Annotated in this window: 47 protein-coding genes and 1 riboswitch; of the genes, 20 read left to right on the top strand and 27 right to left on the bottom strand. The window is 74.9% G+C overall.

Features of this window, described 5'->3' with window-relative positions; all coding sequences use genetic code 11:
* Positions 1-2,987 (bottom strand): S8 family serine peptidase (locus ABD254_RS07040; protein WP_344246982.1); only part of this gene is annotated, 2,987 nt, incomplete at its 3' end.
* A gap of 329 nt (positions 2,988-3,316) precedes the next feature.
* Here ABD254_RS07040 and purS point away from each other — a divergent pair.
* The 3 genes from purS to ABD254_RS07025 are packed head-to-tail and all read left to right on the top strand — an operon-like array spanning position 3,317 to position 4,876.
* Positions 3,317-3,604 (top strand): phosphoribosylformylglycinamidine synthase subunit PurS, encoded by a 288-nt coding sequence (gene purS, locus ABD254_RS07035; RefSeq protein ID WP_344246980.1) that lies wholly within the window; start codon positions 3,317-3,319, stop codon positions 3,602-3,604.
* A complete protein-coding gene (gene purQ, locus ABD254_RS07030; RefSeq protein WP_344246978.1) occupies positions 3,604-4,323 on the top strand; it encodes a phosphoribosylformylglycinamidine synthase subunit PurQ in 720 nt (239 codons plus the stop codon). The genes purS and purQ overlap by 1 nt, the downstream gene beginning before the upstream one ends.
* Positions 4,324-4,333: 10 nt before the next feature.
* Positions 4,334-4,876 (top strand): GNAT family N-acetyltransferase, encoded by a 543-nt coding sequence (locus tag ABD254_RS07025; RefSeq protein ID WP_344246976.1) that lies wholly within the window; start codon positions 4,334-4,336, stop codon positions 4,874-4,876.
* A gap of 60 nt (positions 4,877-4,936) precedes the next feature.
* Here the strand turns inward: ABD254_RS07025 and ABD254_RS07020 are convergent, their stop codons facing one another.
* The 8 genes from ABD254_RS07020 to recC all read right to left on the bottom strand — a co-directional run bounded on the left by ABD254_RS07020 (position 4,937) and on the right by recC (position 17,768).
* The gene (locus ABD254_RS07020; RefSeq protein WP_344246974.1) at positions 4,937-5,323 is read right to left on the bottom strand and encodes a VOC family protein; all 387 of its coding nucleotides are present in this window, start codon (positions 5,321-5,323) and stop codon (positions 4,937-4,939) included.
* Between the two features lie 49 nt (positions 5,324-5,372).
* Positions 5,373-6,242 carry an MBL fold metallo-hydrolase gene (locus ABD254_RS07015; protein WP_344246972.1) on the bottom strand — a complete coding sequence of 290 codons (870 nt, stop codon included), beginning with the start codon at positions 6,240-6,242 and terminating at the stop codon, positions 5,373-5,375.
* Positions 6,239-6,628: a type II toxin-antitoxin system VapC family toxin gene (locus tag ABD254_RS07010; RefSeq protein WP_344246970.1), complete on the bottom strand. Its 390-nt coding sequence runs from the start codon at positions 6,626-6,628 to the stop codon at positions 6,239-6,241. Before ABD254_RS07010 ends, ABD254_RS07015 begins: the two co-directional genes overlap by 4 nt.
* A complete protein-coding gene (locus ABD254_RS07005) occupies positions 6,625-6,894 on the bottom strand; it encodes a type II toxin-antitoxin system Phd/YefM family antitoxin (RefSeq protein ID WP_344246968.1) in 270 nt (89 codons plus the stop codon). Before ABD254_RS07005 ends, ABD254_RS07010 begins: the two co-directional genes overlap by 4 nt.
* 317 nt (positions 6,895-7,211) lie before the next feature.
* On the bottom strand, positions 7,212-8,279 hold the full coding sequence (locus tag ABD254_RS07000; protein ID WP_344246966.1) for an LLM class flavin-dependent oxidoreductase: 1,068 nt from the start codon (positions 8,277-8,279) through the stop codon (positions 7,212-7,214).
* Positions 8,280-8,347: 68 nt separating this feature from the next.
* Positions 8,348-10,531: an exodeoxyribonuclease V subunit alpha gene (gene recD / locus ABD254_RS06995; protein ID WP_344246964.1), complete on the bottom strand. Its 2,184-nt coding sequence runs from the start codon at positions 10,529-10,531 to the stop codon at positions 8,348-8,350.
* Positions 10,528-14,331 carry a UvrD-helicase domain-containing protein gene (locus ABD254_RS06990; protein ID WP_425553669.1) on the bottom strand — a complete coding sequence of 1,268 codons (3,804 nt, stop codon included), beginning with the start codon at positions 14,329-14,331 and terminating at the stop codon, positions 10,528-10,530. The genes recD and ABD254_RS06990 overlap by 4 nt, the downstream gene beginning before the upstream one ends.
* Positions 14,328-17,768, bottom strand: a complete 3,441-nt coding sequence (gene recC, locus ABD254_RS06985) for an exodeoxyribonuclease V subunit gamma (protein ID WP_344246962.1) — start codon at positions 17,766-17,768, stop codon at positions 14,328-14,330. Before recC ends, ABD254_RS06990 begins: the two co-directional genes overlap by 4 nt.
* 160 nt (positions 17,769-17,928) lie before the next feature.
* On the opposite strand from recC, the gene ABD254_RS06980 reads away from it, so the two are divergent.
* The 5 genes from ABD254_RS06980 to ABD254_RS06960 all read left to right on the top strand — a co-directional run bounded on the left by ABD254_RS06980 (position 17,929) and on the right by ABD254_RS06960 (position 22,518).
* Entirely contained in the window at positions 17,929-18,666 is a 738-nt protein-coding gene (locus ABD254_RS06980; RefSeq protein WP_344246960.1) for a hypothetical protein, read from the top strand.
* Positions 18,667-18,831: 165 nt separating this feature from the next.
* On the top strand, positions 18,832-19,545 hold the full coding sequence (locus tag ABD254_RS06975; protein ID WP_344246958.1) for an ABC transporter ATP-binding protein: 714 nt from the start codon (positions 18,832-18,834) through the stop codon (positions 19,543-19,545).
* Positions 19,545-20,438: a hypothetical protein gene (locus ABD254_RS06970; protein ID WP_344246956.1), complete on the top strand. Its 894-nt coding sequence runs from the start codon at positions 19,545-19,547 to the stop codon at positions 20,436-20,438. The genes ABD254_RS06975 and ABD254_RS06970 overlap by 1 nt, the downstream gene beginning before the upstream one ends.
* A gap of 71 nt (positions 20,439-20,509) precedes the next feature.
* Positions 20,510-21,862, top strand: a complete 1,353-nt coding sequence (locus tag ABD254_RS06965) for a sensor histidine kinase (RefSeq protein ID WP_344246954.1) — start codon at positions 20,510-20,512, stop codon at positions 21,860-21,862.
* Positions 21,859-22,518, top strand: a complete 660-nt coding sequence (locus ABD254_RS06960; protein ID WP_344246952.1) for a response regulator — start codon at positions 21,859-21,861, stop codon at positions 22,516-22,518. Before ABD254_RS06965 ends, ABD254_RS06960 begins: the two co-directional genes overlap by 4 nt.
* 23 nt (positions 22,519-22,541) lie before the next feature.
* Here ABD254_RS06960 and ABD254_RS06955 read toward each other — a convergent pair whose 3' ends face one another.
* The 4 genes from ABD254_RS06955 to ABD254_RS06940 form a co-directional block, all read right to left on the bottom strand.
* Positions 22,542-24,557 carry a DUF5107 domain-containing protein gene (locus ABD254_RS06955; RefSeq protein ID WP_344246950.1) on the bottom strand — a complete coding sequence of 672 codons (2,016 nt, stop codon included), beginning with the start codon at positions 24,555-24,557 and terminating at the stop codon, positions 22,542-22,544.
* A 70-nt stretch (positions 24,558-24,627) separates the two neighbouring features.
* Entirely contained in the window at positions 24,628-25,110 is a 483-nt protein-coding gene (locus ABD254_RS06950) for a hypothetical protein (protein ID WP_344246949.1), read from the bottom strand.
* Positions 25,111-25,251: 141 nt separating this feature from the next.
* Positions 25,252-26,499 carry a M14 family zinc carboxypeptidase gene (locus ABD254_RS06945; RefSeq protein ID WP_344246947.1) on the bottom strand — a complete coding sequence of 416 codons (1,248 nt, stop codon included), beginning with the start codon at positions 26,497-26,499 and terminating at the stop codon, positions 25,252-25,254.
* Positions 26,500-26,668: 169 nt separating this feature from the next.
* The gene (locus ABD254_RS06940) at positions 26,669-27,310 is read right to left on the bottom strand and encodes a TetR/AcrR family transcriptional regulator (RefSeq protein ID WP_344246945.1); all 642 of its coding nucleotides are present in this window, start codon (positions 27,308-27,310) and stop codon (positions 26,669-26,671) included.
* Between ABD254_RS06940 and ABD254_RS06935 the strand changes: the two genes are divergently transcribed.
* On the top strand, positions 27,309-28,325 hold the full coding sequence (locus tag ABD254_RS06935; protein WP_344246943.1) for an NADP-dependent oxidoreductase: 1,017 nt from the start codon (positions 27,309-27,311) through the stop codon (positions 28,323-28,325). The two genes, ABD254_RS06940 and ABD254_RS06935, sit on opposite strands and share 2 nt — an antisense overlap.
* A gap of 28 nt (positions 28,326-28,353) precedes the next feature.
* Here the strand turns inward: ABD254_RS06935 and ABD254_RS06930 are convergent, their stop codons facing one another.
* The 3 genes from ABD254_RS06930 to ABD254_RS06920 form a co-directional block, all read right to left on the bottom strand.
* Positions 28,354-29,079, bottom strand: a complete 726-nt coding sequence (locus tag ABD254_RS06930; protein ID WP_344246941.1) for a class I SAM-dependent methyltransferase — start codon at positions 29,077-29,079, stop codon at positions 28,354-28,356.
* Positions 29,080-29,280: 201 nt separating this feature from the next.
* Positions 29,281-30,552, bottom strand: coding sequence for an O-succinylhomoserine sulfhydrylase (locus tag ABD254_RS06925; protein ID WP_344246939.1), 1,272 nt, complete (start codon positions 30,550-30,552; stop codon positions 29,281-29,283).
* Positions 30,549-31,037, bottom strand: a complete 489-nt coding sequence (locus ABD254_RS06920; RefSeq protein WP_344246937.1) for a rhodanese-like domain-containing protein — start codon at positions 31,035-31,037, stop codon at positions 30,549-30,551. The genes ABD254_RS06925 and ABD254_RS06920 overlap by 4 nt, the downstream gene beginning before the upstream one ends.
* A gap of 271 nt (positions 31,038-31,308) precedes the next feature.
* On the opposite strand from ABD254_RS06920, the gene ABD254_RS06915 reads away from it, so the two are divergent.
* Complete coding sequence (locus ABD254_RS06915; protein ID WP_344246935.1) at positions 31,309-31,488, top strand: hypothetical protein; 180 nt, start codon at positions 31,309-31,311, stop codon at positions 31,486-31,488.
* Positions 31,489-31,497: 9 nt separating this feature from the next.
* On the opposite strand, the gene ABD254_RS06910 is transcribed toward ABD254_RS06915, so the two are convergent.
* Positions 31,498-31,959, bottom strand: coding sequence for a GNAT family N-acetyltransferase (locus ABD254_RS06910; protein ID WP_344246933.1), 462 nt, complete (start codon positions 31,957-31,959; stop codon positions 31,498-31,500).
* 109 nt (positions 31,960-32,068) lie between these two features.
* A riboswitch (SAM riboswitch) is annotated at positions 32,069-32,183 on the top strand.
* A 34-nt stretch (positions 32,184-32,217) separates the two neighbouring features.
* On the opposite strand from ABD254_RS06910, the gene ABD254_RS06905 reads away from it, so the two are divergent.
* Both ABD254_RS06905 and ABD254_RS06900 read left to right on the top strand, forming a co-directional pair.
* Positions 32,218-33,660 carry an aminotransferase class V-fold PLP-dependent enzyme gene (locus ABD254_RS06905; protein WP_344246931.1) on the top strand — a complete coding sequence of 481 codons (1,443 nt, stop codon included), beginning with the start codon at positions 32,218-32,220 and terminating at the stop codon, positions 33,658-33,660.
* A gap of 90 nt (positions 33,661-33,750) precedes the next feature.
* Positions 33,751-34,293: a hypothetical protein gene (locus tag ABD254_RS06900; RefSeq protein WP_344246929.1), complete on the top strand. Its 543-nt coding sequence runs from the start codon at positions 33,751-33,753 to the stop codon at positions 34,291-34,293.
* A gap of 76 nt (positions 34,294-34,369) precedes the next feature.
* Here the strand turns inward: ABD254_RS06900 and ABD254_RS06895 are convergent, their stop codons facing one another.
* The 9 genes from ABD254_RS06895 to ABD254_RS06855 form a co-directional block, all read right to left on the bottom strand.
* Entirely contained in the window at positions 34,370-34,543 is a 174-nt protein-coding gene (locus ABD254_RS06895; protein WP_344246927.1) for a CsbD family protein, read from the bottom strand.
* Between the two features lie 90 nt (positions 34,544-34,633).
* Complete coding sequence (locus tag ABD254_RS06890; RefSeq protein ID WP_344246925.1) at positions 34,634-35,266, bottom strand: hypothetical protein; 633 nt, start codon at positions 35,264-35,266, stop codon at positions 34,634-34,636.
* A 204-nt stretch (positions 35,267-35,470) separates the two neighbouring features.
* On the bottom strand, positions 35,471-36,946 hold the full coding sequence (locus ABD254_RS06885; protein ID WP_344246923.1) for an amidase: 1,476 nt from the start codon (positions 36,944-36,946) through the stop codon (positions 35,471-35,473).
* Between the two features lie 88 nt (positions 36,947-37,034).
* A complete protein-coding gene (locus ABD254_RS06880) occupies positions 37,035-37,973 on the bottom strand; it encodes a Gfo/Idh/MocA family protein (protein WP_344246921.1) in 939 nt (312 codons plus the stop codon).
* A 29-nt stretch (positions 37,974-38,002) separates the two neighbouring features.
* Positions 38,003-38,926 (bottom strand): carbohydrate ABC transporter permease, encoded by a 924-nt coding sequence (locus ABD254_RS06875; protein WP_344246919.1) that lies wholly within the window; start codon positions 38,924-38,926, stop codon positions 38,003-38,005.
* Complete coding sequence (locus ABD254_RS06870; protein ID WP_344246917.1) at positions 38,923-39,753, bottom strand: carbohydrate ABC transporter permease; 831 nt, start codon at positions 39,751-39,753, stop codon at positions 38,923-38,925. Before ABD254_RS06870 ends, ABD254_RS06875 begins: the two co-directional genes overlap by 4 nt.
* Positions 39,754-39,924: 171 nt before the next feature.
* The gene (locus ABD254_RS06865) at positions 39,925-41,187 is read right to left on the bottom strand and encodes an ABC transporter substrate-binding protein (protein WP_344246915.1); all 1,263 of its coding nucleotides are present in this window, start codon (positions 41,185-41,187) and stop codon (positions 39,925-39,927) included.
* Between the two features lie 5 nt (positions 41,188-41,192).
* Positions 41,193-42,656 (bottom strand): sulfatase family protein, encoded by a 1,464-nt coding sequence (locus ABD254_RS06860; RefSeq protein ID WP_344246913.1) that lies wholly within the window; start codon positions 42,654-42,656, stop codon positions 41,193-41,195.
* Positions 42,653-43,696 (bottom strand): hydroxyacid dehydrogenase, encoded by a 1,044-nt coding sequence (locus tag ABD254_RS06855; protein WP_344246911.1) that lies wholly within the window; start codon positions 43,694-43,696, stop codon positions 42,653-42,655. Before ABD254_RS06855 ends, ABD254_RS06860 begins: the two co-directional genes overlap by 4 nt.
* A gap of 135 nt (positions 43,697-43,831) precedes the next feature.
* Here ABD254_RS06855 and ABD254_RS06850 point away from each other — a divergent pair, with 135 nt between their 5' ends.
* The 8 genes from ABD254_RS06850 to ABD254_RS06815 all read left to right on the top strand — a co-directional run bounded on the left by ABD254_RS06850 (position 43,832) and on the right by ABD254_RS06815 (position 53,290).
* Positions 43,832-45,007, top strand: coding sequence for an ROK family protein (locus tag ABD254_RS06850; protein WP_344246909.1), 1,176 nt, complete (start codon positions 43,832-43,834; stop codon positions 45,005-45,007).
* Between the two features lie 108 nt (positions 45,008-45,115).
* A complete protein-coding gene (locus ABD254_RS06845) occupies positions 45,116-46,207 on the top strand; it encodes a substrate-binding domain-containing protein (protein WP_344246907.1) in 1,092 nt (363 codons plus the stop codon).
* A gap of 97 nt (positions 46,208-46,304) precedes the next feature.
* The gene (locus ABD254_RS06840) at positions 46,305-47,600 is read left to right on the top strand and encodes an ABC transporter substrate-binding protein (RefSeq protein WP_344246905.1); all 1,296 of its coding nucleotides are present in this window, start codon (positions 46,305-46,307) and stop codon (positions 47,598-47,600) included.
* Positions 47,601-47,661: 61 nt separating this feature from the next.
* Entirely contained in the window at positions 47,662-48,594 is a 933-nt protein-coding gene (locus ABD254_RS06835) for a carbohydrate ABC transporter permease (RefSeq protein WP_344246903.1), read from the top strand.
* A complete protein-coding gene (locus ABD254_RS06830) occupies positions 48,594-49,511 on the top strand; it encodes a carbohydrate ABC transporter permease (RefSeq protein WP_344246901.1) in 918 nt (305 codons plus the stop codon). The genes ABD254_RS06835 and ABD254_RS06830 overlap by 1 nt, the downstream gene beginning before the upstream one ends.
* A gap of 29 nt (positions 49,512-49,540) precedes the next feature.
* Positions 49,541-50,515, top strand: a complete 975-nt coding sequence (locus tag ABD254_RS06825) for a hydroxyacid dehydrogenase (protein WP_344246898.1) — start codon at positions 49,541-49,543, stop codon at positions 50,513-50,515.
* A gap of 66 nt (positions 50,516-50,581) precedes the next feature.
* The gene (locus tag ABD254_RS06820) at positions 50,582-52,612 is read left to right on the top strand and encodes an outer membrane protein assembly factor BamB family protein (RefSeq protein WP_344246896.1); all 2,031 of its coding nucleotides are present in this window, start codon (positions 50,582-50,584) and stop codon (positions 52,610-52,612) included.
* A gap of 108 nt (positions 52,613-52,720) precedes the next feature.
* A complete protein-coding gene (locus tag ABD254_RS06815) occupies positions 52,721-53,290 on the top strand; it encodes a GNAT family N-acetyltransferase (RefSeq protein WP_344246894.1) in 570 nt (189 codons plus the stop codon).
* Here the strand turns inward: ABD254_RS06815 and ABD254_RS06810 are convergent.
* Entirely contained in the window at positions 53,282-54,202 is a 921-nt protein-coding gene (locus tag ABD254_RS06810; protein WP_344246892.1) for an LLM class flavin-dependent oxidoreductase, read from the bottom strand. The genes ABD254_RS06815 and ABD254_RS06810 overlap by 9 nt on opposite strands.
* Positions 54,203-54,281: the final 79 nt, after the last annotated feature.

Here is a 54,281-nt window from a genome sequence, read left to right as displayed (position 1 = left end):
GCGCCGTCGGCGCCGGCCATCGTGGTCCTCTCGGGGGCGACCGGGCTGTAGATCGACCACTGCAGCTTGTTGTCGCTCTGGTCGATGTCGATCCCCGCCGCGCGGATCTCGGCCACGGACGGGTCGGTCAGGACGCCGTCCAGCGGGTAGGAGATGGCGTCGGCCGGGCGCTCGACGACGGTCGGGGTGGTCGGGTCGAAGGCGCCGAAGGCGTCGTCGTACGTCGGCGCCGTGGTGTCGACGTAGATCGGCTCGCTCTTGGTGAAGGTGCGCCCGTAGGCGTCGACGCCGATCACCTTGAACCGGTAGCCGCCCTCGGCGGCCCAGCGCGCCTTCGGGGAGACGGGGTTGCGCCTGTCGCCCGTGAGCGGGAAGTAGCTGCCGGTGAACGACGCCCCGTAGAGCACGTCCGGGGCGAGCCCGACGGTGCGGAGGGTGCCCACGTACCCGACGTCCTTGCCCTTCTGGTCGGCCAGGAAGATGCGGAGCTCGGTGAGCTGGCCGGCCATGCGGAAGGCGAACTGGCCCTGGCCGCCGGCCGCGAGCCCGTCGCCCGTGCCCTGGTGCGTGGAGAGCACCGGCTTGGGCATCGTGAGCTCGGCCAGGCCGGTCGTCGCGAGGCGGACGCCGAACGGCAGGCGCAGCGTCGGCAGGTCGGCGTCGCGCGGGGTGAGCGTCACGACGCCCTGGTAGGAGCCCGCCGTGGCGGACGCGGGAGCGGACAGCAGCACCGGGAGGCGCCGCTTCGCCGAGCCGGCCAGGGTCAGGGACTTCTGGACCGAGAGGCGCACCCGGTTCTTGGCGGCGTCCGGCCCGGAGCCGGTCGTCGCCACGGAGACGTCGTAGCGGGTGATCCCCTTGGCGTGCCCCTGGACCTCGACCACGGCCGACTCGAGGACGGCCTTGCCGGCGGGCAGGGTCCCGAAGTCCACCGCGCCCGTCTCGTGGCGCAGCGTGGAGGTCTCGCCGGCCGCGTCGACCTGCGTCGTGGTGGCCCGCACGGCCGCCGAGACGCTCGCGTGCACGGCGGACCACGGGTCGACCTGCCCGGCGCCGACGCCGAAGACGTCGTCGGAGCCCTCGAGCGGGGCGGCAGTGTTCATCAGCGCGACCTTGACGTCGGCCGGCGTGCGCCTCGGGTCGTCCTGCAGCATCAGGGCGGCGACGCCGGCCACGTACGGGCTGGCCATCGACGTGCCGCTGAGGCGCGCGTACGCGATCGAGTAGTCGCGGCCCTCGGGGTCGACGACGTCGACCGGGATCGAGGACATGACGCTCACGCCGGGCGCGGTGACCTCGGGCTTGATGGTGCCCGTGCCGTACACGGGGCCCCGCGAGCTGAACGGCGCGAGCTGGTCGCCGCCGAGCGTGAACGTGCCGTCCTCGGCGAGGGTCACCGTCGCGGTCGGGTCGGCGGCGAGGGCGTCGGCGATCGCGGCGCCGTCGGCGGCGGTCACGGAGAACGCCGGGACGAAGCCCGCGGCCTCACCCAGGTAGTTGGGGACGTGCCCCTCGTCGGCCACGTTGTTGACGAGCAGGACGGCCACGGCGCCCTTGGTGGCGGCGCGCTCGACCTTCTCGTTGAGCGTGATCGTGCCGCGCTGGACGACGGCGACCTTGCCGGCCACGTCCTTGCCGGAGTAGTCCGCCGAGCGGCCGAGGCCGACCGGGACCAGGGCGTGAGTGCCGTCGATCGCATCGTCGACGTCGGCGTAGGAGCGGGCGAGCAGGCGTGCCTCGGCCGTGGTGCCCCCGACGGTGGCCGCGTAGCGGCCGAGCTCCATCGGGGTGTCGTTGGCGCCCACGGTGATCGGGAGTGCGGCGGCGCCCGGGGTGCCGAGGGTGGACTCGGCAGGCCCGGAGTTGCCGGCCGCGATGACGGTCGTGATGCCGGACAGCACGAGGTGGTCGGCGGCGAGGGCCTGGGGGCTGAGGGAGTCGTTCGACGGGGCGCCCAACGACATGTTCACCACGTCGACGTCGTCCTGCAGGGCGGCGTCCATCCCGGCGAGCACGGCGGAGGTGGAGCCGCTGCCGTAGGGGCCGAGCACGCGGTAGGCGCGGATCTTCGCGTCGGGCGCGACGCCGTGCGCGGCACGCTCGGTCGCCGTGTCGCCCTGGCCGGCGATGATGCCGGCCACGTGGGTGCCGTGCTCCGTGTAGTACGTCGACCCGTTGGAGGTCTCGGGCCTGTTGGTGGCCTGCCAGTCGGCGTACGTGGTCTCCATCGGGTCGTCGTCGCCGTCGACCAGGTCCCGCCCGCCCGCGTACACGTCGGCCAGGTCCGGGTGGTGGTAGTCGATGCCCGTGTCGATGACGCCGACGGTGACGCCCTCACCGGTGACGCCCTCGTCGTGCAGGCGCGCCAGCCCGGCGGCGATCGCGGCCTGGTCGTCGTCCTCGGTGGCGGCCGGCACGGCGGCGGCAACGGGCGCGGAGGTGGCGTGCACCTCGTCGTCGGGCCAGACGGCGGCGACGCCCTCGATGCCGGCGAGCGTCTCGAGCTCGGTGCCGGGCAGCGTCATGCTCACGCCGTTGAAGGCGTCGGTGTAGGTCTCCTCGACCTGGGGCGTCGCCTCGCGGGCGTCGCGCGACGTCGGGAAGGCCTCGGCGAGCGCGTCGTCGAACGACTCCTGGGACTCGGAGACCGCGTCCTGCGCGGCGGAGTCCGTCAGCGTCTGGCCCTGCGTGGCGGCGAGCAGCTGTGCCGTCGTGGCCGGGGGCTGGGTGAGGGACACGATGACGTCGACGGGCTCGTCGCTCGCGCGGACGTCGTCGTCGAGATCCTGGAGGCCGCTGACCTGGAGGGTCGAGAGCCGGTCGAGGACGGCGAGCTGGTCGGCGTCGAGCGAGGCGAGGAGCTCCTCGGCGTCGCCGGGCCCGGGGGCGGCGAGCGCGGCCGGTACGGTGCCGACGCCGCCGAGGGCGAGGACGGTCAGGCACGTGACGGCGGTGAACCGGCGCGAAGGTCGTGGAGCACGAGGCATGAGGCTCTCCTGGTCGGGCGGGTATGCCGGATCAGAGTGACATCCGCGGTCCCCGGCGAACAGACGGTGACGGTGGCGAGAACACGACGTGACGGACGGTCGCCAACCGGCGTCCGCCCCTCGGGGCCGCGCGGGCCTGGTCGACGCCGCCCCCGACCGTGCGACCCAGGGCTGTCCGGCTGCCCCGGGTCGGCGGGTAGACTCGCCCACGGAATCCCGCCGTCGTGCTCCCACCCGCCTTGCGCACCCGGTCTCCCGGGCGCCGCCCGGGCCGGGATCGGTGGAGCGGCGGCCGCCCTGACCCCCCGGTCACGATTCGAGGAGCACCCGTGGGACGCGTCGTCGTCGAGGTCATGCCCAAGCCCGAGATCCTGGACCCCCAGGGCAAGGCCGTCGTCGGGGCGCTGCCCCGCCTCGGCTTCACCCAGTTCACCGGCGTCCGGCAGGGCAAGCGGTTCGAGCTGGAGGTCGACGGCGAGGTGACCGCCGAGGTGCTCGCCGCCGCCCAGCAGGCCGCGGAGACGCTGCTGTCGAACCCGATCATCGAGGACGTCGTGCGGGTCGCGGACGCCGCGACCGACGCCGCCGGGACGATCACCGCCGAGGGCGTGGCCTGATGACCGACGGCACCCTCGCCTCGGCCCGGGTCGGGGTCGTCACCTTCCCCGGCACCCTGGACGACCGTGACGCGGCTCGCGCCGTGCGCCTCGCCGGCGGCGAGCCGGTGTCCCTGTGGCACGCCGACGGCGACCTGCGCGGCGTCGACGCCGTGGTGCTGCCCGGCGGGTTCTCGTACGGCGACTACCTGCGCGCCGGCGCGATCTCGCGCTTCGCGCCCGCGATGGACGCCGTCGTGGACGCCGCGAGGGGCGGCATGCCGGTGCTGGGCATCTGCAACGGATTCCAGGTGCTCACCGAGGCCCACCTGCTGCCCGGCTCGATGGTCAAGAACGACCACCTGCACTTCGTGTGCCGGGAGCAGGTGCTCACGGTGGAGAACACGACGACCGCGTGGACGAACCGGTTCGCGTCCGGCCAGCGGATCACCATCCCGCTGAAGAACCAGGACGGCCAGTTCGTCGCCGACGAGCGCACCCTCGACGAGCTCGAGGGCGAGGGGCGCGTCGTCTTCCGCTACACGGGATGGAACCCGAACGGCTCCCGCCGCGACATCGCGGGCATCACCAACGACCGCGGCAACGTCGTCGGTCTCATGCCGCACCCCGAGCACGCCGTCGAGGCCGGCTTCGGTCCCGCGGGTCAGGCCGGGCCGCGCGCGGGGACGGACGGGCTGACGTTCTTCACGTCGGTGCTCGCCGCCCTCGTGCACGCGTGAGGACCGGCCGATGACCACGGTCACGCACGAGTCCTCGAGCGCCCGGCCCGCCGACGAACGGGACGCGCCGGTCGTGACGGTCGACGCCGTCGGATGGGACGACGCCGATGCCGCAGCCCTGCGCGCCGCGCAGGAGGCCGAGATGAACGCCCGGTACGGCGGCGAGGACGACGCGCCGCCGATCGACCCGACCACCATCGTCACCACGCTGGTGGCGCGCGTCGACGGCGTGCCGGCGGCGACCGTCGCCGTGCGGGACGTGTCCGGGAGGGACGACAACCGCGGGCGCGGCGCCGCGCACCCCGCCGCGACCGGTGAGGTCAAGCGCCTGTACGTCGCCCCCGAGCGCCGGGGGCTCGGGCTGGCGCGGCGGCTGATGGCCGAGGTGGAGCGCGCCGCACGCCAGGTGGGGTTCCGTCGCTTCGTGCTGGAGACCGGCACCGCGCAGCCCGAGGCGATCGGGCTCTACGAGTCGCTCGGCTACGAGTCGATCGAGAAGTACGGCGACCACGTGCACGAGGAGCAGCAGCGCTGCTACGGCAAGCGGCTCTGACCATCGCAGGTTGAGCCTGTTCAGACCACGCATGGTCTCGACAGGCTCGACCGGCGTTTCTCAGCCAGTGGCGCCCGCCGACCATGCCGGCAGCTGCTGCAGGGTCCAGGAGTTGCCGTCCGGGTCGGCGAACGTGACGAACCGTCCCCAGGGCTGCTCGTCCACCCCCTGAGCCTCGGCGCCGACGGACCGCAGGTGCGCGAGCGCCTCGTCCGCGTCGGGCACGACGACCTGAATGGTGTCCTGCTTCCCCGGCTCCAACGTGCCCCCGACGCCGGTGCCGAACGCGATGGAGCACGCGGACCCGGGCGGGGTCATCTGCACGAACCGGACGTCGTCGGAGACCTGCTGGTCGTGGTCCGGGTTGAACCCGATTCGCTCGTAGAACTCCTTGGCCCGGTCCACGTCCGTGACAGGCACGTGGATGAGCTCGATCTTCCAGTCCATGGCTGACCCCTTCGTCGACGGCGCGCCGTCGCGGCGCGCACGGACCACGCTAGGACCCGCCACCCACACCGCGCGCCGCGTCACGCCCGGCGGCCCGGGCCAGGTACTCCAGCTGGGCGCGCACGCTCTGGCGTGCGGCGCGCCGCACGGAAGGGTCGACGTCCGCGTACACCAGCGCCGTCACCCGGTCGACGAGATCGTCCCCGGGCCGCCGGGCGCCGTCGATAGCGGGCGCCGCTCCGAGCGCCTCCAGCGCGGCGCGCACCTGTGCGAGGCGGTCGAGCCGGTGGGCGCGGTAGGCGCGCACCCGGTCGGCGAGGTCGTCCACGACCGGGCCGTGCGCGGGCAGCCCGGCCACGGGCGCACCTGGGGCCGGTGAGAGGGCGACCGCCATACCCTCGAGCCGGTCCAGCGAGGTCAGGTAGTCGCCGAGCGACCCGTCGGGCTCGGCGATCACGGTCGTCCCGCGGCCGAGGACGGTGTCGCCGGTGAGCACGACGTGCGGCTCGCCCTCCGCGGCGACGAGGAAGCACACCGAGTCCGCGGTGTGGCCCGGCGTCGCGACGACGTCCACGCGCACCCTGCCCGCCGAGATCCGCTCGCCGCGGCGCAGGGGAGCGCCTCCGTGGCAGTGTGCCGGGTCGACGGCGCGGACGGGCGCGCCCGTCAGCGCGTGCAGTCGCGCCGACCCGGCCGTGTGGTCCGCGTGCCGGTGCGTGATCAGCACCAGCTCGACGGGCCCGGCCGCAGCCAGTGCGGCGAGGTGACGCTCGTCGTCCGGCCCCGGGTCCACGACGACGGCGCTGGGGGCGCCCGGTGCGCGGAGGACGTACGAGCGCGTGCCGTCCAGCGTCATCGGTCCGGGGTTGTCCGCGCGCAGCACCGCGACGGATCGGGTGATCGGGGTGGGCTCGGTCATCGGACGTGCCGGATCGGGCCCCGGTATGCGGCGACCAGGGCGTCGCTGGTGAGTAGCGTCGAACCCGTGGTGATCGCCTGTGCGACGAGGAGCCGGTCGAAGGGGTCCTTGTGGAGGGGCGGCAGGTCGCTCGCCGCGGCGGCCTGGTCGCCGGTGACTGCCAGTTCGAGGAACCCCAGTCGGAGCGTCGTCGTCCTCGCCAGGTGCGCGTTGAGATCGAAGTCGCCTCGGCCGCGTGCCGCCTTGAGGCCGATCTCCCAGATGTTGACCGCGCTGAACCAGATCTCGGCCTCCGGGTCGGCGAGAACCTCGGCGGCCGCGTCCGGAAGCCGCTCCGGGTAACCGAGCGTCCACAGGAGGATGTTCGTGTCGAGGAGGTATCTCATCGCGGGGACGAGCTCGACTGGTCGTCGTCCGACCCCTCGAACATTGCGATGATCTCGTCCTGCGCCCAGTGGTCGAAGTCGTCGGGCATCGTGAACTGACCACGAAGTGCCCCGAGCTGGCGTCGCGGCTTCGACTTCTCGTCGACGCTGACGACTCGTGCCACCGGCTTCCCTGCGCGGGCGATGGTGAACTCCCCGCCCGCCTCGACCTCGGCGAGCAACTTCGACAGGTGTGTCTTCGCCTCGTGCACGTTGACCGTCTTCACCGAGCCTCCCCAACAAGAATGACTAAGTCAGGTTAGTCCATCCGCTCGCACCGCACGAGGATGACGCGGTCGATCGTGCGCTGCTGGCAGGATCCCGTCGCGCCGGAACTGGGCGGTCGTCGCCGACGGCGACGTGGTCGGCAACGTCGGGCTGTCCGCCATCGAGCGGCGGCACGACACGGCGTGGGCCTCCTACTGGCTCGCCGGAGGTGCTCGGGGACGGGGGACCAACCTGGCGGCCGTCATGAGCTGTCGGCGACACCGTGGCTGCCGGCGGCCGGCCCGTCAGCGGCAGCCACGTCGTTTTCGTCGGAGCGTCAGGCGAGCGCGTCGGCCAGCAGCTCGAGCGTCTGCACGCGCCCGGGCGTGGCGTCCAGCGGCTCGGCGTCGTACGACCCTGCCACCGGCACGACCATCACCTCGTCGGCGCCGTGGCGGGTGGCGAGGTCGCGCAGCTGGGCCGCGGCCTGGTGCGGCTCGCCGACGATCCAGCGGGCGCGCATGTCGGCGATCATCTGCTCTCCCATCGTGTCCAGGGGTGCGGCGGCGGCCTGCTCGACCGTCTCCGCCCGCCCCATCGGCTTGCCCGTGCGCAGCCGCGCCATCGACCGCAGCTGCGGCAGCGCGCGCTCGTGCGCCTCGGCGGCGGTGGGGGCGACGACGACGTTCGCGGTGAGGAAGGTCTGCGGCTCCGGGTGCGCCTCGCTCGGCCGGTAGCCGTCGCGGTACAGCGCGAGCACCTGGTCGACGCCGGCCCCGGAGAAGTGGTTGGCGAACACGTAGGGGAGGCCCAGCTCGGCGGCGAGGCGGGCCGAGTAGTCGCTGGACCCGAGCAGCCACACGGTCGGCGCGCCGTCCGCCGCGGGCGTGGCGTGCACGTCGTAGATGTTGCCGTCGCCGAGGCGCAGGGCCGCGCCGTCGGGGCTCATGAGGGCGAGGATGTCGCGCACGTGCTGCGGGAACCGCTCGACGTCCGACGTCGGGCCGGACTGGCGCAGCAGCGCTGTCACGACGGGGTCGGAGCCGGGCGCGCGGCCGAGGCCGAGGTCCACGCGGCCCGGCGCGAGCGCCTCGAGCGCGGCGAACTGCTCCGCGACGACGAGCGGCGCGTGGTTGGGCAGCATGACACCGCCGGACCCGACGCGGATGCGCTCCGTGACGGCCGCCGCGGCGGCGATCATCACCGGCGGCGTGGAGGCCGCGACGGCGGCCATGTTGTGGTGCTCGGCGAACCAGTACCGCTCGAAGCCGAGCTCGTCGGCGCGGCGCACCAGCGCGAGCGACGCGGCGAGCGCCTGGGGGCTGCTCTGCCCGGTGCGCACCGGGACGAGGTCGAGGACGGACAGGCGGGGGTTCGTGGGCGCGGTGGCGGCGGTGGCGTTCATCGCCCAGGTCAACCGGGCGAGGCGACCCGCCTATTCCGTGACGTCGGCCATCCACCGCGCCCACGACCTCACGGGAGGGGCTCGCGCAGCCCGCTCGCGCGACGGACCGGGTGCGCGACGGCGGCGCGGACCGCCTCCGGGCTCGCCACCACGCGCACGAGCTCCTGGGCACGCGTGACCGCGGTGTACAGCAGCTCGCGGGTGAGCAGCGGCGACGAGGACGGCGGCAGGATGAGCGACACCCGGCGGAACTGGCTGCCCTGCGCCCGGTGCACGGTCATCGCGTGCACCGTCTCGACCGGCGGCAGCCTGTGGGTACGCACGCGGAGCGGGGCGCGGGCGTCGCCGAACACGGCCACGACCGCACCGGCGCCGTCCTGAGCCGGCGCCGTCCTGAGCCCGCGCCGTCCTGAGCCCGTCGAAGGGTCGAAGGGTCGAAGAGCCGACGGGTCGCCGTCGGCGACGAGCACGCCCGTGTCGCCGTTGTACAGACCGACCTCGGCGTCGTTGCTCGTCACCAGCAGGGGCCTGCCCACGACCCACGGCGTGCCGGCCGGCACGACGAGCCCGGCGTCGGCGGTCGCCTCCTCGACCCACGCCTCGACCTGCGCGGCCCAGCGGGCCACGCCGACCGGGCCGCGCCGGTGCGCCACCATGACGCGGTGCGCGGACAGGGCGTCGAGGGCGCCCGACGCGTCGCCGGCGCGCGCCGCGGCCACGAGCCGCCGCCCCGCGTCGACGGCGTCGTCCCGCAGCCCGCGCACCGTGTGCTCGTCCAGGCGTTCGGTGTCCGCCTCCACCAGCTCGACGCCGCCGGCGCCGGCGCGCAGGACCTCGAGCACCATGTCGGCGTCGCCGTCGCGGATCGCGGCGGCCAGCGGCAGGATCGCCGAGTCGGACTCCTGGCGGTGCACGGTCACGAGCCGCACGACGCCGTTGCGCAGAGCAACCTGCTCGGCGTCATCGAGCTCGTCGGTCGAGCTTGTCGAGACCAAGGTTTCGACAAGCTCAACCACCGGCGGCCGGGCGACGAGGTCGCCGAGGACGGCACCCGCCTCGACGGAGGCGAGCTGGTCCGGGTCGCCGACCAGCACGAGGTGGGCGTCCGGGCGGAGCGCCTCCAGCAGCCGCGCCATCAGCGACAGCGGCACCATCGAGGTCTCGTCCACCACCACGACGTCGTGCGGCAGGTGGTGCCCGGCGTGGTGCCGGAACCGCGTGGCGCTGCGGTAGCCGAGCAGCCGGTGCACGGTCGTCGCCTCGGGCAGGCCGGTGCGGGCGCGGTCGTCCGGCCCCAGGTCGGCGACGACGCCGCGCACCGCCTCCTGGAGCCGGGCCGCGGCCTTGCCTGTCGGCGCGGCGAGGGCGACGCTGAGCACCGGGCCGTCGCCCGCCGTCGGCGCGCCGACGGCAGCGTCCCCCGAACCGCCGGCGACGTCCTGGAGCACGGCGAGCAGCCGCGCGACGGTGGTCGTCTTGCCGGTGCCAGGGCCGCCGGTGAGCACCGTGAGGCGCCGCCCGGCGGCGTGCTCGGCGGCGAGGCGCTGCCGCGCGTCCGACGCGGCGGGGAACAGGCGGGCGAGCGCGGCCCCCAGGCGTGCGGCGTCGGGCTCGGACGGCGGGGCGGCCAGCCGCGCGTCCACCAGGCGCCGCACGGTGAGCTCGTCGCGCCAGTACCGGTCGAGGTACAGGCGCCCGCCGACCCACCGCGCGGGCCGGTCGACGGGCTCGCCGGCGCCGACGGCGACGAGCGGGCTCGCCTCGACGGCTCGCACCCAGGACGCGTGCTCGGGCCACGGCGGCGGGTCCGTGGCGGGCGCGCCGCCGTCGCCTGCGGGGTCCGCGTCCTCCGGCCGGGCGAGCGCCGCGAGCTCGTCCGCGTCGTCCAGGCGCACGCAGACCGAGCCGCCGCGCAGCGCCCGAACGGCGAGCGCGACGGCGAGCAGGACGCTCGCGTCGCCCTCGCCCGTGAGGCGGCCCAGCCGGGTCGCGACGTGCACGTCCGTGGCGGCGACCACGCCCGCGGCGTTGAAGTCCCGCAGCAGGGCGGGGGCGTCGACGGCGAGCCGGACGTCGCCGGTGGTCGAGCCTGTCGAGATGGTCGCGCTCGTCGACATCCGGGTCTCGACAGGCTCGACCGCCGAGGACGGCTCGACCGCCGAGGACGGGTCGACGGCCGAGGACGGCTCGACCGCCGAGGACGGGTCGACGGCCGAGGACGGGTCGAGCGACGAGGGGGTCGCGTCGGTCATGCGGCACCTCCGTCGAGCAGCGCGGACAGGTCGGGCACGAGCCCGGGCGGCGGGGTCCACGCCACGACGCCGAACGGCGACCCGTCGGGACCGGTAGGCGTGGCCGGCCCGCACATCCCGCGCACGAACAGGTAGAGACCGCCGCCGAGGTGGGTGTCCGGGTCGTAGCCGGGCACCCGCCAGCGCAGGTAGCGGTGCAGCGCCACGAGGTACAGCACGAGCTGCAGCGGATAGTGCGCGTGCCGCATCGCGTCGACGGTGGCGTCGGGCCGGTAGTCGTGGGCGGTGAGCGGGGTGTCGGGCACGCCGAGCCGGTTCGTCTTGTAGTCGACGACGAGGAACCGCGGGGCGCCGTCGGCGCCGGGCACACGCAGCACCGCGTCGATCGACCCGGTGAGGTAGCCGCGCAGCCGCCGCGCGGTGGGGTCGGCGGCGGCGAGCTCCGCGAGGTCGGCGGGGTACGCGGCGAACGGGTCGTCCGGGCCCAGGTGCCGCCCGAGCAGCGCGGCGACGTCGGCCAGCGTGGCGCCGTCCGCACCGGGGCGTGGGCCGGGGGCCCCGCCCGCGGCAGCCGGCCCCTCGCCGTCGGGCGCGTCGACGTCGCCCACGGCCGGGCTGCCGTCCCCGCCCGCGAGCGGGAGCTCGAACTCGAGCTCGGCGAGCCGGTCGGCGGGTCGGATCTCCGCGAGCGTGCGCCCGGCGGCGAGCGGGCCGAGCGGCGTGCGCGCCACGACGCCGAGGGCGGCGGCCAGCTCGGCCGGGTCGGCCCCGGGCACCTGGGACGTCGCGGCGGCAGCGCAGCGGGCGAGGAGCTCGGCGTCGAGGTCCGGCGCGGCGGTGTCGACGTGCTCGAGCACCTCGTGCACCAGGAGGCCGAAGCCGGTGCCCGCGGGCAGCCCCGACATCGGCGACGGCAGGTCGGCGCCCGGCGCGCCGACGGGCGCGCCGCCGGCCTGCCCCACCGGCAGGAACGACGGCGTCCCGCCGTCCGCGGGCTCGTCCTGCAGCCCGGCGTCCTCCGGCTCGGACTCCACGACCCCGGCCGGGCCCCCCGGACCGGCCGGCGCGCTCGCCCCCCCGGAGGCGGGGCCGAGGCCGCCGCGGGCCGGCCCGTCGTGGGCCGCGGCGGTCAGGGCGGAGTACGACGCGCGCCGCCAGGTCTGGTCGGGCACCCGGTCCAGGTGCGCGACGCCGAGGTCGGGCGCGGCACGGCCGGCGGGCCGCCAGCGCTCGGCGGACGGCTCCGCCCCCACCTCCTCGACGGCGATGGTCCCGCCCGAGCGGTCGGCGATCCCGCGCAGCGCGCCGCGCACGGCGTCGTCGCGCATCGCCGGCTGCGCCGCGTGCGGGGCGGGCTCGCCGCCGAGCGTGCGCTCGCCCAGCACGACGCGGGTGAGGGCGCCCTTGGCCGTGTTCGCCTTGGACGGCGCCCAGTGCGCCACCACCTGGTGGCGCGCCCGGGTCAGCGCGACGTAGAGCAGGCGCAGGTCCTCGCCCCGCTCCTCGCCGCGGTGCCGCTCCAGGGCGGCGTCGTACCCGAAGGACCCGGGCCCGCCGACGTGCAGGATCCGCCGCCCGTCGCCCGCGTGGAACCGCAGCACCTCGGGCCGCTGCTGCTCGAACCGGTCCCAGGCGAACGGCACGTACACGACGCCGAACTCCAGGCCCTTGCTGGCGTGCACCGTCACGACCTGCACCGCCGCGGCGTCCGTCTCCAGGCGGCGGCTGCGCTCCTCGTCGTAGTCCTGCGCGGCCTCGCGGATGCGGCGGCGCAGCCAGGCGGTCAGCGCCGCGGCGCCCAGCCCCTCGGTCACGGCCGCGACGTGCAGCACCTCGCCGACGTGCCGCAGGTCCGTGAGCCACCGCTCGCCCCTGGTGGTGGCGAGGAGCCGCTCGGCGAGGCCGTCGCGGGTGACCGTCTCCTGCAGCGCCGCCACACCGCGGGTGGCGAGCAGCCGCGACCAGCGCCGCACCGTGTCGGCGAGCGCGTCGTGCGAGGCGTCGTCGGCCGTGGCCAGGCGCCCGGCGTCCCAGCCGACGAACGGTGTGAGCGCGAGCGCCGCGGCCCGGCCGTGCGCGCCGGGCTGCTCGAGCGCCGCCAGGAGGGTCAGCCAGTCGCGGGCGGACGGCGTCGCGAACACGCTGGAGAGCCCGGAGACGACGGCGGGCACGCCGCGCACCACCAGCGCCGAGCGCACCGCCTCCGCCTGCGCGTTCGTGCGCGTCAGCACCGCGATGTCGCGCGGCTCGAGGGGGCGCCAGGCGCCCGCGTCGGTCGAGCCGGTCGAGACCCGGGTCTCGACAGGCTCGACCGGCGAGGTCTCGACAGGCTCGACCGGCGAGGTCTCGACAGGCTCGACCGGCGAGGTCTCGACAGGCTCGACCGGCGAGGTCTCGACAGGCTCGCCCGGCGAGGTCTCGACAGGGTCGACCGGCGAGGTCTCGGCAGGGTCGACCGGCGAGGTGTCGAGCAGCCGGTCGCGCCCGAGGCGCGCCGCGATGTCCGCCGCGACGTCGGCCGCGACCAGCTGGCGCGGCGGCCCGACGGGCGGGGTCTCGCCGGGGGAGAGCCCGAGCGCGCCGCGCGTCACCTGCCGCAGCCGCAGGGGTGCGCCCCCGTCGAACCGGGAGCCCGGGTGCGCGGCGTCGACGGGCCGTACGACGATCCGCTCGTCGCCGAGCGCGGCGCCCCCCAGCACCGTGTCCAGGGCGCGCAGCAGCGGGCCGTCGCTGCGCCAGCTCGTGCCGAGCGTGGCGACCTCGGTCGCCTCCTGCTGCGCGTCGAGGTACGCGACGACGTCGGCGCCGCGGAAGGCGTAGATCGCCTGCTTGGGGTCGCCGATGAGCACGAGGGTGCGGTGGCCGACGAAGGCGGTGCGCAGGATCTCCCACTGCACGGGGTCGGTGTCCTGGAACTCGTCGACCATCACGACGCGGTAGCGGGCACGCACGCGCTCGGCGGCGGTCGCCCCGTGCACCGGGTGGGCGAGGGCGTCGCGCAGCATGACGAGGAGGTCGTCGTAGTCCATGAGGTGCTGGGTGCGCTTGCGCCGCAGCGTCTCGTCGCGGGTCTGCTGCGCCACGTCCCGTCGTAGGGCGCCGGGGGTGGACGGCGACGCGCCGCCCGGCTCGGCGGGCTCGACGACGGCCTGGTGGTCGCTCACGGCGGCCCGGCCCAGGTCGGCCGCCATCGACGGGGTGAGTGCCGGGTGCGCCTCGTCGGCGAAGCGGCGCACGTACAGGTCGTCGGCGACCTCGCGCACCAGGTCGGCGACGTCGGGCACGAATGTCGCGGCCGGGTCGACGTCGGCTGCGATGCCGAGCGCGACCAGCATCTGCTGGCAGAAGCCGTGCGTGGTGGTGATCGTCGCGGCGTCGAGCTGCGACAGCGCCGCGGCGAGCCGCGCCCGGCGGCGGCCGAGCTCGGCGGCGTCGACGTCGGCCAGCAGCGCGACCACCGGGTCGCCGCTCGCCGCGGCGTCGGGGCCGCGCAGCGCGCGCTCGGTGCTCACCAGGCGCTCGCGCACGCGGTCGCGCAGCTCCGACGTCGCGGCGCGGCCGAAGGTGACCAGCATCAGCTCGCGCAGCTCCGCCCGGCCTTCGGCGACGAACCGCGTGGCGAGCGCAGCGATGGTGAACGTCTTGCCGGTGCCGGCGCTCGCCTCGAGCACGGTGGTGCCCTCCGGGAGCGGCCCGCACACGTCGAAGACGGGCCGGTCGGGGGCTCCGGCCATGCCGGACGCCGCGGTGTCGGCCGCGCTTCCGGCGGGGCCATCGGCCGCGCGCTCCGGGAGGCTCATGAGGTCCCCTTCTGCTCGTGGGCCAGCAAGGGGTCCCACACGCGGCGGGCGAGCGCCCCGAGCCGGGTGGGCTCGTCGGGGAACGTGCGCAGGTCGTCGTCGTCGGGCACGCCGGCGAGCGCGTCCAGCGACGCCGCCTCGCCCCAGCAGAGCAGGTGGTGCGGGTCGGACTTCTCGAAGCCGCCGTTCCATGTGTAGCGGGCCTCGCTCATCGCCTGGGCCGGGTCGCCCGTGCCCCCGCCGCGGGAGACGGCGTAGGCGTGCGCGGCCTCCGGCGGCAGCGGCAGGGGCGCGCGGGCCGCGGCGCGCCGCAGCGCGACGAGGTCGTCGAGCAGCCGCGCGGCGTCGGCCGCCGAGGGCGCGTTCAGCAGGCTCCACGCGGCCTTGGCGCCGCGGCCGGGCGCGCGGCCCACGGTGACGGCGTGCCAGTGCTGGTCGGCGGGCGGCGCGGACGACGCGGCCAGGGCCAGCGCCTGCACCCAGGCGCGCAGCCGGTGCTTGGGGGCCAGCCTCGAGTACTCGGCCCGCACGACCCGCCCGCCGTGCACGCCGGGGACCGTGCCGGTGACCTGCGCCCCCGACGGCAGGACGGCGGTCACGTCGACCGCCCGCGCGTCGCCGACCGACGTCGCCTGCTCGGCCGTCGCCCGCACCGGCTGCACCCGCTCGACGACGTCCCGCAGGGCGGTGAAGCCCAGCCGGCGCGGCGGCGCCTGGCCGCGGCGCCACTCCGCCTGGAAGGCGCGGTCCGGGTCGGTGCCGGCCAGCAGCGCCGCGAGGATGCGGTCGCCGGCGCCCCACGCCGCCAGCGGAGCCATCGTCAGGGGGAGACGGTCGTCCACCTCGTCCTCGTCCTGCGCGATGCGGACGTCGAGCGTGGTCCGCAGGAACCAGCGCACCGGGTGCTCGAGCAGCGCCACGAGGTCGTCGAGGTCGACCGCGTCCCCGGGAGGGCCCGCGATCGCGAGCGGCGCCGGCACGAGCAGCCCCGGCTCCGCCCGCTCCGCGCGCCCGGCGAGGGCGCCGGCGAAGGCGGCGGCGTCGAAGCTGAACGGCCCCGGCGTGCCCAGCGCCCCCCGGACGAAGTTGCGCTCGCCCACCACCTGCAGCGGGTGCCGCACCACGACCTGCGCACGGACCGGGGCGCCGTCCGGCGCGACCCCGGCCCGGTCCAGCGCGTCGAGCAGCTCGGCGACCGGCACGGCGGGCGGGCGGGCCGCGCCGGTGCGCTCGTCGGCGCCCGTGTGCAGGACGACGAGGTGCTCGCGCGCGGCCGTGAGCGCGTCGAGGAAGATCTGCCGGTCCTCGCTGCGCCCGTCGCGCTCGCCGAGGCAGGCGCCGCGGGCGAGGAGGTCGTCGCCGTCCGGCGTCGCCGCGCGCGGGAACGCGCCGTCGTCCATGCCGAGCAGCACCACCACCCGGTGCGGCACCGCGCGCATCGGCTCCAGCGAGCACACGGTGAGCGCGCCGGTGCGGAAGCCCGCGCGGGTGGGGCGGCCCGCGAGCCGGTCGGCCAGCAGGGCGCGCACGTCCTCCAGCCGCAGCGCCGTGCCGGCGTGCCCGCCGTCCGCGCCGCCGCCGTCGGTGCCGGCGGCGCGCACGTCGCCGAGCACGCGGCGCGCCTGCACGGTCTGCCATGCGTCGTCGGGAGCGGGGTCGGTCAGGAGCGTCACGGCCCGGTCGAGGGCGTCCAGCCAGTGCGCCAGCGGGCGGGCGCCGTCGAGGTCGGCCAGCAGCCCGGTGAGGCGCGCGACGAGCTCGGCGAACCGGCCGGCCACGTCGACGTCGGTCGAGCCGACGTCGTCCAGGGGGAGCGCCGGCCCGACGAACCGGGAGTCCTCCTCGGCCATCGCGACACCCAGCAGCACCCGGTCCAGCGCGGCGTCCCACGTGCCCTGCCGGACGCGGGCGTCGATGCCGAAACGCTCGCGCCGCGACCCGTCCTCGCCCCAGCGGACGCCCACCTCGACCGCCCACGAGCGCCAGCGGTCGAGGTCGTCGTCGGACAGGCGGAAGCGCCGGCGCACGGGCGCCGCCGCGGCCAGGTCCAGCACCTCGGACGCCGTGACGCGGCCGTCGGCCAGGCGCAGCAGCGTCGCGAGAACGCCCAGCACGGGGTTGACCACGCCGGGGCCGCGGTCGGCGAGGCTCACTCGCAGCCGCTGCCCGGGGTGCACCTGCGTGACGCCGTCGGGCGCGGCGCCGAACGTGGCCGTCACCAGGGGGGCGAACGCCTCGACGTCCGGGCACATGACGATGACGTCGCGCGGCTCCAGCGTCGGGTCGGCCGCGAACAGGCCGGTGAGCACCTCGCGCAGCACGTCGACCTGGCGCGCCCGGCCGTGGCACGCGTGCACCTGGACGCTGCGGTCGGCCGGGTCGACGACGCGCGCGGGCGCGTCGGGGTCGTCGGCGCGCAGCGCGGACTGCAGCGCGCCGAGCAGCGTCGCCGGAGGCGCGGGCGCCGGGTGGTGGGTCGTCACGACCTCGGGGACGACGTCGGGCGCGGCGCCGGCCTCCGGGCCGCCCGTCAGCCGCAGCTGCAGCTCGACCGAGTCGCGCGCGGTGGACGCGAGCAACGGGTGCCGCGCGACGGGCGGCAGGTCGTCGCGGCGGCGGCCTGCTCCCGCCCGGCCGGGGGCGAGCGCGGCGACGGCGTCCCAGAGCGCGGGGGAGGGGTGCGGCAGCCACAGGTGTACGTCGCGGTGGACGGCGAGCGCGCGCAGCACCGCCAGCTGGTCGGCCGGCAGGCGCGTGGGGCCGAAGACCGACAGCCTCGCCGGCAGGTCGACGGCCGACGGGTCGGCACCGAGCGCGGCGACCGCGTCCGCCAGCACCTCCGCCGGGCCCGGCGCGTCGACGCGGTCGCGGACGCGCCGCCAGAGCGCGGGCTGCCACCCGAGGTCGTCGGGCACGGGCGCGCCCGCGCCGTCGTGGGCGGGGCCGTCGCGGCGGTCGCCGCCTGACCACGCCGTGAGCATCGCGGGCCGCTGCTGCGCGTACGCGGCGAAGAGCTGCGCCACCCGCTGCGCCAGCGCCAGGCGCCGGGAGCGGCGCACGGCGTCGTCCGGCCCGCCGACGTACCGGGCGACCGGGGCGGCCCACGCCTCGTCGAGACAGGCGTCGATCGTCTCGAGCACGGGCCACACGAGCCGGGACCTGCGCCACGGGTCGTCCTCGGGCTCGACGCCGGTCACCGCCGTCACGGCCGCGGCGACGAGCCGGGCGGGCGAGCCGAAGTCGACGTTGGCGCACACGCCGTCGCCCGCCGCCGTCCCCAGGTGGTGCGACAGCCGCTGCGCCAGCCAGCGCTCGATGCCGCGCGTCGGGACGGCGACGACGTCCGGGGTGAACGGGTCGTCGGGGGCCTGCGCGAGCACGTCGGCCAGGGGCAGGACGAGCGCGTCGGCGCGCTCGGAGCGGTGGACGTGCAGCACGTCGGACAGGCTACGGGCCGCCGCCGACACCGCATCCGGGGCCCGCCGGCCGCGCCCGAGGTCTCGCACGGCGTCTCATCGGGGCCCGATACCCTGTGCGGCGGCTGGACGGCCGCCGTCCGAGGCGGCGCGGCGGGACGAGGCGAGGCGGAGAGCACCGATGGGGAACGTCGTACGGAGGACGGTGCGCGAGCTGGGGGTCCGGAGCGGGCCGGCCGCGGGCCTGCTGGCGATGCTCCTCGTCGTCGTCCTCGGTCTCGTCGCGGGCTTCCTCGGCTACCGGTTCGTCGGGCGGCCCGTCGACCCGGCGTTCGCGCTGGCCCGGGAGTGGGGCTTCGGCGAGGTCCTCTTCGCGGTCATGACCGTGTGGACCGTCGGCCTGCTCGTCGTGATCGCCGCGCGCTCGCGGATGCCCGTCGCCGGGGTGTGGGCGGGCGCGTTCGCCGTCCTGCTCGCCGACGACCGCCTCACCCTGCACGAGCGGTACGGCCCGCGGCTCGCCCGCCGGTTCGGCGTCGACGACGCGTCCACCGGCGAGCTGGTGTGGCTCCTGGTCGTCGCGCTGGTCGTCGGCGCGGTGATGCTGGTGGCACACTTCCGGGCGTCCCCGGAGGGGCGGGCCTTCTCCGCCGTGCTCGTCCTCCTGACGGTGGCCCTGTTCGGCATCGGCGTCGTGCTGGACTGGCTGCACGGCTTCCTCGAGAACCCGCTGGCCATCGTCGTGACCGCGCTGGAGGACGGCGGCGAGCTGGCCGTCATGAGCGTGGTGGTGGCGTACGTCTTCGCCGTGGCGTTCACCGGGCACCGTCCCGTCGTGGACGGGCTCCTGGGCCGGCTGACGGGCGCGTCGCCGCCCGCGCGTGCCGGGCGCGAGGCGTCGGCGGCCCCCGTCGGGTAGCCCGCGCGCCCGCGTGCACCGCCACCGCCCCCTTCCGGCCCCCGCGGACTGCGCCGGAGGTCGCAACCCAGGTTCCGACCTGCGGCCCAAGACCGGGGGGCTCCCGCACCTGGAGGGTGGTCGGTAGCGGCGCGCTCCGGCGCCGGACGCACGAGGGGGGACGGGATGACCGCCATCCGGATCGAGGGGCTGCACAAGTCCTACGGCGGCTTCGAGGCCGTGCACGACGTCGGGTTCACGGCCCGGCCGGGCAGCGTCGTGGGCCTGCTGGGGCCCAACGGCGCGGGCAAGAGCACGACGCTGCACGTGCTGCTCGGGCTCGCCGCCGCCGACGCGGGCAGCGCGACGTTCGGCGGCCGCCCGTACGCCGACCTCGAGCACCCGTCGCGGGTGGTCGGGGCGCTGCTCGACGCGGGCGGCCTGCACCCCGGCCGCACCGGCCGGGACCACCTGCGGGTGCTCGCCACCGCCGCACGGCTGCCGGCGCGCCGGGTCGACGAGGTGCTCGACCTCGTCGGGATGACGCCGGCCGCGCAGCGCCGTGTGCGCACCTACTCCCTGGGCATGAAGCAGCGCCTCGGCATCGCCGCCGCCCTGCTGGGCCGCCCGGAGGTGCTCGTGCTCGACGAGCCCGCCAACGGCCTCGACCCCGCCGGCATGCGCTGGCTGCGCGAGCTGCTGCGCTCTTTCGCGGCCGACGGCGGCACGGTGCTCCTCGCGAGCCACGTCCTCGCCGAGGTGGCCCAGGTCGCCGACGCCCTCGTCGTCGTCGGCCAGGGCCGGGTGGTCGCCGACGGCCCGCTGGACGACCTCGTCGCCGACCGCTCCCTCGAGGACGTGTACCTCGACGTCACCGCCACGACCGAAGGAGTGCGCTGATGTTCCGCGCCGAGCTGCTCAAGCTGCGGACCACCCGCACGCCCTGGATCATCGGCGCGGTGGCGCTCGCGGGCATGGTCCTCACGCAGGTGCTGCACCTCGTCCTCCCGCGCACGCTCGGGGCCCTCGCGTCCCTGGAGGGCCCCGGGCTGACGGTGGGCGTCCAGGCGCCGGGAGCCGCGTCCGACCTCGTGCCGGGGCTGGCCGCGATCGCCGACCTCGGGTCCGCCGAGGCGCAGCGCGGCATGCTCGACCTGCTGGGCAACGGCGCCGGGGGCGCCGGATCGTCGGGGGTCACGGCCCTGTGCATGCTGCTGCTCGGCGTCCTCGCGGTGACCACCGACTTCCGCACCGGCGGCATCGTGCCCACCGCGCTCGTCGTCCCCGACCGCCTGCGGGTCCTCGCCGGCAAGGCGGGCGCGACGGCCGCAGTCGCGCTCGTCACGGGCGCCGCGCTGGCCCTGCTGACGGCCGCCGGCCTGGTCGTCGCCGTCGGGACGACGCCCGGCGCCACCCTGGCGCTCGGCGCCGGCGAGGCGCTCGCCGTCTGGGGTCGGGGCCTGGTGGTGCTGGTGCTGCTCACGTGGCTCGGCCTGGCGGTCGGCACGCTCGTGCGGGGGCAGGTCGCGGCGATCGTCGTGGTCGCGTCGCTGGCGCTGGTCGAGCCGCTCGTGCAGGCGGCGGCGCTCGTCCTGACCGGCGGGACGTCCGCGGCGACGTCGTGGCTGCCGCTCACCCTCGGCGCGCTCGCCTCGACGGGGCAGGGCGCCGCGGACCTCCTGGGGGGCACGACGGCGGTGAGCGCGTGGGCCGCGCTCGCGGGCCTGACCGCGTGGGCCGCGGTGCTCCTCGGGACCGCCGCCGTCGTCTTCCGGCGCCGCGACCTGGCCTGAACCGCGCGGCGCCCGCCCCGTACCCTGAGGCGGGCGCCGCACGGCGATCCGCACCACCCCAGGAGGACCTCGTGCTCGACGCGCTGCACCGCCGGCTCGCCGCCGTCGGGATCCGGACGACGACCGGCCGCGACGCCCTGCTCGCGGCCGTCGTCGGGGCGGGGAGCGTGGGGCTCTTCCTCGCGGTCATGCGGGTCGTCTCGTCCGACCTGGGCGAGTCGTTCGGCGCCGCGGAGGTGGTCGCGGCGATGACCCCGGGCCGGTACGTCGGCGCGTGCGCCGTGCTGCTGGTGCAGGCGGCGGCACTCGTCCTGCGGCGCCGGGCGCCGCTGCTGTGCCTCGGGCTCGCGCTGGTCGGCCAGCTCGTGCTGGCCGCCCTGCTGCCACCGTTGGTGTCGTTCCAGGCCCCTGCGACGATCGTCGCCGCCTACTCGCTGGGTGCGTACCGCCCGCGGCGGATCGCGGTGTGGGGCACCGCCGGCGCCGCCGTCGTGCAGGTGCTGCTGAGCTTCGTGCTCGGCGGCACCGGCACGGCGCTCGCGTCCCAGGCGTCGTTCGGCACCCTCGCCGGCGGGTTCGTCTCGACGCTCGTCACCTACCTCGGCGCGGCGCTCCTCGGGGCCTACGTCGGGACGCGTCGCGAGCTCCTGGCCGGCCTGCGCGCCCAGGTGCTCCAGGCCGAGCGCGAGCGGGAGGCGCTCGCGGCCCAGGCGGTGCTCGAGGAGCGCGGCCGGATGGCGCGCGAGCTGCACGACGTCGCCGCGCACCACCTGTCGGGCATCGTGGTCCAGGCGTCTGCGGCCGAGAGGCTGGTCGAGCGCGACCCGGACCGGGCGAAGGAGTCGCTGCGCTGGATCCGTGCGCAAGGTCGCGAGACCCTCGACAACCTGCGCCTCGTCGTCGGGATCCTGCGTGAGGAGGCCGAGCCGGCCGAGACGGTGCCGACGGCCCCGCAGCCGACGCTCGCCGACGTCCCCGAGCTCGTCGCGCTGGCGCGCAGCACCGGCGCGAGCGTCCGCGAGGACTCCCGGGGCGAGCCCTTCGGGCTGCCGCCGGCGGTGCAGCTCACGGTCTACCGCGTGCTGCAGGAGGCGCTGTCGAACGCGCGCCGGCACGCCCCCGGCCGCGCGGTGGAGATCACCGTCGAGTACGCGGAGCACGCGCTCGTGGCGACGGTGCGCAACGCCGGGCCGCTCGCCGAGGGCGCCGCGTCGTCGGTCCCCGGGCACGGCCTCATCGGCATGCGCGAGCGGGCGGAGTTCGTCGGGGGGACGCTCGACGCCGGCCCCTCCGCGGGCGGCGGGTGGCGCGTGCGCCTCACCGTCCCGCGGCCGCCGCCCTCGTCCGCGCCGCCCGCGTCCTCGTCGACGGCCCCCGGCCCGCACCCCGACCAGGTCACCGAGACCCAGGAGGTGGCCCGATGACGCGCGTCGTGCTCGTGGACGACCAGACGATGGTGCGCGCCGGGATCGCGGTGATCCTCGAGAGCGAGGGCATGCAGGTGGTCGGGGAGGCGGCGAGCGGCGCCGACGCGGTGCGGGTGGCACGCCGCGAGCGGCCGGACGTGGTGTGCATGGACGTGCGGATGCCCGGCGGCGACGGCATCACCGCGACGCGTGAGCTCGCCGGCGCCGGCGTCGAGGACCCGGTGCCGGTGCTCGTGGTGAGCACGTTCGACCTGGACGACTACGTCTTCGGCGCGCTGGAGGCCGGGGCGTCGGGCTTCCTCCTCAAGGACGCCGAGCCCGAGGTCCTCGTCGACGCCGTGCGGCGCGTGGCCGCGGGCGAAGGACTCGTCGACCAGACCCTCACGCGGCGGGTGATCGACGAGTTCGCGCGCCGGCGCGGTCCCGTCGCCCCCGAGGCGTCGGCCGCGGGCCTGCTCACCCCTCGGGAGAAGGAGATCGTCGACCTGCTGTGCCGCGGGTCGTCGAACGCGGAGATCGCCGCGGCCCTGTACCTCGAACCCAGCACGGTGAAGTCGCACCTGAGCCGGATCATGACCAAGTCCGGAGCGCGCGACCGCGTGCAGCTCGTCGTGTGGGCCTTCGGCCACGGGATCGCCGTCCCCGGCGCCTGAGCGGCGTCTCCCGTCGGCTCCCGTCAGGGCTCGGCGTGCGGGTCGGGCCCGTGCATCGAGAAGTCGAGCCGGTCGGGCAGCGGGGTGCCGTCGGACGCGTCGTGCCAGAGCTCGGCGAGCCGTGTCTCGCCCTCGCGGAGGTTCGCCGGGACGACGTCGTCCTCGGCCAGGATCCGTCGCGCCGCCGGCCGGTCGCCCAGGCCCAGCAGCGCCTCCACCTCGGCCAGCCGGAACCGGGCACGCTCGGACGTCGTGGCCCGCGCGGGCGGGCGTTCGGAGGCGGACCGCGCGAGCTCGCGCGCCCGGTCGTGGAGCCCGGCGCCGAGCAGGCACCGCAGGGCCTCGAGGACGAGGGCCGGCCGTTCGGGCGAGTCGGGCCCGGCGAGGGCGAGCGCGGCGTCGTACGCCCGGGCTGCCGCCCCGGCGTCGTACGCCCGGGCCGCCGCCCCGGCGTCGGACGCCCGGAGCTCGGCATGCGCGAGCGCCCGGTACGCGGCGACACCCGGGGCCGCGTCCAGGGACGCCCGCAGGAGCCGACGCGCCGAGTCCGGGCCAGCGCCGGCGCCTGGGTCCACGAGCTCGAGGACGCCGAGGTGGTAGCACGCGAAGGCGTTGCCCTCCCGGGCCGCCGCGGCGAGCCGGTCCCGCCACCGGGGGCCGCGCACGTGCGCGGCGGCGTCCACGGAGCCCGGCACCGTGCCATCCGCCACGAGCTCCTGCCAGACGCGGTGCGGCCCGGCGAGGACGTCGGGGAACGGCGTCGCCGTCTCGTCGACCCAGGCGGCGGGCCCACGGAGCAACGCCTCCACGTGCCCCCAGCCCGACCCCACGCCGACGATCTCGCCGGGGGCCAGGCGCGCCGCCCGCGCGAGCTCGGCGTCGAGCGACGCCAGCCCGGGGGCGCTCACCCGACCGGCGGCCGCCGCGTCCGCCCGGGCGAGCCCGACCTCCGGCGTGGTGCTCGCGGGCAGCGGGCCGACGTCGACGCGGCCGAGCACCTCGGTCCACGACCACTCCTGCCCCGCGCGCAGCTCGAGGTACTCGTACTGGGTGGTGGCCAGGCCCGCCTGGATCTCGGCGTAGCGCCCGCCCGCGGGCGACAGCCAGTCCTGCCAGTGCCGTGAGCCGCGGCCGGAGCCCCAGCAGAACAGCTTGCGCCCCGCCAGCCGCGGGGTGCTCGCGTGCAGCAGGCCGGAGCCCGCGGCGTCCACCGCCATGATCCAGGGGACGGGCGTGCCGCGGCAGTCGACGAAGTAGTCGGCCGCGTCCGGGTGGACGCCGGGCCGCGTGATGTCGACGTCGCCCCGCCACGGGGCCGTCATACCCGTGAGGCCGCCGGCGTAGTCCGAGAAGTACGTGGCGCGAGAGGCCGCGAACACCCGGGTGTCGTCGTCCTCGGGGACGGCGACGTTGGTCCACCAGTACATCGGCGTCGGCGCGTCGCCGGGGTTGGTCACGCGCACGTGCAGCGCGAGCAGCGACGCGTCGTGACCCAGGTGGACGTCGACCTGGAGGACGACGCCGCGCACGCGCTCGTACTCCCACATCCGCAGCCCCGGCGCCCCGTCCGGGCCGGTCACGACCGCCGCGTGCAGCGGCGCGCAGGTGGTGGTCGAGTGGCCGCGCGTGCCGAGGTTGAGCTCGACGCCGCCCGCGAACCAGGCGTCGCGCAGGGCCAGGTTCGCCGGCTGCAGCACGCGGTTCGCGTACACCAGGTCTCGGCCGGTCGGGACGTCGACGAGCGACCAGATGCGGCCGCCGAGCGACGGCACGACCGTCGCACGCAGGTGCGCGTTCTCGAGCACGACGACGTCGAGGCGACCCGGCGACCGCCGCCGGTCGTAGTCGGACTGCGGGTGGTACGGGAACACGGACGGGGCGGGCGCCGCGTCGACCCGGTCGGCGATGTCCGCGGGGACCGTTCCGCGGTCGGGGTCCAGGCGTGGCACGGGCTCCGGTGCGAGCGGCGGGAACGGACCCTCCGCGCCGAGCGCCGCGACCGGCAGCTCCATGACCTCGCGTCGCAGCACCGTCGTCATGTCGCCTTGTCCCTCCGTCGTGCTGATGAGTGCCGTGCCCGCTCGGGGGCGCCGAGTCGTGGACCGGATGTCAGCCGTTGCCGGCGTCGTCGATCAGCCAGCGGTCGTGGGTGCCGCCGGCGCGGGTCAGGTAGTAGGTCCAGGTGAATCCGCCCTCGGGGATGGAGCGGTCATCGGTGAGAAGGCGCCAGTCGACGTCGAAGCCCGCGGAGACCGCGGCGCCGAGGGGCGACGAGAACGCCGGCAGCGGGGTGAGGTCGGTGATCTCGAGGCTCGCCGCGTCGTGACACATGGTCTCGGTGGTGCTGGCGAACGCCGGCGCGGTCAGGTCCTGCGCGGTGTCGCAGTCGTGCACGTCGATGGCCTGCAGGTAGGCCCGCACCACGTCCTCGGGCGTGGCGTCCGCGGAAGGCAGGGGTACGTCTGCGGTCTGCCACCGCGGGACCATCTGCATCACTCCGGTCAGGGCGACCACCACGGCGATCGTCAGCGTCACCCACGGCCAGATGCGCCGTCGTCGGCGAGCAGTCCCACGGTCAGGTGCGGTCGACATGGCCGCATCCTGCTGCCTGGCGGCACTGCCGTCCCCGCGACACGCACGAGCCGCCGCGACGCGCGTCGGGAGAGACCGAACGACGACGAGCCCGGCCCACGTGGGACGCCGGCCGAGCTCGTCGTCGTGCGGGCGGGACGCTCAGTCGGCGTCCTCCCAGCCGTAGTCGGGCAGCTCGAAGAAGGCGTCGCCGTCGAGGGTGTCCACCTCGCCCGTGGCCATGGCGTCGATCAGCGACTCGACACCGGTGCGCACCGACTGCACGAGCATGCCGTGCAGCTTCTGGCCCAGGTCGTCGCTCTGGCCGCGGACCTCGAACAGCACGGTCGCCGAGCCGTTGAGCGCGAACGCCGACCGGCCCTGGCCCGCGTACTCCCGCGCGTCGGGGTGGAAGTAGCGCCCGACGGCGGCCAGCGGCGACTGCGCGCCGTACTTCGCCTGGATGCCGTCGGCCACCGCCAGGGCGTACCGCCGGGACTTGTCCTGGTCGAGCAGCGGCCAGTCCCCGAGGTACGCCGCGCCGTCGTTCACGCCCAGCGGCGGGTAGTCGAGCGAGACGGAGATGTGCTTGCCGTCCTGCGGCCCGCCGGTGAGCTCGTCGCACGGGCCCATGTGGTGCAGGTCGACGACGGCGTCGACGGCGCCGAACTCCTGCTGCAGTCCGACGTACACGTCACGGATCGCCCGGGACTCCGGCGACAGGAAGAAGCCGGCGTCGGTCTGCTCCCCCGGCAGGTCCTCCGGCTGCGGCACGTAGTCGAGGTCGGGGTTGAAGTCGCGGTTGAGGTCGAAGCCCGGCTGGGCGATGCCGTCCCCGGTCAGCGAGTGGTACCAGGCGCGCGGGGCCCCGGCGAGCTGCGGATACTGCCCGACGACGTCGTCCCAGGCGATGACGTTCGCGCGCCGGTTCAGCTCCCCGCCGTCGGGGTTGACCATGGGCATCGCGACGAGCGTGACGTTCTCCAGCGCGCGCCGGGTGGCGGGGTCGTTCCCGCTGCCGAGCTTCTTGAGGATGCCCAGCAGGGCCTCGGTGCCGGTGCGCTCGTTGCCGTGGATGGCGCTCTGCACCAGCAGCACGCGGTCGCCGGTGCCGACGCGCGCCGTGTACAGGTCGCGGCCCTGCTGGGTATGGCCGGCGAGCTCGACCTGGACGCGCCCGCCGCTGGTGCGCTCGAGCTGCGCGAGCTGGCGCGTGAGCTCGTCGTACGAGGTCCAGCCGTTGAACTGCGGGTCGTCGAAGGTCTTGCAGGTGCCCTGGCCCGGGCCCGCCGCGAGCGGGGCGGCGGGCGCGGGGGCGGCGGCCGCCGACGTCGCGGCCAGCCCCGCGACGGTGGCGCCGGCCGCGAGCGCGGCGACGAGTCGTCGGGATCGGGTGGAGAGATGACGCACGTGAACCTCCGGGTGTCTGGTGGTCTTCCGTGGTGCGGCCGGCACGTCGTCGTGCCAGGTGCGACCTACTGTGACCCGGAGTGCGCGTTTCGTCCACCGGTCGAGCAGATTGCGGCATCGGCTCGTCGATCGCCGGGTCGCGGCCGGTCCGCGCCGGTCGGTGCGCGCGTCAGGCGCGCCGGCTGGCGTCGAGCAGCTCGACGGCGGTGTCGAGGCACTGCAGGGCGCTTGCCGGGTCCACCCGTACGAGGGTGAACGCGCTGACCACGAGTGCCGTGCAGGCGTCGGCGAGCCGGTCGGCCTCCGCGCCGGACGCGTCGGGGAGCGCCGCCGCGACTCCGCGGCCCAGAGCGGCGCGCAGCTCGGCCCGGTAGGCCGCCACGGTCCGGCGGACGGCGGCGTCCCGGGCGATGGGTGCGCTCGCCGCGTTGACGAGCAGGCAGCCCGAGGTGGACTGGACCTCGTCCGCGCGTCCGAGCGCGGCGCGCAGCCCGGTGAGGTACCCGGCCAGCGCGTCGGGTGCGACGGCGTCGGCCACGAGGGGGCGCAGGCGCGGGCGCACGACCTCGTCGAGGTAGCTCTGCACGGCGGCGTCGAACAGGCCGCGCTTGGACCCGAACGCGTGGTAGATGCTCGACCGGCTCAGCCCGGTCGCTCGTTCGAGCTCGGGGACGGAGGCCGACTCGTACCCCGCGCTCCAGAACACCTCCCGGGCCGCCCGCACGACGCGGTCCGTCTCGAAGGTCTGTGACCGACCCATCAACGCCTCCGGTTGTGTAACGACCGGTACAGAATAGATGATGAACGGCATGTCCACGATCGTCAGCACCCAGATCCAGCTCGCCGCCCGCCCCACCGGTTGGCCCACGCCCGACGACTTCCGCACCGTCCAGGTCACGTACGGCGACCTCGAGCCGGGGCAGGTGCGCGTGGCCAACGAGTTCGTCTCCGTCGACCCGTACATGCGCGGGCGGATGAACGACGTGAAGAGCTACGTCCCGCCCTACGCCCTCGGCGAGACGATGACGGGGGCCGCCGTCGGCCGCGTCGTGGAGTCGGCGTCCGACGAGGTCCCCGTCGGCGCGGTCGTGACGCACCAGCTCGGCTGGCGCGACGTCGCCCAGGCGGACGCGAAGCACTTCCAGGTCGTGCCCGAGATCCCCGGCGCGCCACTCTCGCTGCGCCTCGGCATCCTCGGCATGACCGGGATGACGGCGTACGTGGGCCTCACCGCCATCGCCGGCCTGCAGCCCGGCGAGACCGTGTTCGTCTCCGGCGCCGCCGGGGCGGTGGGTACCGCCGTCGGGCAGATCGCGCGCCTGCTCGGCGCCGGGCGGGTCGTCGGGTCGGCCGGGTCGCCGGAGAAGGTCGAGCTGCTCACGTCGAAGTACGGGTACGACGCCGCCTTCAACTACAAGGACGCGCCCGTGCGCCGGCAGCTGCACGACGTCACGCCCGGCGGCGTGGACGTGTTCTTCGACAACGTCGGCGGCGACCACCTCGAGGCGGCGCTCGACCGGATGAACGACGGCGGACGCCTCGCCCTGTGCGGTGCCATCTCCGCCTACAACGCCACCGAGCGTCCCGCCGGGCCCGACAACCTCGCGAACGCCGTCACCCGCGGCCTGACCCTCAAGGGCTTCACCCTCCCGGGCTACCTGCACCACGGCCCGGAGTTCCAGAGGCTCATGACCGGTTGGTTCACCGACGGGAAGATCGCCTACGACGAGACCGTCGTCGACGGGATCGAGAACGCCCCGCAGGCGTTCCTCGACTTGATGCGCGGTGCGAACATCGGGAAGATGGTCGTCCGCACCGCCGGTTGAGCCTGTCGAAACCCGGGTTGCGCCACGCTCAACCCGCGGCCCGAGCCACGAAGACCCGCTCCAGCCCGGGCCGGTCTGGGGCGTCGCGCACCTCCTCCACCACGTAGCCCGCGTCGTGCAGCGACGCCTCGATCTCGTCGTGCTCGCGGAACCGCAGGGTGGAGTCGGAGTGCAGCACGCGCCCGTCCGCCAGCTCGATCGTGGTGCGGAAGGTCACGAGCGGTCCGGAGACGTCCGTGACCTCCGTCCACGACTCGACGGCGCCGAACCCGCGCACGTCGGCCCGCGCGAGCGTCCGCTCCTGCGTCCAGCCTTCCCATGCCCGTCGCGCCGGGTCGCGGGTCTCGAGGACCAGGTGGCCGCCCGGGGCCAGCGCCACGCGGACGCCCTCGAGCGTCGCCGCCCAGTCGTCGTCGGTGAGAAACACCTGCGCCACGTTGCCCGTCATCGTCGCGAGGTCCACCCGCAGCGGCGGCAGCGTGGTGGCGTCGCCGTGCAGCCAGCGCACCCGCCCGGCGCCCGGCTTGGCGCGCGCGACGCCGAGCGACGCACCCGCCGGGTCCACGCCGACGACGTCGAAACCCTCGGCCGCGAGCAGGCACGCGAACGTGCCGGTGCCGCAGCCGACGTCGAGCACGCTCCGCGCCCCGAGCTCGCGCGCGAGCGCGACGTACGCGTCGAGGTCGCGGCGGTGCGGGTCGAGCGGGTCGTACAGCCGGGCGAGCGTGGGGTCGGCGAAGATCGCGTCGGGCATGCGACGACCGTAGGTCCCGCCCGAGCGGTGGGCCCAGCGATTTCGGACACCCGCAGCACGGACGCGGGACGCGGTCAGGTGGTGCGGGGAGCGGGGGGAAGCACCCGCACGAGGTGATCGCACGGCCGGAAGTCGTCCAGCTTCGCCGTCATCACGGCGGCTCCGTGCCGGTGCGCCTGCGTCTACACCTGGTGGATGTCGTCAGACGCGCAGGGCCTGCTCGACGTCCTCGATGATGTCCCGCGGATCCTCGAGCCCGATCGACAGGCGCACGGTCGTCTCGGCGATGCCGACCTTGGCGCGGCCCTCGGGGCCGAGCTTGCGGTGCGTCGTCGTCGCGGGGTGCGTGATGATCGACTTCGCGTCACCGAGGTTGTTGGAGATGTCGACGATCTGCAGGGCGTCGAGGAACGCGAAGGTGCGCTTCTTGGCCGCTTCGGGGTCGGTCCCCTCGGGCACGGCGAGGTCGAACGTCACGACCGTGCCGCCCCCGGACTGCTGCGACTTCGCCAGCTCGTGCTGCGGGTGCGACGGCAGGAACGGGTAGAGCACGCCGGCGATCCCGTCGAGCCCCTCCAGTGCCGTCGCGACCTGCAGCGCGGCGGCGTTCTGCGCGCGCACCCGCACGTCGAGCGTCTCCAGGCCCTTGAGCAGCACCCACGCGTTGAATGCCGACAGCGACGGCCCGGTGTTGCGGATGAACGTCTGCACGGGGCCGGTGAGGAACTCCCGCGAACCGAGGATCGCCCCGCCCAGCACGCGCCCCTGGCCGTCGATGTGCTTGGTCGCGGAGTACACGACGACGTCCGCCCCGAGCTCGAGCGGCTTCTGCAGCACCGGCGTCGCGAAGACGTTGTCCACCACGACGACGGCGCCCGCAGCGTGCCCGAGCTCGGCCACCCGGCGCACGTCCACGAGGTCCTGCATGGGGTTGGACGGCGACTCGAAGAACACGACGTCGGCGGGCGTGGCGAGCGCCTCCTCCCACTGGGAGGTCACGTGCCCGTCCACGTAGTCGACCTGCACGCCCCACTTGGCGAGGATCTCGTCGTAGATGACGTTCGTGGACCCGAACAGGGCGCGCGCCGAGACGATGCGCGACCCGCTCGACACGAGCGCGGCGAGCGTCGTGAAGACGGCCGACATGCCCGACGCCGTGGCGTAGCAGGCCTCGGCGCCCTCGATGAGCCGGAGCCGCTCCTCGAACGTGTGCACCGTCGGGTTGCCGTACCGCGAGTACACGAACCGGGACAGGTCGCCGGAGAACGCGGCCTCGGCGTCGGCGGCCGTGTCGTACGTGTAGCCCTGCGTGAGGAACAGCGCCTCGGACGTCTCCTGGAACTCGGTCCGGCGGTGGCCGCCGCGGACGGCGAGCGTCGCGGGGCGGGCGCTCGCGGGGAGCGGGCCGCGGCCCGACCCGCCGTGCAGGACGTCGTCGGCGGCGGGGCCGGTGGGGATGTGCGGCGCGCTCACCGCGCGCCCTCCGCGCCCGACCCGGCGGCGGCCGCCGTCGCGTCCTCGTACGCGCCCCACGGCAGGCCGCGCACCTTCCAGCCCTCGCGGTCGCGGACGCCGTCGAACCCGGCGCCGCCCTCGAAGCCCTCCAGCACGTTGTACGACGGGCCCACGCCGGCCGACGTCGCGAGCCGCGCCGCGCCGATCGAGCGCTGTCCGGAGCGGCACAGGAAGACGACCGGTCGCCCGGGCACGACGCCCGCCGCGGCGAGGTCGGCGAGGAACCCCGCGTTGGGGCGGCCGCCGGCCTTGACCCACTCGACGAGGACGGCGCCCTTGCCGAGCGTGCCGGTCTCCGGCACGCCGACCTGGCGCCACTCGCCCTCGGTGCGCACGTCCACGAGGACGGCGTCGGGGTCGGCGTCGAGCAGGTCCCACGCCTGCTGCGGGGTCAGGTCGCCGGCATAGCCCATGGCGGGGCGGGGTTCGGTCTGGGGCGTCATCGTGTTCCTCCCATCGGTCGTGGCGGTAGCACCCTCGTCCGGACGGTGGCGCCGTCGGCGGCGCCCCGGCCCGCGGGTTGCTGCGGCGTCGACGTGCCACGTCACTCGGCCGCTCGGGATGGTCATGGCGATCGTACGACAGCCGTCCGCGGGCTGGTCACCCCGTCTCGCGACGCGGTCGTCCGCACGGCGGCGCGCGAAGTCGACCTCGCCCGGAGTAAAGTTCCGGTCATGTACCCGTCACGGCGGCGGGTGAACGAGGAGGCCGGCCATGGGGATCGTCGCGACCATCAAGAGCTGGTTCCGCCGCGAGCACGAGGAGCCGCTCGAGCGGCCTCGCGACCTTCCGCCGCCGGGACAGCCGGACGGGACGCGCCCGCACGACGGGCCGTATCCCCAGGGCGCCGACAACGTCCTCGGCTGGCGTGACGGCGCGGGCGGCGGTTTCTGACCACCGCCGTCAGGCGAGCGACAGGGAGTAGGTGACGAACTCCCGCTCGCGCACCAACCCCTCGGCCTCGTAGAGCGCCTGCGCCTCGACGTTGTCCCAGGCGGTGCTGAGCTGCACGCTGCGCGCCCCCGCCTCGCGCGCCGCCGCGACGACCGCGCGCACGAGCGCCCGGCCGGTGCCGGCGCCGCGTGCCTCCGGGTCGACGAACAGGTCGTTGAGCGTCCACACCCGCTGCAGCCCGAGCGAGGAGAAGGTCGGGTAGACCTGCGCCAGGCCGAGCGCCCGCCCGCCCGACTCGGCGACGAAGACGATGCCGTCGCCGCTCTCCACCCGCTCGGCGAGGAAGCCCCGCGCGCTCTCGGGCGGGTGCTCGGCGTCGTAGAAGGCCAGGTAGCCGAGGAACAGGGGCAGCAGCGCGTCGACGTCGGACGTCGTGGCGCGGCGGACGGAGACGTCGTGGGCGGTGGCCATGCCCCGGACTCTTGCCGTCGCGCGCCCGCGCGGCCAGTCGGTGCCCGCATCGTGAGAAGGCCGTCCCAGCGCTTGACGCCGCGCGGCGACGCCCGGAGCATGGTGCACAGGTCAAGAGCGCCAGCGACAAGCCCCGGCTCGCTGGCCGGCAACCCTCCTCTCGCGGCGGGGTGCCCCGGGTGACGACCTGGCCCGCGCCGACCGGCGTCGGGCAAGCGCGGGGAGGTCTCTCCCCGGCACCACCGAGGAGGACCACGCATGACCACGCTCACCCCGGAGAAGACGGTGACGCCGGAGCTCTCCGCCGCGCCCGTCCACGACGTCGCCCCGGTGCTGCCGGTCGTCGGCGGCGACACGCTCGTCCCGCTCGTGGACGGCCGTCAGGTGACGTACGCGAACCTCGACGTCGCGGCGTCGGCCCCGGCGCTGCAGGCCGTCGCCGACCGCGTCACCCAGGTGCTGCCGCTGTACGCCAGCGTGCACCGCGGCGCCGGCTACCTGTCGCAGGTCTCGACCGCGCTCTACGAGACGGCGCGCCGCACGATCGGAGCGTTCGTAGGAGCGCGCGAGACCGACCTGACGATCGTCACCCGCAACACCACCGACTCCCTCAACCTGCTCGCGGGCTGCGTCCCGGCCGACCCGGTCACGGGCGAGCCGGGCCGCGTGCTCGTGCTCGACATCGAGCACCACGCGAACCTGCTGCCCTGGCAGCGGGTCACCGACGCGACCGTCGTCACCGGCGGCCCGACGGTCGCGGCGACGCTCGCCGAGATCGAGGAGGAGCTGAGCTCCGCCCTCGCCGCGGGACGCCCGTACGCGTTGCTCGCGCTCACCGGCGCCTCCAACGTCACGGGGGAGGCGCTGCCCGTGGCGGAGGTCGTCGCCGCCGCGCACGGCGCGGGCACCCGGGTGGTGCTCGACGGCGCCCAGCTCGTGCCGCACCGCCGCTTCTCCCTCGCCGAGACCGGCGTCGACTACGTCGCGTTCTCCGGCCACAAGACGTACGCGCCGTTCGGCGCGGGCGCGCTCGTCGGGCGCCGCGACTGGCTCGACGCCGGCACCCCGTACCTGGCCGGCGGCGGCGCGGTGCGCCGCGTGCGCGCCGCGACGACGGAGTGGCACGAGGGCCCGGCGCGGCACGAGGCCGGGTCGCCCAACGTGGTCGGCGCCGTCGCGCTCGCGGCGGCCTGCGAGGAGCTCGCCGCCCTCGACCCGCGGGAGGTGGCCGCGCACGAGGACGCCCTGCGGCGCCGGCTCGTCGACGGCCTCGGGGAGGTCGACCGGGTCGAGGTGGTGCACGTCTGGGACGACGCCGTCGACCCCGTGGGCGTCGTGACGTTCACGGTCGCCGGGTACGACCCGGGCCTGGTCGCCGCCTACCTGTCCGCCGAGCACGGCATCGGCGTGCGCGACGGCCGGTTCTGCGCGCACCCGCTGCTCGGCCGGCTGGGTTTCGACGCCGGGGCCGTGCGCGCGTCGGTGGGCCTGGGCACCGCGGGCGAGGAGGTGGAGCGGCTCGTCGCCGCCGTCCGCGCGCTCGTCACCGACGGGCCGCGGGCGCGCTACGACGTGGTCGACGGCCTGTGGGTCGTGGTCGACGACCCTCGCCCCGTGCCCGAGGGTTCCGGCCTCGAGGGCCTGCTCGCCACCGCCGCGCTCGGCGCGGACGAGGCGTTCGGCTGCCTGCCCGAGGAGTGAGGGAGCGGCGGCACTGACGCGCCGCCGGCTTCGCCCCGCTCGTCGTCGCCGACTTCGGTGTTGTCGGATTCGTCCCGCTAGGCTCCGCGCATGAAGCCCCTGCTGCTGTTCTTCTGGGGTCTGCTGGTCGTCGTCGGGGACCTGCGGATCGACGGGTTCGACCTCACGCCCGACGTCGTGGGCTGGGTGATGCTCGCGGTGGCGCTGCGGCGCCTGGGCTCCCGTGACGGGGCGTTCAAGATCGCGGCCGCGGCCGCCGTGGCAGGCGCGTTCGTCTCGCTGGTCGTCCTCGTGCCGGGGTTCGTGCCGCTCGACGCGGCACAGCTGATCGAGGCGGTCGACGCCGCCGTGACGCTGGTCCTCGTGTTCGCGACGTGCACGGGGATCATGCACGTCGTGGCGGCCGAGCCGGTCACCGCTCGCCGGGTGCGGAACGTCCGCACGGCGCACGTCGTCCTGGCGGCGGCCGACGTCCTGATGACCCTGGCCCTCGCCGCCGGCATCGTGCTCCCGGCGGCGCTGCTGGTGCTCGGCGTCGCCACCCTGGTGGTGCTGGTCTGGTTGCTCGTCGTCGTGTGGAGGATCAGGGACCACCCGGGGCTGCAGCGCGAGGCCGTCGTCCCCACCGTCTGACGGTCCGGCACGGGTCACGACCGGGAGTCGCGAAGGGGGCACCACAGCGGTGGTGCCCCCTTCGCCGTACGGCGGGTCAGCCCTTGAACGCGTCCTTGGCGTCGTCGCCCGCCTGCTTGAGGTTTGCGCTGGCCTGCTGGGCCTTCCCCTCGGCCTCCCGCTTCTCGTCGTCGGTGAGCTTGCCATGTGCCTCCTTGGCCTTGCCCCCCGCCTCTTCTGCGAGGTGCTTGGCCTTGTCGCCGAGTCCCATCGGTGCTCCTTCCGTCGAACGAACTCCTCGGGTCACGACGGTAGGCACCACCGGGCCCGCCCGCACCTGGGGATGCGGGCGGGCGCGGTCTCAGGCGGCGACGGCGAACGCGACGCACAGGGCGGCGGCGGTGACGTCGAGCCCGAGACAGAACACCGTCAGCGAGCGGGGCACGACGACGTCGCGCCGGTAGTGGACGACGTCCCACGCGACGTGCGCTCCGAGGGCCAGCGCGGCGACGACGAGCCCGACGCGCGGCGGCAGGGCGGTCGCCGCGACCGCGACGCCGTAGTAGCCGACCATCGCGGCCGCCTGCGTCCCCGTCGCCGGGCGGTGACGGGCCAGCCCGTACGCCAGGAGTCCCAGCCCGACGACGCCGAACGAGGCCCACCGGGGGACCCCCGCGTACTGGAGCGCCGGCAGCGCGCTCGCGACCGGGAGCACGGCCCAGCCCATCCAGCGGCGGCCCGTGGCCGCGGCGGCGAGATAGCAGACGGCGGCGACGCCGACCGCGGTCGCGGGGACCGCCGCCGTGACGCCGAGGAACACGTCCTGCCCGCCGGCGGCCTCGACCGCCCCCAGCCCGACGACGATGCCCAGGCCGGCGACGACGCCGACGGCGGTCCAGGCGACGAGCCAGGCGATGCTGGGCGGCGCAGTGCCGGGCGGAGCGGGGCGGACGGTCGCGCGCCGCCGCGGGACGGAGGCTTCGGTCTCGGACATGGCGTTCACTCCCTCGTGTACCCCTCAGGGGTATATACCCCTGAGGGGTACGTTAGCCCGGTCTGGCGTGCAGGGGAAGACCGTTCCGGGACGGAGCAGTGAGCGGTCTGCGGGGAGAGACTGCGCCGCCGGGCTTACGACGCCGGGCTTACGACGCCGGGCTTACGACGCTGGGCTCACGACGCCGGGCTCACGACGCCGGGCTCACCAGACCGGCGGGTGCCGGTCGGCCCAGTGCAGCCGGTCCTCGAGCTGGGCGGCGAGCGCGAGCAGCGTCGTCTCGGCGCCCGGGCCACCGATCAGCTGGACCCCCATCGGCAGGCCGTCGGCGGTCTGGTGCGTGGGCACCGTGACGGCGGGGAGCCCTGCCACGTTGAGCATCGATGTCCACGGTGTGTACTGGCACTGCTGGGTGAAGTTGCGCTCGGGGTCCTCGGGGTCGAACCAGCCGACCGGCCGCGGGGTCATCGCGAGCGCGGGCGTGACGACGACGTCGTACCGCGTCACCTGGGCGACGAGGCGTCGCTCGAACGCCGTGAGCGCCCGCAGCGCCTCGGCGAGCGCGCGCGCCGGCACCTGGCGGCCCCGCCCGATCAGCCAGCGGGTGAGGGGCTCCAGCCGGTCCAGGCGGTCCGGGTCGTCGAGCGGCACGGCCGACGCCCCGGCCATCCACAGGGTGCGGAAGGCCGGCCCGTAGGTCGGTTCGGGCTCGAGCGACAGGTCCTCGACGTCGTGCCCGAGTCCCGTGAGGGTCGCGACGCCGGCGTCGAGCGCCGCCGCCGCCTCGGGCGACGTCACGATCTCGTAGAAGTCGTCCCACGCGGAGTCGGTGGTGACGGCGACCCGGAACCGGCCCTGCACGTCCTCGCCGCCGCTGCCCGCCACCTCCCCCCGGCGTGCCGCGGCGAGGTACTCGCCCGCGTGGGCGGATGGCGCCCGCAGCGTCAGCGGGTGCGCGACGCGGCCGTCGTGGGTCCACGAGAGCATGCCCTCCAGCAGCAGCGCCGCGTCCTGCGTGGTGCGGGCGAGCGGCCCGTTCACCACCAGCCCGCCCAGCGACTCCTGCCCTGACCCCGCCGGCACGAGGCCGCGGCTCGGCTTGACCCCGACGATCCCGCACGCGGCGGCCGGGATGCGGACGGACCCGCCGCCGTCGGACCCCGGCGCGAAGGGGAGCAGGCCGGCGGCGACGGCCACGGCCGCCCCGCCGCTGGAACCGCCCGCCCCGAGCCCGAGGTTCCACGGGTTGCGCGCCACCGGGCCCGCGAGCGGCTCGGTGTACGCGGGGAAGCCCAGCTCGGGGGCCGTCGTGCGACCCAGGCTGACGGTGCCCGCGGCGTCCAGGACGTCGACGATCTCGTCGCTCACGGGCGGCACGACGGCGTCGGCGCCCGCGAACGCTCGCGAACCGAAGCCGGCCGGCACCCCCGCGCGCATCCACAGGTCCTTGTCGCCGCTGGGCAGCCCCCAGAGCGGGCCGCGCGCGCCGGGGCGCTCGCGCTCCAGCTCCGCCGACCGAGCGCGGGCCTCCCGCGGGGTGACGGTGACGAACGCGCCGAGGTCGGGGTCGGCCCGCGCGATCCGCGCCAGGTAGTGGTCGGCCACCTCGGTGGGGGTCAGCTCGCCGGCCCGCAGCAGCTCGCGCAGCCGGACGGCGGTCAGCTCGTGCAGGGAGTCCATGCCCCCATCCTGCGCCAGCGCTCCCGCGGACCGGCGATCGGGCTCAGCCTGCGACGTCGACGCGGAGAACCCCCCGACACCGTCGCGGTCAGGAACGGGACTGCTGGGGCTGCGGGTCGACCCGCACGGGCTCCCCGCGGAGTCGGCTCGCGCGGGCCGCCTCGACGACGGCCACCACCGTGAGCACCTCGGCGGGAGGGACGGTGGGCACGCCGGTGCGGCACGCCGCGACGAGGGCCTCGAGGAGGCCGGTGAGCATCGGCTCGCCGGCGTGGATCACGAGGTCACGACGCCGTCCGTCCGCCGTGCGGATCGCACCCCGGGTCGTGGGCGACCACTGCGGCTCGCCGTCCAGCGTCGCCACCCTGCCGTCCTCCCACGTCAGGGTCACGGGACCGTCGGCGCGGGCGTCGACCCGGACGCACCCTGGACCCATCACGGCGACCGCCAGGTCGACGAGGTGGACCCCGTACCAGTCGAGCACCGGGTGCCCCGGCTGGGTCGGCAGCGGACCGACCAGGTCGATCCGCTCGACGGGGACGCCCGGGGAGGCGGCGTCGCGGAGCTCGGGGGTGAACCGCTTCGGTGACCCGGCGAGCGCGAGGGCCCCCGAGTCGCGCGCGGCGTCGAGCATGGCGCGGGCGTCGGCAGTGGTGAGGGCGAACCGGGTGTCGACGTAGACGGGCTTGCCGAAGCCCGCGACGCGGTGGAAGTAGTCGGGGTGCGTCCGAGCGTCGGAGGCGACGACGAGCACCGCGTCGCAACGTTCGGCCACCTCCTCGGGGCTCGAGCACCACGCGACGCCGCGTGCCGACACGTCGGCCGCCAGGTCGTCGATCCGGTCGCGGGCGAGAGGGAAGTCCTGCGCCGCCACTCCCCGCCACGCCAGGGCCACCTGCGCACCGCGCACCGCTCCCGTGCGCCCGTCGCCCAGGAGCCGGGCGAACGACGGTGCGTGCGGCGAGTCGACGCCGATCAGTCCGAACCGCAGGGGCTCGGCACCGGGAGCGGTCTCGTTCTCGGACATGCAGGGAACCTCCGGGCGGTCCGGTCGGGTCAGCCCTTCACGGCGCCGGAGAGGATGCCGGCGACGATCTGGCGCTGGAGCAGGACGAAGATGATCAGGCACGGGACGAAGCTGATGAGCGCCGCGGCCATGACGTTGGCGGTCGACACCGTCTCCGTGTTGAGGGTGGCGAGCCCGACGGTGAGCGTGCGGGCCTCGTCGGACTGGCCCACGACGAGCGGCCAGAGCAGGTCGTTCCAGTGCCACAGGAACACGAAGATCGCGAGCGTGGCCAGGATGGGCCTGATCAGCGGTAGCACGATCGAGACGAAGGTGCGCCACTCGCCGGCCCCGTCGAGCCGGGCGGCCTCGAACACGTCGTCGGGGAGGTCGCGGATGAACTGCCGGATGAGGAACACCGCCTGGGCGTTGGCCAGGGTCGGGAGAATGAGGCCCCACAGGGTGTTCACCCCGTTCACCCGGGCGACCAGGATGAACGTCGGGATCAGCGTGGCCTGCATCGGCACCATGAGGGTGGCCACGATCGACCAGAGCAGCAGGTTGCGCCCGGGGAACCGCTTGCGTGCCAGCGCGTAGGCGGCCATCGCGGCCGTGAGCAGGACGACGACCACCGACACGGTCGCGTAGACGAGGGAGTTCGCGAACCACTGGGGGAACGCGCCGACCTGGAGCACCGTCGCGAGGTTGTCGAGGGTCAGCGAGTCGGGGAGGGCGTAGGGGATCGTCGGCGCGTCGGCCGGCGACAGCGCCAGCACCACGACCATGAGCAGCGGGACGACGGTGAACACCGACAGCAGGGTCATCAGGACGCCGCGGAGGACCCGGCCGGGACGAGCTCCTCCCCGCCGTCGGGCCGGACCCGCGAGGACCCTCGCGGCGGCGGGCCGGACGGCGGAGCCCGGACCGACCGCCGGGGGGCTGCTGGGGGCGGAGGCGATCACCGGGCCGGTCATGCCGACTCCCTTCCCTCGACGAGGCGGCGCTGCACGAGCGAGAGCACGAGGACGATGACGAACAGGGCGATGCCGACGGCGGCGGCGTAGCCGTAGTCGAAGAACTTGAAGCCCTGGTCGTAGAGCATGTAGATGAGGCTGTGGCTCACGCGGTTCGGGCCGCCGCCAGTCATCACGTAGATGGTGTCGAAGACCTGGAAGCCCACGATCGTCTCGATCACGAGGATGAAGAACGTGACCGGCCGCAGCATCGGGAACGTGATGCGCCGAAACCTCTGCCAGGCCCCTGCGCCGTCGATCCGGGCCGCCTCGTGGACGTCCGCCGGCTGGGCCTTCAGGCCGGCGAGGAAGATCAGCATCGAGTAGCCGAATCCCTTCCACACGGACACGACCGCGAGGGACGCGAGCACGAGCAGCTGGGACCCGGACAGGAACGGAACCGGGCCGGCCCCGATCGCGTCGAGCGCCGCGTTGAGTGGACCGTCGGTCGCGAAGATCCAGGACCAGATGATCCCCGCCATCACGAACGAGCTGAGGTACGGCACGAACAGCAGCGACCGGAACGTGCCCGACAGGCGCACCTGCGCGTCCAGCAGCACGGCGGCCGCCAACGACACCGCGAGGATCAGCGGCACGAAGATGACGACGTACAGCAGCGTCACCTGGAGGCTCGCCCAGAAAGCGTCGTCGGCGATCAGGCGGGCGTAGTTGTCGGCGCCGACGTAGGTCACGTCGCCGCCCAGCCGGTAGCGCGTCAGGCTCATCGCCCCTGCCCCCGCGATCGGCAGGAACTTGAAGGCGACGAAGATGGCGAGGGTCGGCAGCACGAACAGCAGGCCCGCTAGGGCCTCGCGACGGCGGGACCTGCGTCGAGCGTCCGAGCGCGGTGCGCGCGTACCGGGCCTGGGCGTGGAAGTGGGGACGGGGGATGTGGCGGCGGTGGTCATCACCGGCTCCTCGGGGGTGCGCGTGCCGGCAGGAGCCGGGGCACGCAGCGATCAGGGCTGGGTGTTGGCGAGGATCTGCCGCGACTCCTCGGCCGCGGCGGCGAGCGCCTCCTCGGCGCTCATGTCGCCCCGCAGCGCGGCCTGGATCTTCGGGGCGAGCGCGGCCATCACCTGCCGAGAGGCGGGCGAGGGCTCGCCGGGGTACGCGAGCTCGAGCGCCTCGGCCATCGAGGCCACCGCGGGGTCGCTGTCGTCCACGGCGACGTCGGTGCGGGTCGGCAGGTTGCCGGCTGCCGCGTTGAGCGACTCCTGGAAGTCGGGGGTGCTCATGAACGCCAGCACGTCGTAGGCCGCCTGCCGGTTCGACTCGTCGTTGATCGACGTCAGCGAGAGCAGCCCCGCGTTGCCGTACGTCACCTGCTCGGCGCCGGTCAGAGGCTGCCCGAGCGCGGCGGAGTCGTCGCCGACGGCGGCCTGCAGCTGGCCGTACTCGGTCAGGGAGGTCGTCGCCCGCATCGCGGCCTCGCCGCGGGCGATCGGTGCGCCCTCGACCGCGGGACCGTCGGTCGCGGCGTCCGGTGGGAGCGCGCCCTCCTGCTGGAGGTCGACCAGCAGCTGCAGGGCCTCGGCACCCTCGGGGGAGTCGAACGCGACGTCGGCGCCGTCGTCGGTGAACACGTGGCCGCCGGCCTGCCACAGGAACGGGTAGAAGGACAGGTTGAGCGTCTGCTCCGGGCTGCCGGCGTAGTCCATGACCGCGATCCCCTCCTTCGCGAGCTCGGGGGCCGCGGCGCGCAGGTCGTCCCAGGTCCGGGGCAGCGCCAGGCCGGCGTCCTCGAAGATCGCCGTGTTGTAGGCGGTCGTGAAGACGTTCTGGAAGATCGGAACTCCGAAGAGCTCGTCCTCGATGGTGGCGGAGTCCAGCGCGGCCGGGTAGAAGGCGTCCCTGATGTCGGCCACGGCGTCGTCGACCGGCAGGAGGCCCCCGATCGCGTGGTACGTGGCCGCCTGGTCGGGTGTGATGAGGACGAGGTCCGGCCCGGACCCGGCCGCCAGCGCCGCCGAGATCTGGGCGTCGCGCTTGTCGAAGGTCTGGAGCTCGATCGCGAGGTCGACGTCGGGGTTCGCCTTCTCGAAGTCGGCCTCCGCCGTGTCCCAGAACTCCTTGCTCGCGGCCTGGTCGGCGATCACCGGGTACATCCAGAGGGTGACCTCCTGCCCGCCGTCGCCGGAGCCGTCCGCGCCGCACGCGGAGAGGGTCAGGGCGGTCGCGGTGGCGGCGACGATGGCGTGCCGCGTCCTTGGTGCAGTCATCGGATTCACTTCCTGTCATAGGCGGTGGCGAGGGGAGCCGCGTCGCGTGGCGCGGACCCGTGAGCTGACCTGTGCCGGACTTCTCGTCCGGCGGGGAGCGGACCGTGTGCGCGCTCGGCGGTCCGGAGGGTGTCGAGGGCGAGCCGATGCCGTGCCGAGCCGGGGTCGGTCGTCAGGAGCGGGTCGTCGGTCTCGCGCATCCAGTCGAGCAGCGCGCGGCACAGCTCGGCGAACGTCGCGTCGAGCGCCGGGTCGGCGGCGTCGGCGAGGCCCGGGGAGAGGTCGTGGAGCTCGTCCGGGTCCCGGACGAGGTCGTAGAGCTCGACCGCGCGGCTCGTCGCGATCGTGGGGACCCGGAGGTCCGCGGGGCGGCTGCGGTGGACCCAGGACTGGGTCGGGTCCATCGCCCGCGGGGCGTTGTCGAAGTTCACGACGAGCTTGTGCGTCGCCGAGCGGACCGAGCGCTTCGGGTCGTAGTAGATGTGGTGGCTCTGCTGGCCGAACGTGTAGCGGCGGACCGGATGGCCCTGCTCGACGAGCGGGGCCAGGCTGGTCCCGGCTGCTTCGGCCTCCGGCGGCAGGCCCAGCACGTCGAAGAGCGTCGGCAGGACGTCGACGTGGCTCACGGCGTCCGCGACCCGGCGGCCGACCCAGCCCGGTCGCCCCGGGACCCGGGCGATCAGCGCCACCCCGAGACCCGCGTCGTACAGGGTGCACTTGGCGCCCGGCAGGGCGAGGCCGTGATCGGTCGTGAAGAGCACGACCGTGCTCTCGGCGAGTCCCAGCTCGTCGAGGCGGGCGAGGACCGCCCCGACGCCGGCGTCCATGTGACCCACGGCGCCCTGGAGCTCTGCGATCTCCTCGCGGGCGCCGTCGTCGTCGTGCAGATAGGGCGGGACGGCGTGGCCGCGGCTGGGATCCGGGCCGAACCCGTCCCCGAGGAACCCCATGACGCCGGGTCGGTCGCGGTCGGTGGCGGTGCGGTGGGGCTCGTGGAACCCGGCCTGCAGGTAGAACGGACGGCCGTCGTCGGCGGCGCTCTCGAGCGCCTCCACCGTGCGCGCCACGACGGTGTCGCGCGACCCCCCGGTGCGGACCCGGTCGAAGCCGAGCCGGTCCGCCACCTCGTCGTCGGGCAGCACGAGCGACTCGTGGTGCACGCCCACGAGCTCCGTGCGGTAGCCGTACCTGCGCAGCCGGTGTGCGACGTGGGTCGACGGGTCGAGCAGGTCCCAGCCGAACGGCTGGTGGGTCAGCCCGAGGACCCCGGTGCGCTGCGGGTAGGCCCCGGTGAAGAGCGACGCGCGTGAGGGGCTGCAGGTGGGCGAGGTCGCGAAGGCCTGTTCGAAGACGACGGCGCCGTCGGCGAAGGCGTCCAGGTGCGGGGTGCCCACGGTCGCCACCCCGTAGGTGCCGAGGAACCGGCCGAGGTCGTGGCAGTGCAGGAACAGCACGTTGCGGGGGGTCATCCCATTCGCTCCATCTGCGCGCGGGTCACCGCGTGCTCGAGCGGCATCCCGGCGAGGTGGCGGCGAACCTCGTCGACGACGATCCGGCCGGCACGGCGGCGCGACTCCACGGTCGCGCCGGCGACGTGCGGGGTGAGGAGCACGTTGGGCAGGCGACGCCACCGGTCGTCGGTGGGCAGCGGTTCGTCGTCGAACACGTCGAGCGCCGCGTCGAGGCGGCCCGAGCTCACGGCGTCGTACAGCGCGTCCATGTCGACGATCTCCGACCGTGCCGTGTTCACCACCGCGGCGCCGTCGGGGATCGTCGCGATGCGGGCGGCGTCGATCAGGCCGGCGGTCTCTCGCGTCGCCGGGGCGTGCACCGCGACGACGTCGCTCCCCGACAGCAGGGTGTCGAGGTCGGTGGCGATCGGTCGCAGCGCGTCGTCGGGCGGCAGGTACGGGTCGTAGACGTGGACGTCGGCGCCGAGAGCCCGGCATGACTCGACATACCCGCGGCCCGTGCGGGACGCGCCGATCACGCCGATGCGGGCGCCGCCGATCTCGCGCGCTCGGGTGACCCGTCGGGCCTCGTCCCAGCCGGCCCCGGAGCGCAGGGCGTGGTCGAGACGATGGGTGCGCCGCAGCAGGCTCAGGGTGCCGGTCAGCGCCAGCTCGGCGACGGCGGGCGCCATCGCTGCGCCCGCCTGCGAGATCGGGATCCCCGTGGCCCAGAAGTCGTCGCTGGTCACCGCGCGCAGGGACGACGCGGCGTGCATGACGAGCTCGAGATCGCGGGCGGCTGCGAGGCGCCCCGCATCGAGGCGGGGAGATCCCCAGGCGGTGACCAGCACCTGGGCGTGCTCCATGACCTGGGCGAAGCTGTCGGCGTCCCGGACGTCGTCGGGCTGGCACCAGGTCACGGCGCCGAGTGCCGCGAGGTCGGCTCGAGTCTCGTCGGGGAAGAAAGCGTTCGCCTCGGGCTCGGCGACGCACACGACCAGCCGCGGGCGCCCGTCCGATGCCGGGGGCGTGTCGACGTCGATGTCGGAGCGATCCATAGCCCGGGACCCTAGGCAGGGAGATTTCATTCTGTCAATGACTGAAAGAAATGATGTTAGGTTCTGTGCTGTCGGCGACCACGACGTCCGTCAGGACCACCGTGGTCGGGTGCCCGAGCGTGAGGAGTCGTGCCGGTGGTCGTCGCGAGAGCGGGGAGCAAGGAGCTCATCAGGCAGATCAACGAGGCCCTGGTCCTCGATGTCGTCCGAGATCTGGGGCCCGTCGCCCGGGGCGCGATCGCGGCCCGGACCGGCCTCAGCCCGGCGACGGTCACGGGGATCGCCGGCCGCATGATCGAGCTGGGGATGCTGGTCGAGAGCGACGTCCACCAGGGTGCGCGCGGACGCCCGGCGCGGCTGCTCGAGCTCGGTGACGACGCCTTCGTCGTCGCCGGCGCGCGGGTCGCGACCGACCACGTCGACGTCGTCCTGGTGAGCCTGCGCGGCGAGGTCGTGGTGTCGCACCGCGAACCGCTCGGGTCGACGGATCCGTCCGACGTCGCGCGTGCCGTCGCGCGCGCCGTGGCGGCGGTGTCGGACGGACGGTCCTCGTCGCTCTTCGGCGTCGGGGTGGCGGTCTCCGGCGTGGTCGACCACGCTCGTGGTCGCGTGCGGCACAGCGGATCCCTGGGCTGGGAGGACGTCCCGCTCCGGGACGAGCTCGACCACGCGCTCGGGCGGTCCACGACGCTCGACAGCTACGTGAACTGCCTGGCGCAGAGGCTGCTGCTCTTCGACCGCTCGCGCAACGGTCGGGACCTCCTCGTCGTGAACGTCGGGATCAGCCTCGGGGCGTCGATCGTCGTGCAGGGGGCGATCCACCGCGGGTTCGACGGGGCCGTCGGGGGGCTCGCGCACAGTCGCCTCCCCGGCGGGGGGCCGAGCCGCCGCTGCCACTGCGGCGCGGTCGACTGCCTAGAGACCCGCGCCAGCCGCTGGGGCATCGAGCAGGAGCTGGAGCGTCGGGGGCTTCCGCTCGACCCCTCGTCGGACGGCGCCGCCGCGATCGTCGAGGACGCGGTGAACCACCTGGCGCTCGGGGTCGCCAACGTCGCGAAGGTGCTCGGCCCCGAGCGCGTCGTGCTGGCCGTCACCCCGGACATGGACCTGCCGCAGCTCACCGACGGCCTCGCCGCCGCCGTCGGGCGCGAGTACGTGCACCACAATGCCCCGGCGCCCCAGGTGACGGTGGAGCTCGCGGACCACCTCGCCCTCGCGACCGGCGCGGCCTACGTCTCGCTGGCCCGGCTGTTCACCCCCTCGGGTGCGGTAGGAACCGTGCGCCGCCCCGGCCTCCCCGTCGCTGGCTGAGCGCGCCCGACGGCGGGGCAGCGCTCCGCGGGACGGCCCTGTCCGCTCGTCGGTGTGGTTGACTGTGCGGAATTGAAAACGCACATAGTCACACACGCGGAGGTCGCCATGGTCGCTGCCGCCCGGCACGACGCCATCCTGCGAGAGCTGGAGCTGAAGGGCTCGCTCCGCGTCGCCGCGCTGTCGTCAAGGCTGCGGGTCTCCGAGATGACCCTGCGGCGGGACCTGGCCGAGCTGGAGTCCCGCGGCCTGCTCGCGCGTGTGCACGGCGGTGCGGTCTCGAACGCGGTCGCCCGGCAGCAGGAGCGGGCGACCGACCGTGCCGGTCGGCGGCCGCAGCGCCCGGTCGCCACGATCGGCATGATCGCGCCCTCGGCGAGCTACTACTACCCGCAGGTGATCCGGGGGGCCAGCGACGCGGCCCGCGAGCTGAACTGCCGGCTCGTGCTCGGCACGACGAACTACTCCGAGCGCGAGGAGCTGCGCCAGGCCGAGCGGCTGATCGCCGGCGGGGTGGACGCGCTCCTGATCACGCCGCGGGGCAGCCTCTCGGAGGGCTCGGCCCTGCACGCCCTGCTGACCGAGGCGACGACCCCGGTCGTGGTCGTCGAGCGCGCCGTCGACGAGCGGGGCGCGGGCCGGCTCGAGTGGGTGCGCAGCGACCACGCCTACGGCGCCGAGCTCGCGGTCCGGCACCTCGCCGGGCTCGGGCACCGGCGCATCGCGCTCGCCGCTCGCGAGACGCCCACCACCGGCGCCCTGGGCGACGGGTACGAGCACGCGATGGCCCACCTGGGCCTCCAGGACCACGCGCTCCAGCGGATGCTGCCCGCGCCGGGGGTCGGTGAGGACGTGACGATCGAGGAGATCGGACGGTTCCTCGACGTCTGCGTGGAGCGGGAGGTGACGGCGGCGCTGGTCCTGGGCGACGTGGACTCGATGGCGTTCGCGGACCTCGCGATCGAGCGCGGCATCCGGATACCCGAGGACTTCGCGCTCGTCGCCTACGACGACGAGTTCTCCGACCTCGCCGCCGTGCCGCTCACCGCGGTCGCCCCGCCGAAGCGCGACCTCGGGTACGCCGCGCTGCGCCTCGCCGTCGACCATCTCCGGCAGGCGGAGCACACCAGCCGTGCCGTCACGCGGATGATGCTGCTGCCCACCCTCGTGGAACGGGAATCGACCCGCGCCGCCGAGTAGATGTGCGGTAATGTTCGAATGTCTCCTTCTGCTTGTGTTGTGGTGCCGCGGTCGGCTTCAGTGGCGACAGCACGCATCACATTCAAAGGAGAATCCCATGAGCCTGCGTCGCGCTCCGCTCACCGCGGCGGCCTTCCTGGCCGCCGGTGCCCTGCTGGCCGGCTGCACCTCCGGCTCCGCCGCCACGCCGGAGGCCTCGGAGGAGGCCACCGGTGAGATCACGTTCTGGTCGTCGCTGAGCGGCATGGCCGACGTCGCCGCCGCGTTCAACGCGAGCCAGGACGACATCACCGTCACCTTCGAGGAGATCCCGAACGGCGCCAACGGCGGCTACACCAAGCTGTCCGCGGCGATCGACTCGGGCACCGGCCCTGACGTGGTCGGCGTCGAGTACTACCGCCTGCCGGGCTTCGCCGCCGCCGAGCAGGTCGTCCCGCTCGACGAGCTCGTCCCCGCCGAGACCCTCGGCGAGTACGGCGACGAGGTGCGCGAGCTCGTCACGTTCGGCGACGCGACCTACGGCATGCCCTACGACGCTCCGCCGCTGATCATGTGGTACCGCCAGGACGTGCTCGACGCCGCCGGCGTCGACGTCCCGACGACCTGGGACGAGTTCGAGGCCGCGGCCCGCGCCGTGCGCAAGTCCGACCCGGACGCCTACCTCACGAGCTTCTTCACGAACGAGCCCCAGCTGGCGCCGCTGTCGTGGCAGGCGGGCGGCCAGTGGTTCGGCGTCGAGGACGACCACTGGAAGGTGTCGATCGACGACGAGGCGAGCCAGAAGGTCGCCGACTACTGGCAGAAGCTCATCGACGAGGACCTCGTCAAGGCGCAGGTCGGGTTCAGCGACGAGTGGACCGCCGACCTCAACAACGGTGTGGTGAACGGGTGGGTCGGCGGCTCGTGGAGCGCCTCCAGCCTCATGACGCGCACCGAGGCCGCCGGTCAGAAGGGCAAGTGGGTCGCGGCCGAGCCGCCGTCGTGGGACGGCGAGGAGACCGGCGCACTGAGCGGCGGGACGAGCTTCGCGGTCACCGAGAACTCGGAGAACCAGGCCGCAGCCGCGGCGTTCCTCGAGTGGCTCACCACCGACCCGGCCGCCGTCGAGGCGCGGGGCGAGGCCGGCACCGCCTACCTCGCCTACCCCGGCCTCAACGACGTCGCCGAGAAGGTCGCCCCGACGGGGTACTTCGCGAACGACATCTACGGGGTCTTCGACGCGGCGTCCTCGCACCTCGTCGGCGGCTGGTCGTGGGGTCCGGACTTCGACATCACGAACACGGCGATGACCGACTCCGTGGCCACGGCGCCCACCCTCGGCGACGCGCTCGACGAGATGCAGAGCGCGACCGTCGACGGGCTCGGCCAGCTCGGCCTCGACGTCACCGAGTAGAACCAGCGGCGCCGGCGGGGGCCCGCTCCCCCGCCGGCGCCATTCTTCGAAGGGCAGCACCATGACCGTCCGCACCGACTCCCCGACGCAGCGCGTCGTTCGGCGGCGGCCGATCCGGGGTACCGGGGGCCGCACCGCAACGCTCTTCCTTGCCCCGTTCTTCGGAGTCTTCCTCGTCTCGATGATCGCGCCGGTGGTCTACGCGATCGGGCTGAGCCTGTTCGCGGAGCGCCGCAGCGGCCTCGGCTTCGGCGGCGCGGAGCGCGTCTTCGTCGGGCTCGGCAACTACGCCGACGTGCTCTCGAGCGACACGTTCGTGGGCGGCTTCGGCCGGCTCGCGCTCTACTGCCTGCTCTACGTCCCGACGCTCCTCGGGGTGGCGCTGGTCCTCGCGCTCCTGCTGGACGCGGCGGTGGCGAGGGCGCGGCGCGCGTTCCAGCTCCTGCTGTTCCTGCCGCACGCCGTGCCGGGCGTCATCGCCGCGCTGATCTGGGCGTACCTCTACACGCCGGGCGTCAGCCCGTTCGTCTCGGCGCTCGAGTCCGGCGGCATCCAGATCGACTTCCTGTCGGTGCACATGGTGCTCCCGTCGATGGTGAACATCGCGGTCTGGGAGTGGGCCGGCTACAACGTGATCATCCTCTTCACCGCCCTCCAGGCAGTGCCGCGGGAGGTCCTCGAGGCGGCGCGCGTCGACGGGGCCGGCGAGATCCGCGCGGCGCTGGCGATCAAGGCGCCGCTCATCGGCGCCGCCCTCGGGGTCGCCCTGCTGTTCACGGTGATCGGCTCGCTCCAGCTCTTCACGGAGCCCCAGATCCTCTCGACCGCGACGACCGCCGTCACGAGCACGTGGGTGCCGAACATGTGGGCGTACGACGCGGCGTTCAACCGCAACAACCTGCCCCAGGCGGCGGCCGCGTCGATCATCCTCGCGGTCCTCGCGGGGGCGCTGTCCTGGGTGGTCACCCGCTTCACCTCGAAGGGACGTTCCTGATGACCACGACGCTCGCCGCGCGACCGCGCTCCGACGTCGCCGCCCGTCCGCCGCGAGCGGCCGGCCGTCGTCGAGGCCGCCCGTCCGGTCGGGCCGGGGCGGCGCTCGGGGTGAACGCGATCCTGATCCTCGGCTCGGCGTACATGGTGCTGCCGCTGCTGTGGCTCGTCTTCGCCACGACCAAGGACGCCAGCTCGCTGTACGGCAGCAACGCCTTCACCCCGGGCGGCGCGTTCTTGGAGAACCTCCAACAGCTCCTCGCCCAGGACGGCGGGATCTTCCTGCGCTGGCTCGGCAACAGCATCCTGTACGCGGGCGTCGGCGCCGTCGTGGCCGGGTTCATCGCGCTGATGGCGGGCTACGCCTTCGACAAGTTCCGGTTCCGCGGCAAGGACACGCTCTACGGCACGGTGCTGATCGGGGTGCTCATCCCGAACACCGCCACGGTGATCCCGCTCTACCTGCTCGCGGCGTCGATCGGGCTCACCAACACGGTCTGGGCGGTGCTGATCCCCGCGTTCTGCAACCCGTTCAGCGTGTACCTCGCCCGGGTGTTCAGCTCGGGGTACCTCCCGGACGCGACCCTCGAGGCCGCCCGCGTCGACGGCGCCGGCCCGATCCGCAGCTTCGTGAGCATCGGGCTCCCGATGCTCGTGCCCGGGTTCGTGACGATCGCGCTCTTCCAGTTCGTCGCCGTCTGGAACAACTTCATGCTGCCGCTGATCATGCTGCAGGACCGCGACCTGTTCCCGACGAGCGTGGGCATCTTCCTCTGGCAGAGCCAGGTGCAGCAGAACCCGGAGTACTCGCCGCTCGTGATCGCCGGGTCCTTCCTGTCGGTCGTCCCGCTCGTGGTCGCGTTCGTGCTGCTGCAGCGCTTCTGGCGGGCGGGCCTGGCGGCGGGGAGCGTCAAGTGAGCGCCCGGCGGGTCAGGGTCGCGTTCGCGATGAAGCCCGACACGCGCGCTCGGGTCTTCGGGCCCGAACAGGTCGCGCGGTTCGAGGAGGTCGCCGACGTCCGCGGCTTCCTCACGGAGTACGAGTCGGACGCCGCGCGCCGGGTGCTGTCGGGCGTGGAGGTCCTGGTGACCGGGTGGGGCGCCCCGTTCGTCGACGGCGCCGTCCTCGACGCCGCGCCGCACCTGCGGGCGATCCTGCACTCCGCGGGCACCGTCAAGCCGTACCTGGCGGACGATGTGCTCGAGCGCGGCGTCCGGGTCAGCTCCGCGGCGGGCGCGAACGCCGTGCCGGTCGCCGAGTACACGGCCGCGATGATCGTCCTCGCCAACAAGAAGCTCCTGCCGATCGCCGCGCGGTACAAGACGCTGAGGCAGGAGTTCGACGTCGAGCAGGCGTTCCCCGGCCTGGGGAACTTCGGCAAGCGCGTCGGCATCGTGGGCGCGTCGAAGATCGGCCGCAAGGTCGTCGAGCTGCTGCGCGCGTACGCGCTCGAGGTCGTGGTCTACGACCCGTTCCTGTCCGCCGCCGACGCGGCCGCGCTCGGCGTCGAGGCGGTCGGGCTCGACGAGCTCCTCGCCACGTCCGACGTCGTCTCGCTGCACGCGCCGTCGCTGCCCGCGACCCGCAACCTCGTGGACGCGCGCGGCATCGGCCTGATGCGCGTCGGCGCGACGCTCGTGAACACGGCGCGGGGCGAGATCGTCGACCAGGACGCGCTGACCCGTCGAGTCGTGGCGGGGGAGCTGTTCGCGATCCTCGACGTCACCACCCCGTGGGTGCTCGACACCGACCACCCGCTGTACTCGCACGATCACGCGCTGCTCACCCCGCACGTCGCGGGCTCGCTCGGCGTCGAGCTCGGCCGCCTCGCCGACGTCGTGCTCGACGAGCTGCGTCTCCTCGTCGACGGGCGGCCGCTGGAGCACGAGATCGCGGCCGACGTGATGGCGATCACGGCCTGACCTTCGGGTGGCCGTCCGACAGACCCTCCGAGATCCCGCTTTCCGCTGACGAACGAAGGAGTTCCGATGACCACCCTCCCCGCCCCCACCCGACGCGCGATCCTCCAGGCCGGCGGCGTCGGCGTCCTGTCCGCGGTCGCGGCGGTCGCCGCGGGCCAGCAGGCGCAGGCGCTCGGCACCCGCCCGGACGGCACCCGAGGCCCGAAGATCGTCGACCTCGGCCCCGCCGTCCAGCAGTTCGGCCTGATGAGCGCCGTGCTCGTCGGCGAGACCGTGTACATCGGGTCGCGCAACGTCGAGCCGGCGAACGTGGTGGCGTTCCACGTGCCGACGCGCACCGTGACGGCGACGACGACCGTGCCGACCGGCTACGCCATCCAGGCGATGGCCGGGGACCCGACGGGCCGGTACCTGTACTTCGGGATGCTCAAGAAGGACGACGGGCCCGAGGCCAACCTCTACCGCTGGGACCTGACGGCTCCCGACAGCCCCGCGGAGGAGATCGGCCGCATCGGGGACCGCGACGTGCGCGACGTCGCGGTGGCGCCCGACGGCGCCGTCTTCGCGGTCGGCGGGGGCAGCCCCACACCGCCGGAGCTGTGGCAGTTCGACCCCGCGACCGGCATCGTGACCAGCCTCGGGGTGCCCGACGCGCGGTCCACGCTCGCGCGCGCGGTGGCCGCGTCCGGGTCCACCGTCTTCTTCGGCGCCGGGACCACCTTCGGCGGCGGCGCGGGCACCAGCCGCGCGTCGCTCATCGCGTACGACCGGTCGGCCGCGACGTTCAGCCAGGTCGTGCCGGAGGAGCTGGCCGCCGACCCGAGCATCCGGGAGCTGGCGGTCGTCGGCGACAAGCTCGTCGCCTCGACGGCCGCCTCGACCGCCTCGTCGAAGCTCGCCCTCATCGACCTGGACGCCCCGGCCTCGTACACGGTGGCCACCTCGATCGGGAAGACCGCGAAGAACTTCGCGGCCGACGGCGACCACATCTACCTCGCCAACGAGACCGGCATCGTCGTGTACTCGGGGGCGAGCGGCACCATCGAGCCGCTCGACCTCGGGACCCTGCAGCTCGGCGAGATCTGGGGGGTCGACGCGCGGGAGGGCGCGCTCTACGTCGTGTCGGCCTACGGGTTCGTCGCCGAGATCGACCTCGCGACGCGCGGGTGGACGACGACCGACCTCGCGGAGGCGGGCGCCCCCGTCCTGCCCCAGACCTGCATGGGCATCGCGGCCGGCGCGGGCTACGTGTACGTCGGCGGCAACGGCGTGATCGCCCGGCACTCGCTCGCGAGCGGGGAGGTCGTGAACGTCCGCGTGCCCGGCGAGGCGAAGGACGCCGAGGTCGTGGACGGCGTGCTCTACACCGGTCAGTACAGCTCCCAGGGCATCTGGTCGTACGACCCGCGCCACGGCGACGCCGCGACCCAGGTGGCGAGGTTCTCGTCGGAGCAGAACCGACCGCTCGACACGACGTGGGACGAGGTCAACGGGCTGTTCCTGGTCGGCGCCCAGGCCGACACCGAGGGCGGCGGCTCGTTCTGGACCTACGACCCCGCGACGGGTGCGTCGACGAGCGCCATCGACCCGATCGACGACATCCAGCTCGTCCGTGCGGTCGCGACCGCGGACGGCGTCGCCTACCTCGGCGGCGACAACGCCCAGAAGACCGGCCCGCGCGGCACCGTCGTCGCCTGGGACCCGGTCGCCGGCACCGAGCTCTGGCGCATCGAGACCGCGCAGCCCAAGGGGATCGCCGCCCTCGCCGTGCGCGGCCGGCACCTGTACGCGCTCACCATCGGGGGCACCCTCGTCGTCGTCGACCGCGCCAGGCGCCGGGTCGTGCACACGGCGGACCACCGCGCGCTCGTGCCCGGCTTCGCGGCGATGGCCACCAACCGCGGCGTCGTGTACGCCGTCTCCGACACCACGGTGTTCCGGTTCGACCCGAAGACCTTCGCGGTCACAGTCGTCCTGCCGGAGACCGAGGGCGGCTGGTACAGCGGGTCGCACCTCAACGTCGACGCAGAGACCGGGCTGATCTACACGCTCCGCGGGCGAAACCTCGTGCAGATCGACGACCATCCCCGACGCTGACGAATCCGTCCCGCACGTCGTGCCCAGCCATCCATCGCCGAACACGGGGTTCCGATCGCTTTCCGGACGGTTTCCGATAGCAACCCCGTGTTCGGCGATGATGGGCGGGTGATCCACGACCTCACCCTCGCCGGCCACGGCGTCCGCCTCGAACCTCTCGGGCGCGAGCACGCCCCCGGCCTGCTCCCGCTGATCGACGAGGGCCTGTGGTTCGGCCTGGCGTCCCCTACCCCGACATCGGTCGGCGACGTCGAGGCCTGGATCGACAAGGGCGTGTCCACGCCCGGGACGCAGGCGTTCGCCGTCGTCGGGGAGGAGGGCGAGGTGCGCGGCTCGACGCGGTTCTACGATCTGGCGCCCGTCCCCGGTCGGGTCGAGATCGGTGCCACCTTCTACGGCCGCGACTGGTGGGGAGGGCGGACGAACCCCGCCTGCAAGCTCCTCATGCTGGGCCACGCGTTCGACGCGTGGGGCCTGCGCCGGGTCGCGCTGCGCGCCGACGCCCGCAACTCCCGCTCGCGCGCTGCGATCCAGCGGCTCGGCGCACGGCCCGAGGGCGTGCTGCGCAAGCATCGCGTCGCAGCCGACGGGACGGTCGGGGACACGGCGTACTTCTCGATCGTCGACGACGAGTGGCCCGACGTCCGCAAGGGGCTCGAGCAGCGGCTCTCAGCGTAGTAGGGGCGCGACCTCCTCGCCGAGGAAGGTGGCGAAGCCGTCGAGGTCAGGCTCATCGAGGGTGGGCTGGGCGACGAGCGACGACACGCCGAGCGCGGCGAACCGCCGGAGACCGTCGGCGAGCGCGCCCGCACCTCCCCAGGAGGCGTGGTTCGCGAGCGTCTCGTCGTCCGCGGCGTCGACGCCCCACCTGGCGAAGTTGCGGCGCAGCCGTTCCGGGGCGTCCTTCCCGGTGGCCGCGTGCAGGAAGGCCACGACCCTGAAGGGGTGCTCGCTCCCGGGGCCGGACTCGGCCACGGGCGGAAGCCCGGCTGTCTCCCGCCCCTCGTCGAGCAGGCCGATCGCCTGCCGCACGCCGGACAGACCGGCATCGCCGTCCAGCACGACGCCGTCGGCGACCTCGCCGACCAGGCGCATCGTCTTGGGCCCCTTCGCCGCCGCGAGCACCGGGGGCGCGGCCGCCGGCGGCCAGTCCAGCGCGACGCCGTCGAGCGTGACGTAGCGGCCCGACGTCGTGATCCGCTCGCCGGCGAGCAGCGCCCGCAGGGCGGTGACCTGCTCGCGCATCAGGGTCAGCGGCGAGGCCGCCTTGGCGCCGACCTGGCCCATCCAGTCCTGCACGCCGTGCCCGACGCCGGGCAGGAACCGGCCCGGGAACATCCCGTCGATCGTCGAGGTCTCCATCGCGGTGAGCGCCGCGTTCCGCAGGGGCAGCGGCATGACGCCGATCCCGACCCGCAGGCGCTCGGTGGCGCCCAGCATCGCGGCGGCCGCGCTCGGCCCGGACTCCAGGAAGCAGTCCTCCCACAACCACACCTCGTCGAGGCCCGCGGCCTCGGCGGTGCGCGCGAAGGGCACGAACCGCGACGGGGGGTTGCCGTAGGGCGCGATGATGCAGCCGATCGTTGTCATGCGGCCGATCCTGCCCCGCGGGTCCGACACGCCGCCCCCGACGCGCCGAACAGGCGGTTGGCACCTCAATCGCGCCCCC

The organism is Isoptericola hypogeus (assembly GCF_039531145.1).
In the GTDB taxonomy this organism is placed as follows: Bacteria; Actinomycetota; Actinomycetes; order Actinomycetales; family Cellulomonadaceae; genus Isoptericola; species Isoptericola hypogeus.
Note: the sequence above shows the minus strand (reverse complement) of the source record. Positions and strands in the feature narration are given on the sequence as shown.

What these genes read in the sequence shown, in the direction of transcription:
- ABD254_RS06900 (WP_344246929.1), top strand. Translation starts at nt 33,751, where the DNA reads ATGAAGCCCCTGCTGCTGTTCTTCTGGGGTCTGCTGGTCGTCGTCGGG.
- ABD254_RS06845 (WP_344246907.1), top strand. Translation starts at nt 45,116, where the DNA reads ATGGTCGCTGCCGCCCGGCACGACGCCATCCTGCGAGAGCTGGAGCTG.
- ABD254_RS06960 (WP_344246952.1), top strand. Translation starts at nt 21,859, where the DNA reads ATGACGCGCGTCGTGCTCGTGGACGACCAGACGATGGTGCGCGCCGGG.
- purQ (WP_344246978.1), top strand. Translation starts at nt 3,604, where the DNA reads ATGACCGACGGCACCCTCGCCTCGGCCCGGGTCGGGGTCGTCACCTTC.
- ABD254_RS06990 (WP_425553669.1), bottom strand. Translation starts at nt 14,331, where the DNA reads ATGAGCCTCCCGGAGCGCGCGGCCGATGGCCCCGCCGGAAGCGCGGCC.
- ABD254_RS06920 (WP_344246937.1), bottom strand. Translation starts at nt 31,037, where the DNA reads ATGACGCCCCAGACCGAACCCCGCCCCGCCATGGGCTATGCCGGCGAC.
- ABD254_RS06825 (WP_344246898.1), top strand. Translation starts at nt 49,541, where the DNA reads ATGAAGCCCGACACGCGCGCTCGGGTCTTCGGGCCCGAACAGGTCGCG.
- ABD254_RS06880 (WP_344246921.1), bottom strand. Translation starts at nt 37,973, where the DNA reads ATGTCCGAGAACGAGACCGCTCCCGGTGCCGAGCCCCTGCGGTTCGGA.
- ABD254_RS06910 (WP_344246933.1), bottom strand. Translation starts at nt 31,959, where the DNA reads ATGGCCACCGCCCACGACGTCTCCGTCCGCCGCGCCACGACGTCCGAC.
- ABD254_RS06905 (WP_344246931.1), top strand. Translation starts at nt 32,218, where the DNA reads ATGACCACGCTCACCCCGGAGAAGACGGTGACGCCGGAGCTCTCCGCC.
- ABD254_RS06980 (WP_344246960.1), top strand. Translation starts at nt 17,929, where the DNA reads ATGGGGAACGTCGTACGGAGGACGGTGCGCGAGCTGGGGGTCCGGAGC.
- ABD254_RS06835 (WP_344246903.1), top strand. Translation starts at nt 47,662, where the DNA reads ATGACCGTCCGCACCGACTCCCCGACGCAGCGCGTCGTTCGGCGGCGG.
- ABD254_RS06840 (WP_344246905.1), top strand. Translation starts at nt 46,305, where the DNA reads ATGAGCCTGCGTCGCGCTCCGCTCACCGCGGCGGCCTTCCTGGCCGCC.
- ABD254_RS06875 (WP_344246919.1), bottom strand. Translation starts at nt 38,926, where the DNA reads ATGACCGGCCCGGTGATCGCCTCCGCCCCCAGCAGCCCCCCGGCGGTC.
- ABD254_RS06950 (WP_344246949.1), bottom strand. Translation starts at nt 25,110, where the DNA reads ATGTCGACCGCACCTGACCGTGGGACTGCTCGCCGACGACGGCGCATC.
- ABD254_RS06975 (WP_344246958.1), top strand. Translation starts at nt 18,832, where the DNA reads ATGACCGCCATCCGGATCGAGGGGCTGCACAAGTCCTACGGCGGCTTC.
- ABD254_RS06895 (WP_344246927.1), bottom strand. Translation starts at nt 34,543, where the DNA reads ATGGGACTCGGCGACAAGGCCAAGCACCTCGCAGAAGAGGCGGGGGGC.
- ABD254_RS06885 (WP_344246923.1), bottom strand. Translation starts at nt 36,946, where the DNA reads ATGGACTCCCTGCACGAGCTGACCGCCGTCCGGCTGCGCGAGCTGCTG.
- ABD254_RS06855 (WP_344246911.1), bottom strand. Translation starts at nt 43,696, where the DNA reads ATGGATCGCTCCGACATCGACGTCGACACGCCCCCGGCATCGGACGGG.
- ABD254_RS06930 (WP_344246941.1), bottom strand. Translation starts at nt 29,079, where the DNA reads ATGCCCGACGCGATCTTCGCCGACCCCACGCTCGCCCGGCTGTACGAC.
- recD (WP_344246964.1), bottom strand. Translation starts at nt 10,531, where the DNA reads ATGACCGACGCGACCCCCTCGTCGCTCGACCCGTCCTCGGCCGTCGAC.
- ABD254_RS06940 (WP_344246945.1), bottom strand. Translation starts at nt 27,310, where the DNA reads ATGCCGTTCATCATCTATTCTGTACCGGTCGTTACACAACCGGAGGCG.
- ABD254_RS06915 (WP_344246935.1), top strand. Translation starts at nt 31,309, where the DNA reads ATGGGGATCGTCGCGACCATCAAGAGCTGGTTCCGCCGCGAGCACGAG.
- ABD254_RS07025 (WP_344246976.1), top strand. Translation starts at nt 4,334, where the DNA reads ATGACCACGGTCACGCACGAGTCCTCGAGCGCCCGGCCCGCCGACGAA.
- ABD254_RS06935 (WP_344246943.1), top strand. Translation starts at nt 27,309, where the DNA reads ATGTCCACGATCGTCAGCACCCAGATCCAGCTCGCCGCCCGCCCCACC.
- ABD254_RS07015 (WP_344246972.1), bottom strand. Translation starts at nt 6,242, where the DNA reads ATGACCGAGCCCACCCCGATCACCCGATCCGTCGCGGTGCTGCGCGCG.
- ABD254_RS06820 (WP_344246896.1), top strand. Translation starts at nt 50,582, where the DNA reads ATGACCACCCTCCCCGCCCCCACCCGACGCGCGATCCTCCAGGCCGGC.
- ABD254_RS07020 (WP_344246974.1), bottom strand. Translation starts at nt 5,323, where the DNA reads ATGGACTGGAAGATCGAGCTCATCCACGTGCCTGTCACGGACGTGGAC.
- ABD254_RS06890 (WP_344246925.1), bottom strand. Translation starts at nt 35,266, where the DNA reads ATGTCCGAGACCGAAGCCTCCGTCCCGCGGCGGCGCGCGACCGTCCGC.
- ABD254_RS06830 (WP_344246901.1), top strand. Translation starts at nt 48,594, where the DNA reads ATGACCACGACGCTCGCCGCGCGACCGCGCTCCGACGTCGCCGCCCGT.
- ABD254_RS07000 (WP_344246966.1), bottom strand. Translation starts at nt 8,279, where the DNA reads ATGAACGCCACCGCCGCCACCGCGCCCACGAACCCCCGCCTGTCCGTC.
- ABD254_RS06860 (WP_344246913.1), bottom strand. Translation starts at nt 42,656, where the DNA reads ATGACCCCCCGCAACGTGCTGTTCCTGCACTGCCACGACCTCGGCCGG.
- ABD254_RS06810 (WP_344246892.1), bottom strand. Translation starts at nt 54,202, where the DNA reads ATGACAACGATCGGCTGCATCATCGCGCCCTACGGCAACCCCCCGTCG.
- ABD254_RS07010 (WP_344246970.1), bottom strand. Translation starts at nt 6,628, where the DNA reads ATGAGATACCTCCTCGACACGAACATCCTCCTGTGGACGCTCGGTTAC.
- ABD254_RS06865 (WP_344246915.1), bottom strand. Translation starts at nt 41,187, where the DNA reads ATGACTGCACCAAGGACGCGGCACGCCATCGTCGCCGCCACCGCGACC.
- ABD254_RS06955 (WP_344246950.1), bottom strand. Translation starts at nt 24,557, where the DNA reads ATGACGACGGTGCTGCGACGCGAGGTCATGGAGCTGCCGGTCGCGGCG.
- ABD254_RS06970 (WP_344246956.1), top strand. Translation starts at nt 19,545, where the DNA reads ATGTTCCGCGCCGAGCTGCTCAAGCTGCGGACCACCCGCACGCCCTGG.